This window comes from Mesorhizobium sp. LNJC405B00 (genome assembly GCF_000502615.1).
Taxonomy (GTDB): Bacteria; Pseudomonadota; Alphaproteobacteria; order Rhizobiales; family Rhizobiaceae; genus Mesorhizobium.
Genome location: NZ_AYWC01000043.1, coordinates 1 through 46,080, shown reverse-complemented (window position 1 = coordinate 46,080; position 46,080 = coordinate 1). Strand labels below are relative to the sequence as shown.

Annotated in this window: 37 protein-coding genes and 14 pseudogenes; 30 read left to right on the top strand and 21 right to left on the bottom strand. The window is 60.5% G+C overall.

Annotated features, from left to right (window positions below; translation table 11 throughout):
- Positions 1-132: 132 nt before the first annotated feature.
- Both X756_RS01000000166385 and X756_RS1000000166905 read right to left on the bottom strand, forming a co-directional pair.
- Positions 133-573, bottom strand: coding sequence for an SOS response-associated peptidase family protein (locus tag X756_RS01000000166385; protein WP_245264606.1), 441 nt, complete (start codon positions 571-573; stop codon positions 133-135).
- A gap of 134 nt (positions 574-707) precedes the next feature.
- A complete protein-coding gene (locus X756_RS1000000166905; RefSeq protein ID WP_050589333.1) occupies positions 708-1,418 on the bottom strand; it encodes a toll/interleukin-1 receptor domain-containing protein in 711 nt (236 codons plus the stop codon).
- A gap of 858 nt (positions 1,419-2,276) precedes the next feature.
- On the opposite strand from X756_RS1000000166905, the pseudogene X756_RS1000000168450 reads away from it, so the two are divergent.
- The 11 genes and pseudogenes from X756_RS1000000168450 to X756_RS136600 form a co-directional block, all read left to right on the top strand.
- Positions 2,277-3,143: pseudogene (locus tag X756_RS1000000168450) on the top strand (IS3 family transposase); the annotation flags it as partial.
- Between the two features lie 215 nt (positions 3,144-3,358).
- Positions 3,359-3,685, top strand: coding sequence for a helix-turn-helix domain-containing protein (locus X756_RS136555; RefSeq protein ID WP_023690557.1), 327 nt, complete (start codon positions 3,359-3,361; stop codon positions 3,683-3,685).
- Entirely contained in the window at positions 3,660-4,916 is a 1,257-nt protein-coding gene (locus X756_RS136560; protein ID WP_031239752.1) for a HipA domain-containing protein, read from the top strand. The genes X756_RS136555 and X756_RS136560 overlap by 26 nt, the downstream gene beginning before the upstream one ends.
- Positions 4,917-5,385: 469 nt before the next feature.
- Positions 5,386-6,279: a nitrogenase iron protein gene (gene nifH, locus X756_RS136565; RefSeq protein WP_023706403.1), complete on the top strand. Its 894-nt coding sequence runs from the start codon at positions 5,386-5,388 to the stop codon at positions 6,277-6,279.
- Positions 6,280-6,377: 98 nt separating this feature from the next.
- Complete coding sequence (gene nifD, locus X756_RS136570) at positions 6,378-7,880, top strand: nitrogenase molybdenum-iron protein alpha chain (RefSeq protein ID WP_023708855.1); 1,503 nt, start codon at positions 6,378-6,380, stop codon at positions 7,878-7,880.
- A 126-nt stretch (positions 7,881-8,006) separates the two neighbouring features.
- Positions 8,007-9,548, top strand: coding sequence for a nitrogenase molybdenum-iron protein subunit beta (nifK, locus tag X756_RS136575; RefSeq protein ID WP_023731909.1), 1,542 nt, complete (start codon positions 8,007-8,009; stop codon positions 9,546-9,548).
- A gap of 55 nt (positions 9,549-9,603) precedes the next feature.
- Positions 9,604-11,094 carry a nitrogenase iron-molybdenum cofactor biosynthesis protein NifE gene (nifE, locus tag X756_RS136580; RefSeq protein WP_023731908.1) on the top strand — a complete coding sequence of 497 codons (1,491 nt, stop codon included), beginning with the start codon at positions 9,604-9,606 and terminating at the stop codon, positions 11,092-11,094.
- 9 nt (positions 11,095-11,103) lie between these two features.
- The gene (gene nifN / locus X756_RS136585) at positions 11,104-12,486 is read left to right on the top strand and encodes a nitrogenase iron-molybdenum cofactor biosynthesis protein NifN (protein ID WP_023731907.1); all 1,383 of its coding nucleotides are present in this window, start codon (positions 11,104-11,106) and stop codon (positions 12,484-12,486) included.
- Positions 12,452-12,949 carry a nitrogen fixation protein NifX gene (gene nifX, locus X756_RS136590; protein ID WP_023731906.1) on the top strand — a complete coding sequence of 166 codons (498 nt, stop codon included), beginning with the start codon at positions 12,452-12,454 and terminating at the stop codon, positions 12,947-12,949. Before nifN ends, nifX begins: the two co-directional genes overlap by 35 nt.
- A 17-nt stretch (positions 12,950-12,966) precedes the next feature.
- Positions 12,967-13,446, top strand: coding sequence for a NifX-associated nitrogen fixation protein (locus X756_RS136595; RefSeq protein WP_031239750.1), 480 nt, complete (start codon positions 12,967-12,969; stop codon positions 13,444-13,446).
- A 27-nt stretch (positions 13,447-13,473) separates the two neighbouring features.
- Positions 13,474-14,259: a response regulator transcription factor gene (locus tag X756_RS136600; RefSeq protein ID WP_023731904.1), complete on the top strand. Its 786-nt coding sequence runs from the start codon at positions 13,474-13,476 to the stop codon at positions 14,257-14,259.
- 320 nt (positions 14,260-14,579) lie between these two features.
- Here X756_RS136600 and X756_RS1000000169590 read toward each other — a convergent pair.
- The 11 genes and pseudogenes from X756_RS1000000169590 to X756_RS136645 all read right to left on the bottom strand — a co-directional run.
- A pseudogene (locus X756_RS1000000169590) lies at positions 14,580-14,777 on the bottom strand (helix-turn-helix domain-containing protein); the annotation flags it as partial.
- A gap of 464 nt (positions 14,778-15,241) precedes the next feature.
- Positions 15,242-16,261 (bottom strand): annotated as a pseudogene (locus X756_RS136610) (IS91 family transposase); the annotation flags it as partial.
- A gap of 104 nt (positions 16,262-16,365) precedes the next feature.
- Positions 16,366-17,355, bottom strand: coding sequence for a tyrosine-type recombinase/integrase (locus X756_RS136615; RefSeq protein ID WP_023731901.1), 990 nt, complete (start codon positions 17,353-17,355; stop codon positions 16,366-16,368).
- Positions 17,352-18,257 (bottom strand): tyrosine-type recombinase/integrase, encoded by a 906-nt coding sequence (locus X756_RS136620; RefSeq protein WP_023731900.1) that lies wholly within the window; start codon positions 18,255-18,257, stop codon positions 17,352-17,354. The genes X756_RS136615 and X756_RS136620 overlap by 4 nt, the downstream gene beginning before the upstream one ends.
- Positions 18,257-19,489, bottom strand: a complete 1,233-nt coding sequence (locus tag X756_RS136625) for a tyrosine-type recombinase/integrase (RefSeq protein ID WP_023731899.1) — start codon at positions 19,487-19,489, stop codon at positions 18,257-18,259. The genes X756_RS136620 and X756_RS136625 overlap by 1 nt, the downstream gene beginning before the upstream one ends.
- Positions 19,490-19,685: 196 nt before the next feature.
- Positions 19,686-19,829 (bottom strand): annotated as a pseudogene (locus X756_RS1000000170265) (IS91 family transposase); the annotation flags it as partial.
- A 10-nt stretch (positions 19,830-19,839) separates the two neighbouring features.
- A complete protein-coding gene (locus X756_RS136635) occupies positions 19,840-20,700 on the bottom strand; it encodes a site-specific integrase (RefSeq protein ID WP_023731897.1) in 861 nt (286 codons plus the stop codon).
- Positions 20,701-21,527: 827 nt separating this feature from the next.
- Positions 21,528-22,025 (bottom strand): hypothetical protein, encoded by a 498-nt coding sequence (locus X756_RS1000000168435; RefSeq protein WP_245264605.1) that lies wholly within the window; start codon positions 22,023-22,025, stop codon positions 21,528-21,530.
- A gap of 407 nt (positions 22,026-22,432) precedes the next feature.
- Complete coding sequence (locus X756_RS00385) at positions 22,433-23,365, bottom strand: 2-oxoglutarate and iron-dependent oxygenase domain-containing protein (protein WP_023731895.1); 933 nt, start codon at positions 23,363-23,365, stop codon at positions 22,433-22,435.
- A 320-nt stretch (positions 23,366-23,685) separates the two neighbouring features.
- Positions 23,686-23,919, bottom strand: a complete 234-nt coding sequence (locus X756_RS136640) for a hypothetical protein (RefSeq protein ID WP_023731894.1) — start codon at positions 23,917-23,919, stop codon at positions 23,686-23,688.
- 2 nt (positions 23,920-23,921) lie between these two features.
- Positions 23,922-24,152: pseudogene (locus X756_RS136645) on the bottom strand (IS66 family transposase); the annotation flags it as partial.
- A 389-nt stretch (positions 24,153-24,541) separates the two neighbouring features.
- Between X756_RS136645 and X756_RS1000000169190 the strand changes: the two are divergent.
- Positions 24,542-24,727: a hypothetical protein gene (locus X756_RS1000000169190; RefSeq protein ID WP_023731891.1), complete on the top strand. Its 186-nt coding sequence runs from the start codon at positions 24,542-24,544 to the stop codon at positions 24,725-24,727.
- Positions 24,714-26,856 (top strand): annotated as a pseudogene (locus tag X756_RS1000000168430) (recombinase family protein). Before X756_RS1000000169190 ends, X756_RS1000000168430 begins: the two are co-directional and overlap by 14 nt.
- 24 nt (positions 26,857-26,880) lie before the next feature.
- On the opposite strand, the pseudogene X756_RS0136065 reads toward X756_RS1000000168430, so the two are convergent.
- Positions 26,881-28,095, bottom strand: a pseudogene (locus X756_RS0136065) (IS66 family transposase); the annotation flags it as partial.
- Here X756_RS0136065 and X756_RS1000000170260 point away from each other — a divergent pair.
- The gene (locus X756_RS1000000170260; RefSeq protein ID WP_245264604.1) at positions 28,006-28,227 is read left to right on the top strand and encodes a hypothetical protein; all 222 of its coding nucleotides are present in this window, start codon (positions 28,006-28,008) and stop codon (positions 28,225-28,227) included. The pseudogene X756_RS0136065 and the gene X756_RS1000000170260 overlap by 90 nt on opposite strands.
- A gap of 54 nt (positions 28,228-28,281) precedes the next feature.
- On the opposite strand, the gene tnpB is transcribed toward X756_RS1000000170260, so the two are convergent.
- Genes tnpB through X756_RS136660 form a run of 3 tightly spaced genes read right to left on the bottom strand, consistent with a single transcriptional unit; the run spans position 28,282 to position 29,720 of the window.
- Entirely contained in the window at positions 28,282-28,629 is a 348-nt protein-coding gene (gene tnpB / locus X756_RS136655; protein WP_023680052.1) for an IS66 family insertion sequence element accessory protein TnpB, read from the bottom strand.
- Positions 28,626-28,979: a transposase gene (locus tag X756_RS0136060; RefSeq protein ID WP_031239744.1), complete on the bottom strand. Its 354-nt coding sequence runs from the start codon at positions 28,977-28,979 to the stop codon at positions 28,626-28,628. The genes tnpB and X756_RS0136060 overlap by 4 nt, the downstream gene beginning before the upstream one ends.
- A 33-nt stretch (positions 28,980-29,012) precedes the next feature.
- Entirely contained in the window at positions 29,013-29,720 is a 708-nt protein-coding gene (locus X756_RS136660) for a class I SAM-dependent methyltransferase (RefSeq protein ID WP_023731888.1), read from the bottom strand.
- 1,219 nt (positions 29,721-30,939) lie between these two features.
- Between X756_RS136660 and X756_RS01000000166370 the strand changes: the two are divergent.
- From X756_RS01000000166370 to X756_RS1000000170255, 6 genes and pseudogenes are all read left to right on the top strand, one after another.
- A pseudogene (locus X756_RS01000000166370) lies at positions 30,940-32,109 on the top strand (TlpA disulfide reductase family protein).
- Positions 32,110-32,547: 438 nt separating this feature from the next.
- Entirely contained in the window at positions 32,548-32,907 is a 360-nt protein-coding gene (locus X756_RS01000000166365) for a DUF269 domain-containing protein (RefSeq protein WP_023731886.1), read from the top strand.
- A 25-nt stretch (positions 32,908-32,932) separates the two neighbouring features.
- The gene (locus X756_RS136665; protein ID WP_023731885.1) at positions 32,933-33,136 is read left to right on the top strand and encodes a CCE_0567 family metalloprotein; all 204 of its coding nucleotides are present in this window, start codon (positions 32,933-32,935) and stop codon (positions 33,134-33,136) included.
- Positions 33,133-33,447 carry a ferredoxin III, nif-specific gene (gene fdxB / locus X756_RS136670; RefSeq protein WP_023731884.1) on the top strand — a complete coding sequence of 105 codons (315 nt, stop codon included), beginning with the start codon at positions 33,133-33,135 and terminating at the stop codon, positions 33,445-33,447. The genes X756_RS136665 and fdxB overlap by 4 nt, the downstream gene beginning before the upstream one ends.
- 29 nt (positions 33,448-33,476) lie before the next feature.
- Positions 33,477-33,800, top strand: a complete 324-nt coding sequence (locus X756_RS136675) for an exopolysaccharide production repressor protein (RefSeq protein WP_023731883.1) — start codon at positions 33,477-33,479, stop codon at positions 33,798-33,800.
- A gap of 445 nt (positions 33,801-34,245) precedes the next feature.
- Positions 34,246-35,086 (top strand): annotated as a pseudogene (locus X756_RS1000000170255) (transposase); the annotation flags it as partial.
- Between the two features lie 260 nt (positions 35,087-35,346).
- On the opposite strand, the gene X756_RS1000000169180 reads toward X756_RS1000000170255, so the two are convergent.
- Together X756_RS1000000169180 and X756_RS136680 are read right to left on the bottom strand one after the other, a co-directional pair.
- A complete protein-coding gene (locus X756_RS1000000169180) occupies positions 35,347-35,511 on the bottom strand; it encodes a hypothetical protein (protein ID WP_023685557.1) in 165 nt (54 codons plus the stop codon).
- 56 nt (positions 35,512-35,567) lie between these two features.
- Positions 35,568-35,957 carry a hypothetical protein gene (locus X756_RS136680; protein WP_023673549.1) on the bottom strand — a complete coding sequence of 130 codons (390 nt, stop codon included), beginning with the start codon at positions 35,955-35,957 and terminating at the stop codon, positions 35,568-35,570.
- Positions 35,958-36,520: 563 nt separating this feature from the next.
- Between X756_RS136680 and queC the strand changes: the two genes are divergently transcribed.
- The 3 genes from queC to queE are packed head-to-tail and all read left to right on the top strand — an operon-like array spanning position 36,521 to position 38,306.
- Positions 36,521-37,219: a 7-cyano-7-deazaguanine synthase QueC gene (gene queC, locus X756_RS136685; protein WP_023697800.1), complete on the top strand. Its 699-nt coding sequence runs from the start codon at positions 36,521-36,523 to the stop codon at positions 37,217-37,219.
- Positions 37,219-37,575 (top strand): 6-carboxytetrahydropterin synthase QueD, encoded by a 357-nt coding sequence (gene queD, locus X756_RS136690; protein WP_023673552.1) that lies wholly within the window; start codon positions 37,219-37,221, stop codon positions 37,573-37,575. The genes queC and queD overlap by 1 nt, the downstream gene beginning before the upstream one ends.
- Entirely contained in the window at positions 37,572-38,306 is a 735-nt protein-coding gene (queE, locus tag X756_RS136695) for a 7-carboxy-7-deazaguanine synthase QueE (RefSeq protein ID WP_023707020.1), read from the top strand. Before queD ends, queE begins: the two co-directional genes overlap by 4 nt.
- A gap of 236 nt (positions 38,307-38,542) precedes the next feature.
- On the opposite strand, the gene X756_RS1000000170250 is transcribed toward queE, so the two are convergent.
- Together X756_RS1000000170250 and X756_RS1000000170245 are read right to left on the bottom strand one after the other, a co-directional pair.
- Complete coding sequence (locus X756_RS1000000170250; protein ID WP_245264603.1) at positions 38,543-38,947, bottom strand: hypothetical protein; 405 nt, start codon at positions 38,945-38,947, stop codon at positions 38,543-38,545.
- Between the two features lie 155 nt (positions 38,948-39,102).
- Positions 39,103-40,044, bottom strand: coding sequence for a radical SAM protein (locus tag X756_RS1000000170245; protein WP_245264602.1), 942 nt, complete (start codon positions 40,042-40,044; stop codon positions 39,103-39,105).
- A 152-nt stretch (positions 40,045-40,196) separates the two neighbouring features.
- Between X756_RS1000000170245 and X756_RS136700 the strand changes: the two genes are divergently transcribed.
- The 7 genes and pseudogenes from X756_RS136700 to X756_RS0136015 form a co-directional block, all read left to right on the top strand.
- Positions 40,197-40,943 carry a Crp/Fnr family transcriptional regulator gene (locus tag X756_RS136700; RefSeq protein WP_031239742.1) on the top strand — a complete coding sequence of 249 codons (747 nt, stop codon included), beginning with the start codon at positions 40,197-40,199 and terminating at the stop codon, positions 40,941-40,943.
- 554 nt (positions 40,944-41,497) lie between these two features.
- A pseudogene (locus tag X756_RS01000000166350) lies at positions 41,498-42,901 on the top strand (cbb3-type cytochrome c oxidase subunit I).
- Between the two features lie 11 nt (positions 42,902-42,912).
- Positions 42,913-43,720, top strand: a pseudogene (ccoO, locus tag X756_RS01000000166345) (cytochrome-c oxidase, cbb3-type subunit II).
- Positions 43,721-43,731: 11 nt separating this feature from the next.
- Entirely contained in the window at positions 43,732-43,881 is a 150-nt protein-coding gene (locus X756_RS136705; protein ID WP_023690689.1) for a CcoQ/FixQ family Cbb3-type cytochrome c oxidase assembly chaperone, read from the top strand.
- 2 nt (positions 43,882-43,883) lie between these two features.
- Positions 43,884-44,733, top strand: a pseudogene (gene ccoP, locus X756_RS01000000166340) (cytochrome-c oxidase, cbb3-type subunit III).
- Positions 44,734-44,861: 128 nt separating this feature from the next.
- A pseudogene (locus X756_RS136710) lies at positions 44,862-45,604 on the top strand (4Fe-4S binding protein); the annotation flags it as partial.
- Positions 45,605-45,607: 3 nt separating this feature from the next.
- A pseudogene (locus tag X756_RS0136015) lies at positions 45,608-46,080 on the top strand (4Fe-4S binding protein); the annotation flags it as partial.

The following is a 46,080-nucleotide window of genomic DNA, read 5'->3' as shown; positions in this document are numbered from 1 at the left end:
CCTGCGCGAGCACAAGAAGCTCGCTCTGCGCCAAGCCGCATGACCAGCATCATGGCCGCCCCTTTTTGCAGAACTTGACGCACACAACCATTGCCCCCGAGTCATGCGCGGTCGGTCGTGAGGTGCCTCCGGCTATCCACAGCACTTCCCGGCAAGGTGCCCAACGCCCATTAGAGGCGCATGGATCGGCTTAATCAGGGCGTTGGGCGCGGTCGTCATGAAGCCGTAAAGCTCGAAATCGCCGGCGCCGTCCTTGACCTTGCGCACCCCATGCCATGGCGTCCAGAGGCCAGCGAAGAAGAAAAGCGGCCGGTCCTCATTGAGCGCGAACAATCCGCTGAATACCTGTCTCAGGGTCCTTATGCCGGGTGTTGGGCTGGGCTCCGAGAAACTCGTCACAGGCACCACACAGCGATGCTCAACCCCAACATACTGCTGCCAATGGCCGTATTGTGGGTTGCGGATATTGGTCGTGCCATAGTCGGCCTTGCCCTTGACCCGTTCGAGCGGTGTCGGCATTCCCCAAAGCAGGTTGGCGACTTCACGTTGCCCGTCTGCCGCATTGCGGACCACCGGACCGGGCTGGTTGGGGGCTGGTTGGGGTAGATGTCGATGGACGGTTCAGGTTGCCTGAGATGGTCGCGCAGAGCCCTGGTGCACTGGCGTATGGCTTCTTGCGACGTGGTGATGTTGTGCAGATTGCACATCTAGGAAGGAGCAACCCCGTTCTTTTTGGCAAGCATGGAAAGGGCTTTTTCCTTGATATCTGCCGCGACCAAAGTCAGAGCTTCGTCGCGATCCTTGAAACTTGCGATCGATGTACCCTTGAGGGTCGCCTGAAAAGACCCGAAGAGCTCTTCCTGCCACAGGCAATTTCTCGCGATCACTGGAATAACAACCGTCGTGTTGTTGGCCTCTCTCTCCATCGCGTGAGTTAGCTCAATCTGGTTGCAATAACGCGAGTTGATAAAGTCAACGCTTATCAGGAGGATGATAATGTCGGCGCTCTCTAGATTGCCCTTGATGGCGTCCGCCCATTTGTCGCCAGTCTCGATTTCGCCATCGTGCCAAGCCTCGACAAGACCAAGTCGGCTCAGCGGCGTAAGGTGCTTTAGAAGGTCAACCTTGATAGCCGCATCTGCATGCGAGTAGGAGATAAACGCCTTGAGAGGCTTGGGACTGGGGCTAGCCGCATTTTGGGGGAGGGACATAGTCCCACCGGGACCTCCTCTTATCAGTCCATTCTTCCTCAGGCGGTCCTTAGTTGTCGTGTAACGTTCTTCTATCCAACCCAGTTTATTGAAAAGGGCTGCGTTCTTAACGCTCACTTTTCCGGCCCCCGACAATTCTCTAACGGCGTCCATAAACCGGTCTTCTAGAGTTCCAACGCGCTTCCGCGATTTTGCCTTGCTTGCCATTTTATGGAGCCCCCCGAATCTAGGTCGACACTTCCAGCGAAAGTCTTTTGCAGTCAAGTCGACGCTGGAAATTAAGCCGGGAAATCCTCTAATTGGGGAGCCGGCTTGTTGCCAGCAATAAACTCGAACGGTGCGTTGCGTCTTTGTGTTAGCTTGTCGGGTCGGAGGTCTAGCCAGCCTGAGTTAGAGCCTTCTCAAGCGCCGGTCTGGACACCTCAAGCTGCGCCTTGTCGCCACCCCATAGTCGTCCCCGACGCTGCGAGCCGTCCAAGGGTTGTCAGCTTTGGTGATGCTGACACGGGGCCTAGCCTACGCGCTTACCGTCATCTCAGCCCCTGTCGGTTATGTCCGCGGCCAGGGCATCGATATTCCGTCGAATTGCTCTCCCAGGTCGCACCGCTCCTTGGCTCATATCGCATTCACGGAAGACTATCTCTGGAACGAGATTAACCGACCCGGGAACGCTCCAGGCCGATCCGAGCTAACCGGTCAATCCAAACAACTTCGAATTACCTTAGCGGGTATTATTATAAAAATGCCCACGGTGCCCCGGTTACAGGCAGCCCGCGAACGCGGGCGAAAGGGTGGACGCCGTCCGAAACAAACCCAATCAGCGCTCCGAAATCACTCGACTCAGCTAAATGAAGGCTGTGCGGCATCTGAAGCAGCCCGTCTCTTTCATAGGACCACCGTCGAGCGCATCGGCGCCGAGGTCAAATAGCCGTTGGCTGAATGTTCTTTCAGTTGGCCGTCTGCAGCGACACATGCACTAGGCGAAGAAAAGCCGGTGGACGGTGGCCACAGCAGCTGTATGAACCGTGCTCGCCGGCGTGCCTTCGGACGTGGCAACCGCATCGGGTCGAGCCGATCTGGAAGGTGCTGCCGATCGCCCCGTCGAGCTACCACGACCATGTCGCCAAGCGCATTGATCCTTCCCGGCTGTCGGCTCGGGCGAAGCGGGATGAGGCCCTGGCCTTGAAGGATGAGGTCCGACGCGTGTTCGAGGCCAACTTCCGCGTCTACGGCGTTCGCAAGGTCTGGCGGGAGTTACAGCGTGAGGGCTCGACGTCGCCCGCTGCACGGTTGCCCCACTGATGAGGGCCATGGGTCTTGAGGGCATCCGCGGCAAGCCGATCCGCACCACGGTGAGCGACAAGACCGCACCTTGCCCTCTCGATCACGTTAATCGCCAGTTCCATGCCCCGGCGCCGAACATGCTGTGGGTCTGCGACTTGACCTGCGTCGCGACCTGGACGGGCTCCGTCTATGTCGCCTTTGTCATCGACACCTATGCGCGAAGGATCGTCGGCTGGCGGGTGAGCCGGACGGCGCATGCCAGCTTCGTTCTGGACGCTCTGGAACAGGCTCTCCATGATCGGCGGCCCGTGCAGGGGGGCAGGCTGATCCATCACAGCGATAGAGGCCGCCCAATACGACTCTATCAGATACACCGAGCGCCTGGCGGAGGCCGGCGTTGAGCCTTCGGTAGGCAGCGTCGGCGACAGCTACGACAATGCTCTCGCCGAAACGATCAACGGCTTTACAAGGCCGAGGTGATCCATCGACGCGGACCATGGCGCAACTTCGAAGCCGTCGAGTTCGGTAGCTCGATTGGGCGATTGGTTCAACAATCGCCGGCTGCTGGAGGCCATCGGCAACATTCCGCCGGCCGAAGCCGAGGAACGCTACTACGCCATTCTGTATGACCCAGCCATGGCCGCGTGACTCAACGAAACGGCCTCCGGAAAACCCGGTGCGGTTCAGTTCTCGGAGGAACGACGTTGCCGCGCGGCGCTAAAGAGAGAGGAAGATTGATCTCGTTCCATATCATTTTCTTCACATATGATACGTAAACAGATCATCAAAGCATTGAAACTACTCGCTGGATGGGATACCTTTGCGTACCATCGCGCATTGGAATAGATCGTATGGGTTGCGTTATGGACTCTCAATCGGAAATTCTACGGGAAATCGGTGGGTTTTTCAGGCAGGCGAGGTTGGCCGCTGCGATGACGCAGGAGCAGGTCGCCGATTTGGCGGGTATATCCCGTCCCCGATATCGCGACATCGAAAAGGGAGCCGCAGCCGCGCGTGCGACGACGCTCATGAATATCGCTCGCGCGCTCGGTCTGGAAATGATGCTGGTTCCGCAAGCCATGGTGCCGGCTGTCCAGGCTCTATTGCGTCCGCATGATGATGACGATCGACCCGCCTTTGTTTCTCAACCTGACGATGACGATCATGGCTCCAGTCTTTCGCGCACCTAAGACGATCCCGTCACTGGACGTGCTCTTGAATGCAGTGAAGATCGGCACAATCGTCAGGACGCCGGGCGATTTCAATGCGTTCAACTTCGATGACGCCTACCGCGCGACGGGCGGCTTTCCGGTTCTCAGCCTGTCGTTCCGGGCAGCGACGGGAGGATTGCGGAAAGATCCGAAGCCTCTGGCAAGCGCCTTGCCCGCTTTCTTCGCGAACCTCCTGCCGGAGGAGAAATTGCGGGAGGCGATGGAAAGGCATCACGAAGGCAATGTACGGCCAGGCAATGATTTCGATCTTTTAGCGGCACTGGGCGCCGATCTGCCGGGAGCCGTACGGGCGTTGCCCAGTGACGGCGCGATAACGGTTTCGAAGGATGGCTCAAAGGATCACCCCAAGGCACGGTTCTCGCTTGCCGGCGTGCAGATGAAGCTGTCGGTCATGAAGAACATTGGAAAAGGCGGCGGCCTTACCTTGCCGATGGACGACGAGCAGGGCCGGTACATTGCCAAGTTCCCTTGGACGGCGTTTCCGGGCGTTTCCGAGAACGAATTCGCCAACCTGGCGCTGGCAGCAGCAATCGGCATGGAGGTTCCTGAATGCGAACTGGTCGAGAAGGCCGATTTTGAGGGCGTTCCCGAAGAATTCAATACGCTGTCGGAGGGCAAGGTCCTTCTCGTCAAACGCTTCGATCGCGGCGCCGGTGGCGAGAGGATACACATCGAGGATTTCGCTCAGGTCTTCGGTGTCTACCCCTCGCGCAAATATGAGGGGGCCGCTTATCACGACATAGCCTTGGCTCTTGGCGTGGCCGTCTCGCCTACGGCGGCTCTCGATTTCGTCCGCCGCCTGGCACTGAGCGTCATCACCGGCAATGGCGACATGCACCTGAAGAATTGGTCTTTGATGTATCCCGGAAACGGCGACAAGCCGGCGCTTGCACCAATCTACGACGTCCTGTCCACTGTGCCATATATTCCCGCCGACGCCATGGCGCTGTCGCTTGGAGGAGAGCGCTCGTTCAAGGCGCTAGCAGCACCGCGATGGAAAGCATTTGCGAACCGCGCAAGGCTTCCGGAGCCCGCAGTCCTAAAGGCAGTGGTCGAGACGGTCAAACTCGTCAACGAGTACTGGTGGCATCTGCCTGAGCGCGACGTTGTCGCAGCGATAGTGCTCGAGCGGATGGACGAACATGTGAAGGCGATGACGCCGATACTGAACTCCTGCGCCGATAAGTGAGCCGAGTCCCCTCGGGTTGCTGATATAGCGGAACTTTCGATCCGCGGCCCTATGGATGGCTGGATCGAAGGCATGCCAGCGTGGCGCAAGATTCCGCGGAGTGTCCACGATGACACGCGTGAGCAAGCACGTCAGCTCGCCGGAACAGATCCCGCAATTCACCCAACAGGATCGAGCTGCTGTTCGTCCACTTCAACATAACGACGCGGTTCAAACGAATTCGGTGACTGAGGATCGCGATCCGACGCTTTGTGTCGCCATTGTCGGGTCCGCTACACGGTCTGTTGCGACGATCCTTTCTTTGGCCCTCAGGCTAAACCCCTGAAAAGCAACCATCAAATTATTCTTCGGTTCGATCAGCCAAATTGGCACGAGTCTTGAGATCCTTAGGTGCGAGGCGGCTACAGCTGCCCGACCGGCATTCATGTCGCGGCAGCCGCGATGAATGGAACGAAGGAAGGAAAGCTACATGTCAGGTTTGCGTCAGATCGCCTTTTACGGCAAGGGCGGCATCGGCAAGTCCACCACCTCCCAAAATACGCTCGCCGCCCTTGTCGACCTCGGGCAGAGAATCCTCATCGTCGGCTGCGACCCCAAAGCCGACTCCACCCGCCTGATCCTGAACGCGAAGGCGCAGGATACGGTGCTGCACCTCGCGGCAGAGGAAGGTTCGGTGGAAGACCTGGAACTCGCGGACGTGCTCAAGGTCGGGTACAAAGGCATCAAATGCGTGGAGTCGGGCGGGCCCGAGCCGGGTGTCGGCTGCGCCGGCCGCGGCGTGATCACCTCAATCAACTTCCTCGAGGAGAACGGCGCCTACGACGACGTCGACTATGTCTCCTACGACGTGCTCGGGGATGTGGTGTGTGGCGGTTTCGCGATGCCGATCCGCGAGAACAAGGCCCAGGAAATCTATATCGTCATGTCCGGCGAGATGATGGCGCTCTATGCCGCCAACAACATCGCCAAGGGTATCCTGAAATACGCCCATTCGGGCGGCGTGCGGCTCGGTGGCCTGATCTGCAACGAGCGCCAAACCGACCGCGAACTCGACCTCGCCGAGGCGCTTGCTTCCAGGCTCAATTCCAAACTTATCCACTTCGTGCCGCGCGACAACATCGTCCAGCACGCCGAGCTCAGGAAGATGTCTGTGATCCAGTATGCGCCCGACTCCAAGCAGGCCGGCGAATACAGGGCGCTGGCCGAGAAGATCCATGGGAATTCGGGCCAGGGCACCATCCCGACCCCGATCACCATGGAGGAGCTCGAGGACATGCTGCTCGACTTCGGCATCATGAAGACGGACGAGCAGATGCTTGCCGAGCTTCAGGTCAAGGAAGCGGCTAAGGCGGCCGCACAGTAGCGACCACTGCCGACATGAGGCGCCGCCTGACCTGGTGCGTCTTTCAAAGAACGGCGCCTCGTCGGTGAGGCGTCACCCTGAACCTTGAAAGGGGTCCCATGAGCCTGGAATACGAGAATGACGGTGGCCTCCATGCGAGGCTAATCGAGGAAGTGCTGTCGCAATATCCTGACAAGTCGGCGAAGCGCCGCAAAAAGCACCTCAGCGTCGCAAAAAGCGGCGACGAGGCTGGCGAGGAAAGCGAGGTCCTTTCCGAATGCGAGGTCAAATCGAACATCAAGTCCATCCCCGGCGTGATGACAATTCGCGGCTGCGCCTATGCCGGCTCGAAAGGCGTGGTGTGGGGTCCAGTCAAGGATATGGTCCATATCTCGCACGGCCCGGTAGGCTGCGGGCAATATTCCTGGTCTCAGCGCCGCAATTACTACATCGGCACGACCGGCATTGACACGTTCGTCACCATGCAGTTCACCTCCGATTTCCAGGAGAAGGACATTGTTTTCGGCGGCGACAAGAAGCTCGAACGGATCATCGACGAGATCGAGGAACTGTTTCCGCTGAACAAGGGCATGACTGTGCAATCCGAATGCCCGATTGGCCTGATTGGCGACGACACCGAAGCTGTGTCCCGCAACAAGGCCAAGGAGCACGAAAAGACAATCGTGCCGGTGCGCTGCGAGGGCTTCCGCGGCGTCTCGCAATCCCTCGGCCACCACATCGCCAACGACGCGATCCGCGACTGGGTGTTCGAGAAGAAGGACCTCGAGTTCGAGGCCGGCCCGTACGATGTCAATGTGGTCGGCGACTACAATATCGGCGGCGACGCCTGGGCTTCGCGCATCCTGCTCGAAGAGATGGGTCTGCGCGTGGTCGGCAACTGGTCGGGCGACGCTACCCTGGTCGAAATAGAGCGAGCGCCAAAGGCGAAACTCAATCTCATCCATTGCTACAGGTCGATGAACTACATCTGCCGGCACATGGAGGAAAAGTATGGCATCGCCTGGATGGAGTACAATTTCTTCGGCCCCTCCCAGACCGAAGCCTCTCTGCGCAAGATAGCCAAGCACTTCGGGCCGGAAATCGAGGCCAAGGCCGAGGCGGTCATAGCCAAATACCGGCCGCTGGTCGAGGCGGTCATAGCCAAGTACCGGCCGCGCCTCGAAGGCAGGACGGTGATGCTCTATGTCGGCGGGCTGCGCCCCCGTCACGTCGTCACGGCATATGAGGACCTGGGCATGGTGATCGTCGGCACTGGCTACGAATTTGGCCATAACGACGACTATCAGCGTACCGGCCACTACGTGAAGAAGGGCACTCTGATCTACGACGACGTGACTGGTTACGAGCTGGAGAAGTTCATCGAGGGGATCCGTCCTGATCTCGTTGGCTCCGGCATCAAAGAAAAATACCCGGTCCAGAAGATGGGCATACCGTTCCGTCAAATGCATTCCTGGGATTATTCCGGCCCGTATCACGGCTACGACGGGTTCGCCATCTTCGCGCGCGATATGGATCTGGCCATCAACAACCCGGTCTGGAACCTCTACGACGCCCCCTGGAAGAAAAAAGCCGAGCCGTCGGCGGCGATCGCAGCCGAATGAAACCCTGGCCTCCTGGAAGCCGGGAGGCCGCGAACGCCTGTGGCCGCTTGTCCGCGGGAGACCTGAAAACGTTTCGACGTCCCTGTGCCGCCGTATGGCGGGCCAGATGGAAAGAGGTAACCACCCATGCCGCAGTCGGCTGAAAAAGTTCTCGACCACGCGCCCCTGTTCCGCGAGCCGGAATACAGGCAGATGCTCGCCGAGAAGAGGCTGAATTTCGAATGTCCTCACCCGGACCAGATCGTTACCGACCAAGGCGAATTCACCAAGACGTGGGAATACCGCGAAAAGAACCTTGCTCGCCAAGCCCTGGTCGTGAACCCCGCCAAGGCCTGCCAGCCGCTCGGCGCGGTGTTCGCGGCCGCAGGCTTCGAGCGAACGATGTCCTTCGTCCACGGCAGCCAGGGCTGCGTGGCCTATTACCGCTCGCACCTTTCGCGCCATTTCAAGGAGCCTGCTTCGGCGGTTTCCTCCTCGATGACCGAGGACGCGGCAGTGTTCGGCGGCCTGAAGAACATGGTCGACGGGCTCGCCAACACGTACCAACTTTACGACCCGAAGATGATCGCCGTCTCGACCACTTGTATGGCGGAGGTCATTGGCGACGACCTGCACAGCTTCATCGAGAACGCCAAGGACGAAGGCTCGGTCCCGCGCGACTTCGACGTGCCCTTCGCCCATACGCCGGCCTTTGTCGGCAGCCATGTCGACGGCTATGACGTTGCGGTCAAGGGCATTTTGGAGCATTTCTGGAAGGGCGAGGAGCGAACGGAAGCCGAGGGAACCATCAACATCATTCCGGGCTTCGACGGGTTCTGTGTCGGCAACAACCGGGAACTCAAGCGCCTGCTCGATCTCATAGGCGTGTCCTATACTTTCATCCAAGACGCCTCTGACCAGTTCGACACGCCGTCCGACGGCGAATACCGCATGTACGACGGCGGCACGAAGATCGAAGAGGTGAGGAAGGCACTCAACGCCGAGGCGACGCTGTCGCTGCAGCGTTACAACACCCGAAAAACACTGGAGTATTGCGAGGGTGTGGGGCAGGCGACGTCCTCGTTCCATTACCCGCTCGGAGTCCAGGCAACCGACGAATTCCTCGTGGAGGTCTCCGCGATTTCCGGCAAGCAAATCCCCGAGGCAATTCGCCTGGAGCGCGGCCGACTTGTCGACGCCATGGCGGACAGCCAATCCTGGCTGCACGGTAAGAAATACGCCATTTACGGCGATCCGGACTTTGTCTACGCCATGGCCCGCTTCATCATGGAGACGGGCGGCGAACCGACCCATTGCCTCGCCACCAACGGCACGTCGGCATGGGAAGCGGAGTTGAAGGAACTGCTTGCATCATCGCCCTTCGGCAAGGATGCTAAAGTCTGGGCGGGCAAGGACCTCTGGGCGATGCGCTCGCTGCTCTTCACCGAGCCGGTGGACCTGCTGATCGGCAACTCCTATGGCAAGTATCTGGAGCGCGACACCGGCACGCCGCTGATCAGGCTGACGTTTCCGATCTTCGATCGCCACCATCACCATCGGTTTGCGCTGATGGGTTACCAAGGCGGGTTGCGCGTGCTGACGACGATCCTCGACAAGATCTTCGACAAGCTCGATCGCGAGACAAGCGAGACGGGCGTGACGGACTATTCATATGACCTCACCCGCTAAGCTTGACGGTCGGGTTTGGCCGGTCGTCTTCCGAGGGACTTTGGAGACCGACGCAATGTCCTTGCTCAGAGCCAAAATCCAGGATGTCTTCAACGAGCCTGGCTGCGAAAAGAACCGCGGCAAGGATGCCAAGGCGCGCAAGGAGGGCTGTTCGAAGCCACTGACTCCCGGGGCGGCGGCCGGCGGCTGTGCCTTCGATGGCGCCAAGATCGTGCTCCAGCCGATCACCGACGTCGCACACCTGGTCCATGGGCCGCTCGCCTGCGAGGGCAATTCCTGGGACAACCGCGGTGCGGCTTCGTCCGGGCCAACGCTGTGGCGCACTAGCTTCACAACCGACCTCACCGAACTCGATGTTGTGATGGGGCGGGGCGAGCGCAAGCTTTTCAAAGCGATCCGAGAGATCAAGGAAGCGTATGGGCCGCCGGCGATCTTCGTCTATCCGACCTGCGTGACGGCGCTGATCGGCGACGACATCGAGGCCGTGTGCAAGCGCGCTGCGGAAAAGTTCGGCTTGGCCGTTGTACCGGTCAATGCGCCGGGCTTCGTCGGCTCCAAGAATCTCGGCAACAAGCTTGCCGGCGAGGCGTTGCTCGAGCATGTCATCGGCACGCTCGAGCCCGACGATGCCGGCCCTTACGACATCAACATTCTTGGCGAATTCAACCTCTCGGGCGAATTCTGGCTGGTGAAGCCGCTGCTGGATCGGCTCGGCATCCGGGTGCGCGCCTGCATTCCAGGTGACGCACGTTACTTGGACATTGCCGGCGCGCACCGCGCCCGGGCGGCCATGGTGGTGTGCTCGACCGCGCTCATCAATCTCGCCCGCAAGATGGAGCAGCGCTGGGGCATCCCGTTTTTCGAGGGCTCCTTCTACGGCATCAGCGCCACCTCTGAAGCGCTCCGACAGATATCTCAGCTGCTCGTCAAGCAGGGTGCCGATCCGGAGATCCTCGGCCGCACCGAGGTATTGATTGCAGAGGAAGAGGCGATCGCTTGGAAGAAGCTCGCGGCCTACCGGCCGAGGCTCGAAGGCAAGCGCGTGCTGCTCAACACCGGCGGCGTGAAGTCCTGGTCGGTCGTCCATGCGCTGATGGGGATCGGCATCGAGATCGTCGGCACCTCTGTCAAGAAGTCGACCGTCGAAGACAAGGAGCGCATCAAGCAGATCCTCAAGGACGACAACCACATGTTCGAGCAGATGGCAGCGCGCGAGCTTTACGCGATGCTCTCCGAACACAAGGCCGATATCCTGCTGTCAGGCGGGCGCACGCAATTCGTCGCGCTGAAGGCCAAGACACCCTGGCTCGATATCAACCAGGAGCGCCAACACCCTTACGCCGGCTATGACGGCATGGTGGAACTCGTACGCCAGATCGACATCGCCATTCACAACCCGATCTGGGGGCAGGTACGGGAGCCGGCACCATGGGATTGCCAGCCTGCGGTGAGGGAGGAACGGCCGCGCACGAAAAGCGAGACCGCGGCCTTGCATGTTGTCCAGGAATTCGCCGGCACGACGGCCGGTGATTTCGGCGAGTGTTGAGGAGAGCCGATGGTCCGCATCCTTCCCCAGACCAAAGCGGCGGCGGTCAATCCGCTGAAGTCATCGCAGCCATTGGGTGCCGCCTTGGCCTTTCTTGGCGTCGACGGCGCGATGCCGTTGTTCCACGGCAGCCAGGGCTGCACCAGTTTCGCGCTCGTGCTCTTCGTGCGGCATTTCAAGGAAGCCATCCCCTTGCAGACCACGGCGATGGACGAGGTGGCGACGATCCTCGGCGGGGCAGACCATCTGGAAGAGGCGATCCTCAACCTCAAGGCCCGCACAAAGCCAACGCTGATCGGGGTCTGCACGACGGCGCTGGTGGAAACCCGGGGCGAAGACTGCGCAGGCGATATCGCCAATATCAGGCTGAAGCGCAGGGAAGAACTCGCAGGTACGGAGGTGGTGCTGGCCAACACACCGGATTTCGATGGCGCGATCGAAGAGGGCTGGGCCAAGGCTGTCACCGCGATGATCGAAAGGATTACGCGTCCCGGCGAGCAGGCGCGGCAGTCGAAGAAAATCGTGATCCTGCCTGGCTGGAACCTCACTGTGGCTGACATCGAGCATTTGCGTGAGATGGTTCAAAGCTTTGGACTGAAGCCGGTGATTCTGCCGGACATCTCCGGCTCGCTCGACGGTACGGTGCCCGACCGCTGGGTCACGACCACCTATGGCGGCACCAGTGTCGAGGATATCCGCGAGCTTGGCACGGCCGAGCAATGCATCGTCATCGGTGAGCATATGCGCCGCCCGGCCGAGCTGCTGCACAGGCTGACCGGCGTGCCATACGTGCTGTTCCGGTCGCTGACTGGATTGAAGGATGCCGACCGGTTCGTCTCGCTGCTGTCCGCGGCTTCGGGCGCGGCGGCGCCGGCTGGGGTGCGCCGTCGCCGGGCGCAGTTGCAGGACGCGTTGCTCGACGGACATTTCCACTTTGGAGGCAAAAAAATTGCGATCGCTGCTGAACCAGACCAACTCTACCAACTCGCGAGCTTCTTCATCGGCATGGGCTCCGAAATCGCGGCGGCGGTCACAACGGCCGCTATGTCGAAAATTCTGGAGGAAGTACCGGCGCAGTCGGTTCAAATCGGCGATCTCGGCGATTTGGAAGCTCTTGGCGCCGGCGCTGATCTTCTCGTTACTGATTCCCACGGCCGCCAGGCGGCGCAGCGCCTCGGCATTTCGCTCATGCGGGTCGGCTTTCCGATCTTCGACCGGCTCGGGGCCCAGCACAAGCTCACAATCCTCTACCAGGGGACCCGCGACCTGATCTTCGAGGTTGCCAACATTTTTGAAGCCAACCGGCACGCGCCGACGCGTGAGGCGCTTGATCCACTCCGTAAGCGAGAAATCCCAGATGAGCTCCGTTCGTCGCCTCTCGCTCGTCACTGACGAGGTTCGCGCACCGGCGCCGAAACGCCAAGCCGGCGCATTGCGCGTGGCAATCGCCACGCAGGACATGAAGAACCTCAACGCCCATTTCGGGTCGGCCAGGCGCTTTGCTGTCTACGACGTGTTGCGCGAGGAGTGGAATCTCGTCGAAGCCGTGGCCTTCGACGACGTTTCCGACGAGAGCGGGAAGCACCGAACTGAGGGCGATGACCGCATCACCCCGAAGGTGGAGGCGCTGAAGGGCTGTCATCTCCTGTTTTGTCTGGCGATCGGCGGACCTTCGGCAGCCAAACTTGTTTCCGCAAAGATCCATCCGATCAAAGTGCCGCAGCCCCAGACCATCCAAGAGGTGCTGTTGCGCACGCAGATGATGCTCAGAACGTGTCCTCCCCCTTGGCTGCGCAAGGTGCTGGCGCAGGCAGGTGTCGCCGGACAGAAACCCTCCTTCGAGGACGAAAGCTGAAATGAGGAGTGGGCGAAATGTTTGAAGCCGCTGTTAGCCCTGCCGCCACCGAGGACGAGGCGGCCCTTGCCACCCCGTTCGTCAAATGCCTCGTGCGGCTGATCCGTGCCAATGATTCCCACGGGTCATGGGAAGGCAAATCGGACGCCGAGCTGCTGGGCGACTTCATCATCACCAGGCAACAGCGCCGTACAATTCCAATCATCGGTGATCCCGATCCCGACGTGCTGTGGAGGCTCGATAAGTTCTATACCGCCGTCGGGCTTGCGATTGAGGAACGCTCCGGCCTGATGGCATCGCCGATGATGGAGATGAGCCACGAGGGCTTCGGGCGCGTGCTCTTAACGGCCGGGCGGTTGGTCGTTCTGTCCAAGACCCTGCGCGACGTCCATCGGTTCGGCTTCGAGACGTTCTGGAAACTCGCCGCGGCCGGCACCCAACTGGCCGGCGATGCCACCGCAGCCATTGAGGCTTATCCCGAGGTGGCGCGGGCGTGATGGAACCGATTTTCGAGCAAAGGGATCATGTCAGGCCTTGAGGACATGCCATGGCCAGCCCACTCAACCGAGGCGGTCGATGCCGATTTGGTTCTTGGGGTAGCGCTGATGAAGCCACTGGTCCTGATCTGTTCGCAAGATGCTGAGTTGTATCTGTTCCTCAGCCACATTCTGGGAGTGGACGGCTTTACGAGTGAGCCGGCAGGCGGGGTGAAGGAAGCACTTGCATTGGCCGATGAACGGGAGCTCCAGGCGGTAGTGCTGGACTGCGGGCCAGCAAGCGCGACAGGCTCTACAATCTGCGCCCGGCTCAAGGGGGAGCCCCGGACCGGCGGCCTGCCCGTTATTGCCCTGATCGCGCCCGGCGCCGAGAACCAGCACCTCGATCTCTGGAAGGCAGGCATTGACGAGAGCTTTGTGCGGCCCTTCGCGCCGGCCAAGCTGCTTGACTGTCTACGGATGAAGCTGGCGCTGCCAAAGCCGGGTTCAAACGGGATCGAAAACGGCAGCTGGCTCTGCTGCGGCAGCCTTGAGATGAAGCTCGATGCCCACCGAGTTCGCGGCAATGGCCACGACATCCATCTCGGACCGATCGAATTCAACCTGCTGCGGCATTTGCTTGAGAATCCCGGCAAGGTCTTCAGCCGAGACGAGCTGATCGACGCGGCCTGGCCGGACAATATCCACATCGGTGCACGCACCGTCGACGTCCATGTCAGCCGGATTAGAAAGGCGCTGAAGACGGCCTCGCCCGGCAGCGTCATTCGTACCGTCAGGTCTGCCGGCTACTCGCTTGAGAAGCCGGACGACTAAATAGCGAACGGATGTAGTGCCACTCTGCATCTTCGTCGTGCTGAGGGCCAGTCTTGCGGCTTCGAAACGCGCCTAAAGGTACGATATACTTAGAAAGAAGCAGTCAGATGGCCTTCAAAGCGTACTCAGTGTGACGGGAGCTGACCACTCCGGTCAGGACGTCAAAACAGCTGCCGGCTTGTGTGCCGAGGTCGGCGCGTACCTTTCCGTCCTGATTATGTCGCCTCCGCGGCTCGTTATGTCACCTCCGCCGCTGGGCGATGGCATCCCCGAGTGGCCTACTAGAGCAGAATCTGATCACTCAGGCTCGTATCCCGGTAGGCTTCGATCCGCTGGGAGCGCTTGTCTCCGCCTTGGGGCTTTGCCCGCGTCGCGCCGCTCTCTCGCCATTCGCGGACCCAGCGGACCGCGCTTGCCGCGGCAACACCGAAACGATCCGCCGCAGCCCGCCGCGACAGGCCACTCTCAACCGCTGCGATCACTCGCGAACGCAAATCCTCCGATATGGCTCTAACCATGCCTGCTGGCCTCCATACCCAGCCGACATGATGAATCNCTCGCGAACGCAAATCCTCCGATATGGCTCTAACCATGCCTGCTGGCCTCCATACCCAGCCGACATGATGAATCTGGAGGGTTCTGTGTGGTCGCGGGCGCGATGGTACGGGCTCGCACGGGTCGCGACTACATTGAAGCCTGATTGAACTGAACCGCGGGATGGCGGGCGGGGCTATGGGGATTTAGGGCTCGACATGTGTCCGAGGCGCCGGAGCGGGCTCGCCGATCGCTCTTGGCGGTCGCCCGTCGTCGCGATGCAGGACCATCTGCGACGCGCGAGACGGCGCCATTGGGTCGTTGACGCTGAGGTGCAGCGTTGCTGGCGACAGCCAGGCTGCGACTTTGACTAGCGGCGCGCAAAGGCCCTTCGGCGACTGTAGCAGACGCCGGGATGGACGGTGCGAGCGTGTCGGTGCGTAGCGTGTCATGAGGTGTCTGGCCAGGTCGGGGCCTTGCGCGGGATCGGGCCGAGCGAGGCCATGGCGCCGCCGCAGCCCGGACAGATGTTCAGGGAGCGCCCTGTGAGACAGCGGTAACGCTGGCGATAGTCGGCGGTCGGGTCCGGCGTCAGCGGCGTGGGCGCCGCCAGAAGAAGACGGCACTGGGCGAGCTTGGCGACGCGGTGGCCGTTGGCGAGGAGGCCGTAATGGCGGATGCGATGGAATCCGTCTGGAAGAGCGTGCAGCAGGAAGCGCCGGATGAACTCGTCGGCGCTTAAGGTCATGAGCTTGTGCTTGGACTTGTCGTGGTGGCGATAGTCCTTCCAGCGGAAGCTGACCTTTCCCTGGTCCAGGCTCACGAGGCGGCTGTTGGCGATGGCGACGCGATGGGTGTAGCGGCCCAGATAGGCGAGAACCTGTTCGGGACCGCCGAACGGGGGCTTGGCGTAGACGACCCATTCGATCCGCTTCAGTCCAGCCAGTTGGGCGCAGAAAGTGGCAGGGTCGGCCAGGCTGGCGAGATCGCTGAAGAAGCGAAGCTGGCCGGCGTCGAAGGCGTCCTGCAGGCGCTCCAGGAATAGCCGCCTGAACAGGCGCGACAGAACCCGCACGGGCAGGAAAAATCCCGGCCGGCAGGCGATCCATCGCTGGTCCCCGGCCTTCGCCGTGGCAGGCTCGAGCGACAGGCCGCCGCCCGGCACGACGCAGTGGACATGCGGATGATGGTGGAGATTTTGACCCCAAGTATGAAGCACGGCCACCATGCCGATCTCGGCGCCCAGATGCCTGGGATCGGCCGCCGCCACCCTCAAGGCTTCGGATGCGGCCTTGAACAGGATCGTATAGACCGCCGCCTTGTTCTGGAAGGCGATCTCAGCGATCTGGGCCGGGACGGTGAAGACCACGTGGAAGTATGGGACCGGCAGCAGCTCAGCCTGCCGCTCGGCCAGCCACTGGGCGCCGGCTAGACCCTGGCACTTGGGGCAGTGACGGTTGCGGCAGGTAATGGGCGTCGCCCATTACCTGCCTTATGGGCAAATCCAGTAATGGGGAGCTGCCGGCGACTTGATCGCGCTCTTGTGTCCGCCGCCGCCAACCCGGCTCACCATTACGAAGGGCGCTTAAGGAGCGCGATCAGCTTGTCGGACGGCTGGAACGCGCCGCGCCGCAGATGCGGTGGAACGATCGATTCCATGGCGTCGAGCTTCTCTGTCGGATCACCACGCGTGTAGATTTCAGTGGTCGTCAGAGTCGCGTGTCCCAACCAAAGCGACACCTTACGGATGTCCTGCGTTGCTTGCAGGATGATCATCGCGCATGTGTGCCTGAGCACGTGAGGCGAGATGCGTTTCTTGTTGAGGCCGGGATGCGCTCGAGCGGCAGTCGCTGCATGCTGTTTGAGCAGATAGGCGAAGCCCCATCGGCTCAGCGGCTCTCCCCGGGCATTGACGAACACCTCGGGTGCTGCAACCCGCCCGCGAACGGCGAGCCAGGCGCGCAGGGCTGCGCCCGTGGTCTTCCACAAGGGAAGCGTCCGTTCCCGCCGTCCCTTGCCCAGGACACGAATGCTCATCGACGACAGGTCGATGTCCTCGAGATTCAATCCCGTCAGCTCGGACACGCGCAGACCCGCACAAACCGCCAGATGCAGCATGGCCCGGTCGCGGATGCCATCGCGCGTGGCGGGATCCGGAGCGTCGAGCACCGCTTGCAGCTCCTCCCGCAGGAGATAGGGGACCAGACGCTGATCCGTCTTCTTGAATGGGATCGCCAGGACGCGGCGGACATGCTCCAGGGCTGCCGGCTGCCTGTATTCGAGGAAGCGGAAGAAGGACTTGATGGCCGCCAGCCGGACATTGCGCGTCACCGGCGCGTTTTTGCGCTTATCCTCGAGATACTCCAGGAAGTCGCTGATGAGACCGACGTCGAGTTGCTCCAGCGTCAGCGCCGATGGCGAGACCTTCAGCCGCTTTGCAGCGAACATGAAGAGCAATTGGAAGCTCAGGGAATAGGAGTCGCGCGTATGCCGACTGACGCCCCGCTGGCGGGCGAGTGTCTCATCGAGGAACGCTTCGATGAGGGGAGCAATCGGCGTCATGATTGCCTCCCTTCGGTAATGAACCCTTCACCGGCCGCGGCGACGTCGCGCATGAGGTCGGCGGTGGCCTCCAGGTACCAGTAGGTCGCATAGATGTTGACGTGACCCATGTAGGTCGCAAGCGCCGCCATATGGGCGCCGCTTCGGCTTCGATCCGTCGGACTGCCTTGTAGCGCGCGCACCGCAAACGTGTGCCGCAAATCGTGCAGACGCGGGCGGCGCTTCGCCGCCGGTACGATACCCGCCGTGCCGACCAGCCTGTCGAAGGTCTCTTTGACAGCAATGTAGCGCAGAGGCAGACCACGCGCGTCAACGAACACCGGATCAGTCTCGGAACAGGGCCGGCGATGCGCCAGATAGCCATTCAAGCCCGCTACTGCTGTGTCGTGCAGCGGCACCAGGCGGGTTTTCCGGAACTTGGTCTCGCGGATCAGCAGGCCGTCGCGTGTCACGTCGGCGACCGTCAACTTCAGCGCTTCGGAGATCCTCAATCCGGTGACTGAGAGCAGTGCGATCAATGTCGCATAGGTCCGTGAGCGCAAGCCGCCTTTGGGTCGAAGCCGAAGGGCGGCCTCAATGAGGCGATCGATCTCCGCTGCTGGGTAGATATGCGGCGAGCGCCGCGTCTTGCGGCCACCGAAGTGATTAGCCGGCGGCAGCTCATGCCGGGCGTCTTCAACCCGGACATGACGCACAAAGCGGCAGACGGCTTTCAGTCGAGCATCGCGTTGCGCGACAGACGGTCCCCGCGCCGCCCAATCGATTGCGGTTTGCGTGCGGACTTGCGTTTGCCCGCGCTCGGTCGCAAAGGCGGCAAAGCTCCTGAGCAAGTATTCCGCATTCAGCATTGCGAATCCAGTGGCACGGCGGAGCGCCAGATAAGTCTCGATGGCCTTCAACATCAGAGAACCTCCGGCCAGGGCTGCGCGATTTGCTTCAGGAGCGTGACATCGGCCTTGGCGTAACGGGCAGTCGTGTCGATGCCTCGGTGCCGCAGGACCAACCCGATCTTCTCAAGCGGAACGCCATGGCGCAGCATCTCGGTCGCCGCCGTGTGTCGCAGGACGTGCGCCCCCTTGACTGGCGCCACGATGCCGGCCCGCTGCATGAGGCGTTTCACCAGCGACGAGATGCCGTCACCGTTCCGGAACGGTCGAAACGGCGCGATATTGCGGAGGAACACATGATCGCTCGGGCAGGTCGAAGGGCGACACGCGAGGTAGTCGGCGATCGCATCACCGACATCTTGCGGCAGCGGCAGACGCACCTCATAGCGCGACTTGCCCGAGACCCGCAGCGAGCCCGTCTCCCACTCGATATCGTCAAGGCGGAGTTGCGCCACGTCGCCGGCCCGCAGCCCGAGGCGCACCAAGAGCAGGACGATCGCGCGATCACGCCGGCGCGCAACGACTCCGCCATCGCATGCCGCGATCAGCCGGTTCACCTGCTCCGCCGCTAGATATCGCGGCAGGTCGGCAAGCCGCCAACTGGCAAAGCCAGGAACGACATCGGCGAGACCTGCTCGGCAGCGGCCTGTGACGGCAAGATACCGCAAGAACGCGCGCAGGCTGGTCGTCAGCTTCTCCACGGTTCCATTGCCGCGATGGCTCGCGCGGTCCAGGAAAAAGCTGCGGATAGCGGCTGGTTCCCACCGCTCTGGATCGTCCCCGAGTGCCGCTATCAAGTGGGCGGCGTCGCGGGCGTAGAGCTTGATGGTGGGATCGGACGCCCCGCGATGCTTGCGCAGCCACACTTTGAAGTGAGCCACCAGGCACGGCTCGGCACGTTGCGATGCGGCAGCGGCGGACTGGCAAACGCCAATTTCGACAAGGTGCTGGCGAAAGAGCCTGGCGCCAAAAATGGTGTGGTGGTTGCGACGCCCGCCCATGGCGCGCGGACATCGACAAGTGCACAAGTGCTCGCTGAACACCGCCAGATCAATGTCGCTGGGCATTGCCTCTTGCCGAGCCACGACATGGCCGAGGTGCGCTGCCGCCCGCAAATATCGCGCGGCCGTGCCGGCACTATAGCCCTGCCGCTCGAGCGCGGCTGCGAAACCGTCAAGGTATGGTCCGCTTGGCCCGCTCCGCAAATGCCCCGGCAGCTTCGATGCCGAGAAGTAAATCTCCAACATGTTCGTCTCCGTTTCTGACCGGCCATTGGTGGCCGAGCTGATGGAGGCGCAGGACCGCGCGGTTATGGAGACAAAAAGCGCAACAATTCACCGAAAAATGCCGTTGCCGGCACCCCAACTCCCCATTACTGGATTTGCCCATAAGGCAGGAGTTATAGGCTTGCCGCACGAGACCGCAGTCGGCGCAGTGTTCGGCGTGACCGCCCAGGGCCGCGGTCCGGCACGCCTCCACCGCGGCCATAACCCGGCGCTCGACACGCCCGAGATGGCCGGCATGGTCGCGGCGATAATCAGCCCCGTGACGGTGGAATACATCCGCCACTTCCAGATCCGGGCGCATGGCGCGCGGCTCAGCCGGGCGCCGTGATCTCCATGCGGAGTTGGTCAAAAGGACTGGCAGTCCGGCCGATCACAGCCGTTGAGACCTGGGCGTATAGTGTCGTCGTCGCCAGGCTGCGATGGCCCAGCAGCACCTGAATGATCCTTATGTCCGTGCCGGCTTCCAAAAGGTGGGTGGCGAAGCTGTGGCGAAGGGTGTGCACCGTCACCCGCTTCTCAACGCCCAGGAACTCGCAGGCTGCTCGACAGGCGATCCCTAAGGTCTGTGGGTGGATCGGGCCGCGGCCATCGCGCCGAGGAAATAGCCATCGCCCCGGCTTGGTCAACCGCCAATAGACGCGCAAAATCTCCAGCAGCTGCGGCGACAGCATCACATAGCGGTCCTTGCCGCCCTTGCCCTGCTCGATGCGAATGATCATCCGGCTGCTATCGATGTCCGTCACCTGCAGACGCGCCGCCTCCGCGGCGCGTAAGCCCACCGCATAGGTGGTCATCAGAGCGACCCGGTTCCTCGTCCCCTTCACGGCCTGCAGAAAGCCGACCACCTCATCGGCGCTCAGCACGATCGGTAACTTGCGCGGCGTCCTGGCGTAAGCGATCCGCTCAGGCAGATCAGATCGACCAAGCGTCACGCCGTAGAAGAAACGCAAGGCGCAAACGGTCTGGTTCAACGCGCCCCACGAGACCCTTCGGCCCACCAAGTGGGCCTGATAGGCGCGCACTTCTTCATATCCCAGTTGATCGGGTGATCGTCCAAAAAATCGACTGAACTTCGCCACGTGATGCACGTAGGATCGCTGGGTCTCCGGTGACAAATTGCGGATCGTCAGATCTTCAATCATCCGCTGACGCAGAGGGCTTATCTGGGCCATCTGGGGTTCTCCTGTCTGGAAGGTTGGCTCAACACCAAATCTTCTCAGACGGGGGCCTCCTCAGGCCAGACCCGCGCATCAGCTACCGCGGCAGCGGTTTAGTTCAATCAGATATTCTCCCCGATGGGAATCCCTCGCGATTCCATCAGGTCAGATTATGCTCTAGATGAAGAGTTCAGAGTGTTTGAACGCAGATCAGCTCATCGAAATCCCCGCCGCGAGGAGATGGCAAGAGCCGCTATCCGCGCCGCAGTACGTAAAACCATTGGGTTCCTGGCCCTCCTAGGAGAAATTTCCGGTGCGGAGCTGCTCTATTAGCCTGCCGGCAAAGGACAACGAGGTGCAAATCGCCCGCCGGCGCAAGGTTTCCCCTCAATGTCGGATACCCGACAGGAACACAAATATGCTAATCCATTGCTTTAATATAATTTCCTTTCTGGCACGTTCGATGCGGAGACTTTCCGAACGCATCAGCGGATGTCGTCCTATGATCAGGCTCACCGAAAATGCTGTCGCCGTATTTAAGACCGCGCTCTCGCTGGGCGCGGCGAAGGTCGGCGCATCATGGTCGAGGCGGGCGGCTGCGCCGGATTAGGATACGGAATCCATTGGAAAGCATCTCGCTGACGGCGACGCGACGATCGGCGCCACCAAAGAAGCTCCGTATGCGCTGCGCCGCATGACCAAGCTTCACTGCCGTCCGTTTTGAACAAGTTGACGAACACAACATCCTGACGCCTTTAGCTGGGGGGCTGGGTGCCAGCGCGGCGCAATGGTATCCATAAGTCCGGAGCCAAGGCACTAGGAAGAGCGCAGGGTGCTCCTATTCACCAAGATCCGAATGTGGTGTGATCGACCAATGGATTAAATCGGCGGCACTCTGAAGTGTCGTCTGGGTCTGAGCATGATTGGATGAAACGGCGATGACATGTCCGATGCATTCTCGATGCCGCCTTTCCTGGGACTCGCGTCTTGGGTTCGATATACAACTCGACCTCGGCGATGCCTGAGACAGCAGCCGCCCGACTGTCGCCATCGATCCAATCGAGGGTGCCATCGAGATCAGGAACCAGGAACCGTGCGGCCGCGGTGTTCGTGGGGCTTCTGCGCAAACTCCTTTGGGCACCAGTCACAAGTTTGATGTGCTCGGTCACGAGATCCACGCCGTAAACCAGCTGAACCAATTCAGGAGCAGGCGAAGCTGGAAGATGCGGGCTGACTCCAATCACAACCGGACCACGCTTCGTCAACCGGAGTTCAATGTTCGTCGGCCCCCAGCCAAGGCCGGTGCCGCCAAACAATTCAGCAAAAGGCAATACTATCATGCTCGTCTTCAGTCAGCATAGCTGGATATATGCACTCGCGACAGATGCGGATCCAGTGGTCGGCAGAAGTAAATGGCGGCAATTCCAATTACCTCATTTCCCATAGTGTTAATGCTATAGTGTGGATCATCTTGTGTTAATTCTTCGACTAGTATCCGCGGCGAAGAACGCGCCATGTGATTTACGCTCAACAGACTGGCTGTATGTTTGGATATACTTGCCAAATCCGGCCCCGGTGCTTCCGCTGCCCTTGACGACTGCCGGCAGTCCGATGTCATTCGCAAAGCTTTCCACCTCCATCGCGTTCGCTGCCATGTGATACGCAGGTAGGTGCCTGCGGCCTTGCTCACGCTTTGGCCAAGTGAGCGTACTTGCTGCGAAACGTCGGAGTATGTATTCGCCGCAAGTTACCGGCTGGTAGCGCTGTGGGTTGCTGTCCTGACACATGACTTTAACGGCTCTATGATCGCATCGAAATCAGGGTCGATAAAGAAGGGGACTGAGTATCGCTCGCGCCCTGAGCTATTCACCACGCGATGCATGTTGGCCAGGTAGACATCGTTGGTGAGCCGCTGAATCAGGTCCCCGATGTTGATTATGAAAGTACCGTGGATCGGTGTGCCCTGTACCCAATCGCCATCTCGGTTCAGGACCTGAAGACCGCCCACGTCATCCTGTGCCAGGATGGTCAAATTGCCGTAGTCTGTGTGGGCGCCAATTCCGATCATGTCCTCGCTAACATGGCCGCTCTGCGGCGGGTAGTGGAGCAGGCGCTGAACGCTGATCGGGTTCCGCATGAAATTCTCGAAATAGCTTTCCGACAGGTCCAGGCTGAGCGCAATTCCCTGCAAAAGTTTTTTCGCGAGGTCCACCATCCTTTGATGGTATCCGTATGTCAGTTCCCGAAACTCGGGCCAATTTGAGGGCCACTGGTTAGGACCGAAAAACGGACCTTCGAACACCGAACCTTCAGGTCCGAAGTCAAAGCACTCCTTAAGGTCTTTCGTCTTTCCAGGATCGGTGTTCTCTCCAAACGGCTCAGTGTATCCGCGAAAAGCCAAATCGGAATTTTTAATGTGCAGTAAGGTCTTCTGCGATAATGGCAAATCAAAGAACTCCCGGCTGACATGGAAAACCGAATCTATCAAATCCTGCGGAATACCGTGATTCTTTACATACATGAAACCGGCGTTGGACAGTGCCCATCGTATTTCACTAGCCACCGCTTTTTTGTTCGTACCGTCGAGGAGCGGGCCTATATCAACCAATGGTATTTTATCAAAGCTTTCGCGTTTTGCTTGCAACGTGTCGTCTAGTCTGACTAAGAAATCCTTGGACATAAGTACACCTGTTTAACAATGGGGAGTCGGAGCATCGCTTCGGCGATGTGGTTCGTGGAGCGTCGAAACGCGAAAAGCGTCGGGAGACGTGACGCGGTCCTGGATAGGTCGAGGAACCCGTCTTATCCGGAGGCGCTCTCGTCTTCGTGTCGCGTTGCAATGGTTGCCAGTTTCGTCACCGATAGGAGGTAGCCTGATCACACCCCGTTCTTTTGTTGCTCTGATCTTTTTGGGCATCTGCGAGAACCGTACGCATCCGGTGAAGACCGCAGACGTGCGCATCCGGCAGCCAGGAGAACCTGAGCACCGGAGTGCTGGGGTCAAGCTTTCTTTGGGGAGACGCGATGATATTCTTCGAGGAGGAGTTTGACCTCCTCGATGCCTTCATCGGTGAAGGCCAAGATCCCGTCGTCATCGTTGGCGCCGTAGACCCAGATGACGCCGTCCTCGGGCTCGAGACCGAGGGTCAGGTCCTGGATGAGCGCTTCGCTGACGCCGAGGTCCCTGGCGACACGATCGACGGTGTAGACGTGATGCACCTTATTGCGCTGCATGATCAGGCCGCCGCTGGTTGGGTCCGCAATTTTGCGGATCTCCAATTCCACGGCAGCAAATCATCGATCCGATGGGCCGGATAGGCGGGCAGTCGGGCGAGGACGTCGGCGAGCCAGGCCTGCGGGTCGACATCGCTCATCTTGGCGCTGACGATCAGGCTGTAGAGAACGGCAGCGCGCTGTCCGCCGCGATCGGAACCGCAGAACAGCCAAGACTTTCTGCCGAGAGCCATCGCAGTGTCATTCTGCCCATGTCGGGCAGATGGTGGAGTTTCATTATCGCTGGCATCCATATTACGGCGNAAGCCATCGCAGTGTCATTCTGCCCATGTCGGGCAGATGGTGGAGTTTCATTATCGCTGGCATCCATATTACGGCGGTCGTTTTCAGCATGAAGGTCGCGAGGACCGGGCCAATGGCGCGATCATCCGGGTAGAGATCAGGCCGGGTGAGATCATCCAGGTGGCGGAGTGGATGCTGGATCGGGCGTTTTGCGCCGACATGGAGATGGGCGAACCGCGTGTTGCGGTGATTGGGCTTGTAGAGCTTCATAGACTGCTTACCGAGCGCGGTTTCAGGCAGACTTCGAGGGGTGGACTCACGGCCATCCAGGAGGCGCGCCATGAAGGCTTTACCACTACCGCCGACATTACCAGTGCTGACCCAGCAGCTGAGCATGCCGTTCGATACGCCGCAGATGCGAGGCCTGAGCGACGGGGAACGAAGCGTCGTTGTCGCCAGGCTGGCGACCCTCCTGATGGCCGCGGCCGGCGTCGCGACGAAGGAGACGAGCGATGACGGGCAATAATCTCCTTCCAGCCACGGTGCTGAAGCGCAAAGCTGTGGTCTACGTTCGACAGTCGACCTCGGGTCAGGTCCAGAACAACCTGGAGAGCCAGCGGCGACAATATGAACTTGTCGATGTCGCGCGACGCTGGGGTTTCCGTGATGTCGATGTGATCGACGATGACCTTGGTCGTACCGCCAGCGGTGCTGTAGACCGCCCTGGTTTCGAACGACTGGTGAGCGGCCTGTGCACGGGCAAGATTGGCGCAGTGCTCTGCCTCGACGCATCGCGTCTTTCTCGCAATGGCCGGGATTGGCACCATCTCCTGGAACTGTGCGGCCTGGTTGAAGCGCGCGTCATAGATCTCGACGGAGTGTACGATCCTTGTCGGCCTAACGATCGATTGTTGTTGGGCATGAAGGGCAGTANGTCATAGATCTCGACGGAGTGTACGATCCTTGTCGGCCTAACGATCGATTGTTGTTGGGCATGAAGGGCAGTATCAGCGAGTTTGAGCTCGGCATTTTGCGAACGCGCATGCTTGACGCGGCTCGCGCCAAAGCGCGGCGGGGGGAGCTGCGTCTCAGTGTCCCGATCGGTTATATCTGGCACCGCGACTATGGGCTGGGGCTTGATCCCGATTTGCGGGTACAAGAGGCGATCCGCCTCATCTTTTCGCGCTTCCGCGAGCTTGGCAGCGCCCGCCAGGTGCTGATTTCGCTGACGGCTGATAATTTCCATTTTCCTCGCCCTTCTGACGGGCGCAAAACGGTGTCCTTCGACTGGGTGCCGGTTCGCTATCGAAGCGTTATTTCGATCCTGAAGAACCCCTTCTACGCTGGGGTCTATGTCTATGGTAAAAGCGAGAAGCGAACCGAGATTGTCGATGGCAGGGCGCGTAAAAGCTACGGCCACGGCAAACCCTTTGGAACGTGGGACGTGCTGCTCCAGGATCATCACGAAGGCTATATCGATTGGAGTGAGTTTGAGAGGAACCAGAGCCACATCGCTGTCAATGCCTTCGGCCAGAAAGGCGGCATCAAGTCTGGTCGTGGCGGCCGCGCGTTGCTCGCGGGCTTGCTCACCTGCGGCCGATGCGGAAGGCGGTTGGGCGTTGTCTACTCGGGGCGGCCTCCCGGGCATCCTATTACCGCTGCGAACGTATCAATCAGATGCTGGCCAAGCCACGATGCATGACTTTTGGCGCATCTCGCATCGACCCTGCTATCGGCAAAGAGATATTGAGGGCCGTGACGCCGATGGCGATCGAGGCCGCAATGGAAGCTGATCGCGCGCATCGGGATAATCTGGAAGAACGACACCGCATGGTGGAGTTGGACTTGCAGCAAGCCCGATACGAGGCCTCTCTCGCTGAACGTCGCTATGCTGCTTGCGACCCTGACAACCGGCTGATCGCTGCCCAACTGGAGAAGAGCTGGGAGGCAGCGCTCAGGCGCGTGGAAGCCTGTGAAGCTGGTTTGGCCCAAGCGCGACAAATCGATCTTGTCACCCCAGTTCCCGAATTTGCTGGCATTGCCACCGATCTGGAGGCCGCCTGGCGCGCACCTAACGTCGATATGCGATGTCGTCAGCAACTCCTTCGTGCTCTCGTGACTGATATCATTGCTGACATCGATGAAGAGCAGCGTGACGTCATTTTGACGATCCACTGGAAAGGCGGCCAGCACTCCCAGCTGCGCATTCGCAAACCCAAAGCTGGCGAACATGGCCAGAGTACTCCGGAGGCCGCCCTTGCCGTCATGCGGTCTATGGCGACCCGGTGGTCCGACACAGACATTGCCGCCACTCTCAACCGGATGGGAATGCAGACCGGGCAAGGCAAAACCTGGACTGGGCGCCGTGTCGGGGCACTGCGCACGGTCCATAAAATCCACGGCTACCGATCCGCCGAAAAGAATGGCGAGTGGCTCACATTGACCGAAGCCGCCAAAAAGCTTGGGGTTACTGCCCATCGGGTCCGTCGATTGATCAAGGAGGGCGTGCTCCCTACCGAGCAGGTGGTACTCGATGCACCGCACCAAATACGAGCTGCGGACCTGGAAAAGGATCAAGTGACCCAGTTTCCGCGTCACAGAGGCCCGTGTCGCATCAAAATGGAAAACCAAAAGTCCCTGTTTCCGGACATTTGAAGAGGAGGTGCAGTATGAATCGGTCATTGCGATGCCGCGCAGGGCTCGCTCGGCTGCATTGTTGGATAGGCAAATCCGCCCATCGTCGAGCGCGCTCCGCTCTTGGCGCACGGCGTGGCGTTGGGCCGGCGACAGGCCGTTGATCGCGCGCTCGATATCGAACAGGGCATCGATGCGCTTCACGGCTTCGACCGCCAGCGGATAGACGAGGTTGGGCTTCTCGCCGTGCGCCTTCTTGCGCGCCGCCGCTTCGACATCGGCCAGCTCAAATACTTTGCGCCGGCTGTGGGCCCAGCAGCTGGCCTCCAGAACAGGCGCCGGCTGACGACCCGTCGCATAGAGATCGCCATAACCACCAAAGGCATCGGCCTGCAGAATGCCGCTCCAGCCGGCGAGATGCGTCGCGGGATGTTCGCCTCGGCGATCGCGGGAATAGTAGAACACTGCCGCCGGCGGATCGGCGCCGCCGAACGGTCGGTCATCGCGCACATAGGTCCATAATCGGCCGGTATCGGTCTTGCCCTTGGCCAGGACCGGCACCGTCGTGTCGTCGCCGTGCAGACGCGAAGCGGCCAGTACATGGGCTTCGAGCTGCTTCAACAGCGGCATCAGCGCCGCGGCGCCGGCGCCGACCTGGTCGGCGAGCGTCGACAGGCTGAGCGGCACGCCTTCGCGGGCATAGCGTTCGGCCTGGCGGTTAAGCGGCTGATGCTGGCCGAACTTCTCGAATAGGATCATCGCCAGCAGGCCGGGACCGGCCCAGCCGCGCGGGGTGGCGTGGAAGGGCGCCGGAGCCTGGCTGATCGTCTCGCAGTCGCGGCAGGTGAACTTCTCCCGCACGTGCTGGATCACCTTCCATTGCCGCGGCACCACCTCCAGCGTCTCGGTGATATCCTCACCCAGCTTGCGCAGCCGATGACCGCCGCAGCAATGGCAAGCGGCCGGCGCCGGCTCGACCACGCGTTCGCGCGGCAGATGCTCGGGAAATGGCTGGCGCGCCGGTCGCTTGCGCATGTAAGGCGCCACCTCGGTGGTCCGGGCCGCGGCCTGTTCGGCGGCGATCTCGTCTTCCGTCGCGGTGCTCTCGAGTTCCTCGAAGGTGAGTTCCATCTGGTCGTGCAGGCGGGCTGAGCGTTCAGAACTCTGACCATGCAGCGCCCGCTGCAGCTTCCGGATCGTCAGATGCTGATGCGCGATCAGCGCCGCATCATCCGATGCCTTGGCCCTGGCGACCGCCAGTTCGGCCTCGACCAGCGCAGCGCGCGCGGCCTCGTCTTCGGCTCTGGCCAGCGCCGCGGTCAGCGCGGCTCTCAGCGCGCCAATATCGTCCGGAACAGCATCCTGGGCGGTGGCAACCATGCCCTGGAGTGAATCATAAAACGCGTCCGCTGACTCGCGGAAAATGGCGCAAACTCAAAGAAAAACTCAGCCCGCGCGCTGCGGGCGGAACGTGTGAAGCGGGTTGCGCCAATCGATCCCGTCGAGCATGTAGGCGAGCTGCGCCGGTGATATGGAAACCGTGCCGTCCGCCGGCGACGGCCATAGAAACCGGCCCTTCTCGAGCCGTTTTGCATACAGCGACATGCCGAGCCCATCATGCCAGATAATCTTGATCAGATTGCCGCTGCGGCCGCGGAAGACATAAATATCGCCGGCATGCGGGTCCCGGCCCAGCGTCTCCTGAACCTGCAGAGCGAGGCCTTGCATCCCGCGACGCATATCGGTCCGGCCGACCGCCAACCAGATCCGCACCTGGCTCGGAACCGGGATCATGAAACGCCCAGCGCCTTCACCATCGCTGCCGCCAGTGTTGGCGGCGTGGTCAGCGGAATCCGCAGCCGCACCTTGCCGGCGACCTCCAGCTCGATCACCGCTGGGGATGCCGCCGGCCGCGAAACGGCGACAGGCTCATCGGGAGCCACGACAACTTCGGCAAAGCCCGTCTCGCGGGCTCTCACCGTGCGGCGCCACTTATAGATCAGGCTGGTCGCGACATCGTACTGACGCGCTACCGCCGCCACTGTGGCCCCGGGCGCGAATGCCGCGGCCAGTATCCGGCACTGATCCTCTTCACGCCAACGACGACGACGCTCAGGCCCGGTCAATAACGTCACATGGCTCATGCTGTGCTGCTAACTTCGCTCGTAAGGGCGACCTTAAGAGCGCAGCCTCGCTACCGTGCCGTCCTCTCGCAAGGCGGCCTTCGCCGGAGGGTATCCGAGAACCCAACAGTGCGCGTCCTCGTCAGCGGCGTATCCGCCGTTCCTTAGATACTGTGCCGGTATAAGGACGCCCTCATCCTGCAGAAGCCGCACGTGGTCTTCAAAGGATGTGGCCTCCGCATAGCTCTTGCGGTCGCTTGCGATTACGAACCCGTTCGACCGTGTGACGCGAGCCAGTTCGCGCAGCCCATCTGGTCCGACATGTCCGAGCGTGAAGGTCAGATCATAGCTTGCTCTGAAGTAATCGGAGGGTAGCCCAATAAGGTCGACATCGCCTCGAACATTGCGGTAGGCTCGGGTTTGCTGTGCCTTTTTGGCCATCTCCTCGGAGAGATCGAACCCGTCGATTAACCGGAACCGGAGGCTTTCCAGCTCCACGCCGACGGGGCCTGTTCCCCAGCCAGCATCCAGGATTGCCATGGCAGTTCGATGCCTGGCCAAATAGGCCGTCTGCACGGCGGCCGCCATTTCGGCCGCGATCATCGGCCCGCAGTACCCATCGGCCAGACCCAAATCGTAGGAACTGGCCCATCCGCGGTAGAAGTGGTCTAGGCGACCGGCGTCGCCGCCGAGGGCGTGGGAATCCTTGGTGTGCTTGCGTGCGGCTTGCTCCAGTGCCGTCTGCTGATCAAGGGTGTTCATGGCAGCTCCTGCGTTTTAGGAGGTCGTGATGAGCAGCGGCCCCTCCTACACTGCTGCTAACTGCCAGATGAGGGCATCAAACCTCGTGCCAATTGACCAAAGAGTCGTGAAAAAAACTTTACGGCTGGCAGGTCGGCGTCAGGTCAAAGAGAATCGTTCAGCACGGCAGGCCGAGTTCCGATCCGTAGCGGCATCGTACGGGCGGTATCATGATCTCTCCTGACTGCCGGGAGCTGAACAACGCGATGACCGTGCCGAGGCCGACGCCCCTCAATTTCGAGTCGGGACGGTCGGGCTCTTGCCGGGTTCGCAGGAATCGATCGGTATCAATCACGTTGTCACCGTCTGGCGGCCGCATCTTCAGCGGTTCAGTCGGTCCGGGCCCGACCCGCGTGGCGACCGAGCGGTCTTTGGGACTGGTCAAATTCCGACAACGCTCGAATTCGCACCAGGCGGTCGCTGTAGCGCCTGAGCACAGGGAACACAGAAAATATCGGCACAAAGCAGGAATCCCGGAGAGTTCACCGGCCGGCGCATGCCGGCACTCGGCCTGGGGTTTTTCGCCACGACATCATCCTCGATCTGACGATGGCTGTATTGGCGAGCTACAGCTGCACCGGCTTCGTCATGAAGAACTCCCGTGTCGTCAGCCCAGGAATTCAATCGCAAGGCGGGCGAGTGGGGCACAGGCCGCGCTCGGATGGAGCGGCCCCTTGCCATCGCAAATGGCGCGATCGCTGCCGCCTCCGGACCGGAACGGCAAGAAGCTCAAGCTAGACTTTGTTGCGTGAGCGGACGATGACGACGAGCCTGGCGGCAGCCAACGCCGTCATGATGTCCATCTGCTCGTCCCTCAGCCCGAATGCCTGTTCAGTCGTTCGTGGCCACGCTTTTCTGGCGGGGCGAAGCGAGTGATGCGTGTCCAAAACCGGACAGCGGCAGAAAACATGTCGGCTTCAATACAACCGGTCATCTTGGCATTTGGAGGCTTTTGAACGGGAAATCATGCGCTTGCTGCGCACCGAGCGCGCTGGCACGGCCTTTGCTAATTGACCTTTGCTGATTGTGATGGGCAACACTTAAGTGAAGGCTGACTGCATGCAGATGCGCGAGACGAGAGCTGCTCTCCTTTCCTTGAAACCCTTGTGCCGTTCTCTAAGCGGGAAACAAGCTCGCGCATAAAGTCGCGCAAGCTGTGGCAACAGCTTTGGAGAGCAGTATGGTATTGCAGATGAAGTCACCGGCTCCTTCGATCAAAGTGGACACCTGGCTGCGTGGCGAGCCCTCACGAACTTCCAGCCCGACAAAGTCTATATCGTCGAATTTTGGGCAACTTGGTGCGAACCATGTGCGACGGAGATGCTCGATCTGATGCGGCTCCAGGAAAAATACAAGGACGGCGGACTTGAGGTCGTCGGAGTCGCGGCTGATGAAGACGCTCCAACGGCCATCGAGGCCCGAACCAAGTTGGACGCGTGGCTGACCGAAAAGTGCTCGAATCTGAACTATCGGATCGCTTTCGACTACACAGGCGAAATGAACAAGCTTTGGATGAAACCCAGCTTTTCCGCCGGGCTTCCGACCTCGTTCGTGGTCGACCGAGACGGCCAGATCGCCTTTATCGGTCATCCAAGCCAACTCGATGAAATTTTGCCGGAAGTGCTCAACGGCAGCTGGCGCACCAGCGACAAAGCGAAAGCCGCCGATACCGAGCGGATCGCCAAAAGCGAACCCATGGCGCGCGAACAAGCGTTGAAGAAGCCGATCGATGACAGATTCTGGGCGGCGGTGAAGTTAGAAGATTGGAAGACGGCGCTCTGGACGATCGAAGAGGGCATCGCTTTGATGCCGGACGACATCAATTTCCGCCTGGCTCATGCGCATCTGTTGCTTCACAAAATTCAAGACATGTGGACCGGCTTGCCCGTGATGCGCCAATTGGTTCGCGACGCGATCGACAAAAACTCCGAGGACTGGATGGTTTCGGCGCTAGACCAACTTTTCCATCCAGCCAATGACCATTCGCGCCTTCCCCCTGCTGAGCGCTTCGCGATGGGCAAGGAGCTGTCCGAACACATCCTCGCGCTGAATCCCCCGCAAGGGGACAGCCCTAAGTTCCGGTCCTATCCCGCGGTCGCCCGATACTATCACGAGAACGGCAACAATGATCGCGCGATCGAGTTGGTCGAACTGGCACTGACGTCGCTGGACGGTCCGGAGCCTCTCCCGGCCGAATCGAAAGAGCAGCATCTGCCGGATTTGCTGCAGGCTCTCGCCAAGTACAGGGGGTGCCAAGGCTTGTTGCGGTGCTCTCTTTGCGGCTGCGCAAAACAATTTCCCGAAGGTGCCAAAGCGCGGTCGGCCGAGGAGGAAAGATAAAAAAGGGTAATTGGTCGAAATGGCTTACTGGCCAATTCGTCCATTTCCCTGGCGTGGCCGCAGCAAGGAGGGTCCATGCAGCGCTTGGTCGATTGTTTGCAGCAGGATCGAGGCTCGAATCTTCATGACCTGTGGCCGCATTGCGGCGGAAGTGATGTTCGACGCGAGTTCGCGTGGAAGATCTCGCAGTCGAGGAGGTGTTCAAGGTCGGCCACGAGGACATCAATTGCGTGGAATGGGCCGCCCCGAGCCGGGCGTCGGCTGCGCAAGGGTGCCCGCAGCAGGCTCCAGAAAACAGACATGGTGCTTCGAGGAAGAGGACTGAATGAGGAGAAGGCGAAATGTCTGACACCGCAATCAGCCCTGCCGTCAACGAGGACGAGGCGCTTGCCACACCGTTCGTCAGATGCCTCGCGCGGCTGATCCGTGCTCAAGACTCCTACGGCTCGTGGGACGGCAATCGGACGCCGAACTGCTGGCCAACTTCATCGTCACCAAGAAACAGCGCCGTGCGATGCCTGTCATCGGCGATCCCGAGCCGGACGTGCTGTGGAGGCTCGACATGTTCTACACCGCCGTTGGGCTCGCGATCGAGGAGCGCTCCGGCCTGATGACATCGCCAATGACAAAGATGAAACCCATGGGGGCTTCGGACGCCTGGTGTTCACGGCCGGGCGGTTGGTCGTTCTGTCGAGATATCCACCGGTTCGGCTTCGCGACGTTCAGGAAGCTCGCGGAGGGCGGTACGAAACTGGTCGACGATGCGACTGCAGCCATCGAAGCCTATCCCGACGTGGCACGGGCATGAAGAAACCGATTTCGAGGAAGGATCTATGTCAAAGCTAGATGAGATGGGGAAGAAAGTCCGAAAGCTTCAGCTGCGCGCGGCAGTTGCCAAGATGAAATTGCGCGACCTTGCAGAGGATCTCCCGGGAAAATGGACGGAGATAGAGGACGTTGCCGAGGAAACGTCGGCCGTTTTTGCCGAGTTGGATGGTGCCAAGAGAGAGCTCGCTGCAATGAAGAAGTTACGATGAGGAGCACATTCACCACCCGCGACGGCTCCGGATGGATGCCGGAATATCTCACCGCTATAGACGGCACGACCTGCATCGGCTGCGGCCGCTGTTTCAAAGTCTGCTCGCGCGAGGTCATGCATCTTTACGGCGTCGATGACACGGGTGAAATCCTCGGCGCCTGCGACGAGGATGACGATTTCGACGGCGAGCTCAATCGCATGATCATGGTCGTCGACCATGCCGGCCGCTGCATTGGCTGCGGAGCCTGCGGGCGCGTCTGCCCGAAGAACTGCCAGACCCATGTTGCGGCCGACCAGGTCGCAGCATGATCTGAGGAGCCAAAACCAGGAGAACGGCGTTGCCCTTAAAAATCTTTTGTCGCGTCCTGGGGCTGGTCCTCTGCAGCAACGCTCTGATTGTCTACTTCGCTTCTCATTCCATCCGCACAGTAGTCGTCATGACGCTGGCTTGTTCGTTGCTCCTTCAGTTGGCCTATTTCGCTAGCGTGCTCTTTCTGATCTGGCGGTCTGGCTGCGATAGCCGAGCCGGCCAAAGGGCTGAGCATTTCAGCAGTTGCAAGGAAGTTGGATCCGAGCCGCCAGACCTTGATGAGGTGATGAATGAATCCGCAGATTTGCTCCAGCGCGATCAAATGCTGGCCATATCGCTGCTGCTGCCTTGAGGCCCCATGACAAGGTCAGTGCTCAAGATAGCGCCACTTTGGACCAACCATCAACATTGAGCAGATATTAGAAGGAATACTGTGCTTGAGAAGTCCATGGTGACCGCAATCCGGTCATTCTGGTTAATCCAGGAGATGCAGTCTTGAATGCCATACGCATTGGTAGCCTCTCGCAGTGGCGTGCGGTTGCAACTCTCAATGACGAACGAGGCGCTGGAAATAGTAATGGGACTCTTCGGCGTCCGATAACGCAGACGACGTCAAATCAAAGACGCCTCTAGAATGACTCGTGCATGGTTAATTCAGCTCCATCACGTGTTGCCGGAGAGAAAATGCTAGCCTGAAAAATTCATGGGGGTTGGTGGATGTGGCGCAAGCCATTGAAATGACGTAGGATTTGGTTGCTTAAGCCGATCCGAACCATTTCCCGGAGACCACACCCACCATGAACGATCTTACGCTGCCGCTGAGCGGTTTGTCATCAGTCGGCGGCAAGTCCGTCGTCGCCCGTTTCGACGGTGGCATGCTGTCGTCCAACAGCGGCGTTCTGGCTTTGGCCGAGGTGGAAAAGCGGTTGCGGGTGGCCGAGCGTCTGGCGCGTTGCATCGACGATCCGCGCTGCCCGGACTAGGTCGTCCACAGCCTGGCGGACATGATCGGCTTTCGCATGAAGATGATCGCCGCCGGCTACGAGGACGGCAACGACGCCAACCGGCTGCGCTGCGATCCGGTCTTCAAGATGGCCCAGGATGCGCTGCCGTCGGGTCGGGATCTGGCGTCGCAATCGACGCTGTGCCGGCTGGAGAACCTANGATCCTGCGACCGGCCAAGCGGCCGAGTGGGGCTGAGATCCGCCCCCACCTGCGCCGTCTGGTGCGGGCGATCCGGATCAACTGGCCGAACATTCGAATCCTGCTCCGCGGCGATAGCCATTATTGCAGCCCGCAGGTCATCGACTGGTGCCGCGCCAACGACGTCGACTTCATCTTTGGCCTCGCGCCCACCACGACCCTGCGCAAGCATGTCGCGGATCTGGAGGCCAGCNCATCGACTGGTGCCGCGCCAACGACGTCGACTTCATCTTTGGCCTCGCGCCCACCACGACCCTGCGCAAGCATGTGGCGGATCTGGAGGCCAGCACGACAGCACGCTTCGAAGCGTCGGCCAAGAGAGGCAAGGTCCGCAGGTTCAAGAAGTTCGTTGACGGAGCCGCTAGTTGGAGCCGCGTCGAGCGCATCATCGCGCGGGTCGAGGTCGGCGCCCACGGTGGCGATATCCGCTTCGTCCCCCGCCTGCCATCACGCCGGAGCAATCCCGGCGCCTGACGAGGCGCGTGGAAAAGCACCGCAACGGCGACCACAGCGTCGCTTCAGGCCGTCAAAAGCTTATCGCCGTGCATNGAGGCGCGTGGAAAAGCACCGCAACGGCGACCACAGCGTCGCTTCAGGCCGTCAAAAGCTTATCGCCGTGCATCAAGGCGGCTAGATGGCAACGAGGCTTATGCCGCCCGAGCATCGCAGCTAAGTATGCATGAGGGGTCGTCCCTTCAAAATACTTGATACATTTGCGCTTGCGTAGCTCCTTGCATGCGCTCGATGCCAGGAGGAGACCTCTGTTCTAAACGCTCGCATCGATGCAACGCCGTTGACACCATCATCGCGGCGACCGCTTTGCCGCGGCCGCCGCAGCCCTTTTCGAGCATGACGATCATGCCGGCGCCATCGCAGTGATGCACTTGCAAATTCAGAGATGCACTCTGCCCAAATGCTAGGTGCCCAGCATATGTCCGGCATCCCGCAACGCCGCTACGAAGAGACGGGCATTGCCGTTGGCATCCATCTTGGCCTGCATCGACAGGGGCATCCTGTGCCAGCTCTCCAAGGCCGCAATGTAATGTGAGAACATACCGTTAACGATGCAATAGTGGGTAACTAGGCCGTGTCCGTCTAACGCCAGCACGCCGAATTGGCCGCCGTGGTATCGGATGGCTGCGACCCGCTGGACCTGCGCGTCACCGTCGATCCGCACGTTGAAAAGCAGGCTGCCGCGGCTCCTGGTGGCTATTTCGGCGGCTTTTTCAGCGAAGCTCAACGAGAGCGAGCGGACGCTTTCGACTGCCATCTGTAAAACCATCAAGTTCAGTTCATCCACTGCCATAAGGTACCTGTGCGCAAGACATGGGTGATTGCAATCGACCACACCGCTTGTTCACAGATGTCGGCTCACGACGGTTATTCAGGGTTCGCCGGTTATCCCTTAAGGGCGTGCTCATCAAAATGATCCTGACGTGGAATGCGCTGCATCTACGAAGCGCGAGGAGCAGGCCAGCCAAAGCTGTCGCGACAATTGATCTCATAATCCACCCCGATATCTGGATTTCGGCATCGCTGAACATCCCTGGTAAGTGAGCTGTTTGCGGCAAGCCCATCTCGGCTTTGTACTCCGAAACCGTTGCAATGGCGTCGCTCGGCGCTCGGGACCGACAGGCTCTGCTCGTCGAGAACTTTGTCCCCGAGAAGCGTTCGACTTTGAGCATTCCGCTGAAGGGTGACGTCTCGCCAGTCCGTGTCCTTGCAGCTCACCGCGAAGGCTTTTTGCGCATCGCACGCAAGCGCACGAATTGGTCTCCGTTCACTTCACAAAATGGTTTTCCTGAAGTACTGGAGCGCAGAGAAATCTCCGGTCGCAGCCTACCCGGTTAAAACAAGGACGACCCAACGATGAAGACTCTCGTCGTCTGCTCCGGCGGATTGGATTCCGTTACTCTTGCCCACAAGGTGGCAGCGGAGCACCAGCTGACCGGCCTGCTATCGTTCGATTACGGCCAACGGCATAGGAAGGAATTGGGCTTCGCCACCCTTTGCGCGGAGCGCCTGAGTGTCCCGCAGCGAATCATCGATATCCACGAGATCGGCGGCGACCTTTCCGGCTCCGCGCTGACCGACAATGTGGACGTGCCCGACGGGCACTATGCCGAAGACACGATGAAGATAACGGTGGTGCCCAACCGGAACGCCATCATGTTGGCCATTGCCTTCGGCCTCGCCGCAGCGCAAGACGCTGACGCAGTGGCGACGGCCGTGCATGGTGGGGATCACGTTGTCTATCCCGATTGCCGTCCGGCCTTCATCGACGCTTTCCAGATGATGCAGGACCACGCGCTCGACGGCTACGCGCAGATTCGCCTTTATGCACCCTATGTGAACCTGACGAAGGCGGACATTGTTACGGATGGAGCCACATACGGCACGCCGTTTGCGCAGACCTGGTCCTGTTACAAGGGCGCCGAGCGTCATTGCGGGAGGTGCGGGACCTGCGTCGAGCGGCGTGAGGCGTTTCACATCGCTGGGCACCCGGACCCAACCGAGTATGAGGACTCCGACTTCTGGCTCGGAGCGCTGCGAAGGACCACCGCGTAATGTTCCGCATCACCAAGGAATTCCACTTCTCAGCCTCGCATCAGCTCACCTCATTGCCACCCGATCACCAATGCGCGCGCCTGCACGGACATAACTACATCGTCGAAGTGGAGCTTTCAGCGGATGGACTGGACGATCACGGCTTCGTGCGCGACTACCACGACTTGGCGCCATTCAAACGCTACATCGACGAGAGCTTCGACCACCGGCATCTCAACGACGTGCTGGGACACGAGCAAGTCACGGCGGAATATCTGGCCAGACATTTCTACGACTGGTGCAAGGCACGCCTGAGCGAAACCGCGGCCGTGCGGGTGAGCGAAACGCCGAAAACCTGGGCGGAATACCGGCCATGACGAATACTCATCCCGCAATCCGCGTTAGCGAGATTTTCGGGCCGACGATCCAGGGCGAGGGCGTGCTCATAGGTTTGCCGACGATCTTCGTCAGAACCGGCGGGTGTGACTATCGCTGTTCCTGGTGCGACAGCCTCCATGCTGTGGACAATCAATTCCGCCATGAATGGGAGATGATGTCCGTTGGGGCGGTGTGGAAAAATGTGCTTGCCCTTTCCGGTGGCCGCCCGCTTATGGTGTCGCTATCAGGCGGCAATCCGGCCATCCAGCCGCTCGGCGCGCTCATCGACCGGGGCCATGGTGACGGTTACCGTTTTGCGCTGGAAACCCAAGGGTCGCTTGCCAGGGACTGGTTTGCGCAGCTTGACGTGCTGATCCTCAGCCCAAAGCCGCCGTCAAGCCGAATGACGACAGATTGGGCCGCTGTCGAGGCGTGCCTCCAGGCGGCACAAGGCAAGCCCCAAGTCGTGCTCAAGCTCATTGTTTTCGACGAAAGGGACTACACCTACGCGAAAGACGCCGCTGCGCAATTTCCGCAACTTCCGATCTATCTGCAGCCCGGCAATCACACGCCGCCACACCCCACAAATGATGACGCGCCTGTCGACCTTGACGGAATATTGAAGCGCATGGAGTGGCTGGTTGACAGCGTGACCCGCGACAGATGGTTCGAGGCCCGCGTGCTGCCGCAGCTGCACGTTGTGCTCTGGGGTAACAAGAGAGCCGTCTAGCCCAGGCCCTTTCCACTGGAACTGCGCCGGCAGAATTCGGGTGAACGGGTGGTTCAGGTCGAAGGGAGCTGTCGCCGACAACCATGATCCGACAGGCAGGGCTCGAGCGGACGATATCGTCGCTGCGCCAAGACGCGTCTGGTCCGCTCAGAATCTTGTCTCGATAGACGGTCGCCGATCAACAAACGTACCGCGGTCCATGATCGACTGAGAGGCATGACCGTTCCTCTGAGTGCTCAGACTGCCGCCGAGTGCCTGGCCGTTCCAGCTTCGAAATATTTGTCGAACCTGGCCGCGATGCTTCGGACGAAAGGGCGACTTTCAGCCGGCACAACGAATCTGTCGCCATCAAGTTCAAGCAATCGAACCGGATCGTGGAGGGCCATGGAACTTGACTGAAGGAGGAGCCTCTGGCCGGCCTCGCCGAAGCGTTCCACCAGATCGATGGCCGAGAAGGCGAAGTCGCACATCAAACGTTCGATGATCCAGCCGCGAACGCGGTCGTCGTTGGAAAGTGCGATACCCCGAACAGCGGCCAGCCCGCCGTCATCAACCATGCGTCTATATTCGCTGGTTGAAGGCATGTTCTGCGCATAGCCTTGCCGAAACTGGCTAATGGATGACGGGCCGAGGCCGATCAATGTCTCGCAGCGATCCTCGGTATAGCCCTGAAAGTTCCGGTGCAGAGTGNATGGATGACGGGCCGAGGCCGATCAATGTCTCGCAGCGATCCTCGGTATAGCCCTGAAAGTTCCGGTGCAGAGTGCCGGTTCGGGCCGCTACCGCCAACGCATCGTTAGACTTGGCGAAATGGTCGAGCCCAATTGCTTCGTATCCCTGGTCCACGATCGCCCGCGCTGCCAGCTGCGANGTTAGACTTGGCGAAATGGTCGAGCCCAATTGCTTCGTATCCCTGGTCCACGATCGCCCGCGCTGCCAGCTGCGACTGGGCAAAGCGCTCCGCGGGACCCGGCAACCAGGCCTCGTCGATCATCGTCTGATGTTTCTTGCACCACGGTACATGCGCGTAGCCAAACAGTGCGATCCGATCCGGTTCCAGGGTCAGTGCCTGCGTGACCGTAGAAGCGACGCTTTCCCTGGTCTGGTGCGGCAGACCGTAGAGCAGGTCCAGATTGACGGATTCGACGCCGCGCGAACGAACGCCGTCGACGACCGTCTTGGTCTGCAGGAAGCTCTGCTCGCGGTTGATCGCCTTTTGCACCTTCGGATCGAAATCCTGGACGCCGAGGCTCGCACGGGTCATGCCGATTTCGGCAAGCGCATCGAGGCGGGCATCGTCCATATCGTTGGGTTCGATTTCAACGCTGATCGTGGCGCCGGGAAGAAAGCCGAAGCTGTTGCGCAGGNCGGTTCCCAGCGCCACCATATCTTCGGGCTTGAGCATCGTCGGCGAACCACCGCCGAAATGGACGGCACGCACACGACCTTTGCCTCCAACAAGACTGGCGACGGTGGCGATCTCGGCATGCAGTGAGCGCAGATATGTGGTCACCGGTTCGTAATGGCGTGTCTGCTTGGTATGGCAGGCACAGAACCAGCAAAGCTTGTCGCAGTATGGGATGTGCAGATAGAGCGAGATTTCGTCGCCCTCGTCGAGCCCCTGTAGCCAGCCACGACAAACGGTAGCGTCAACGCTTGCATTGAAATGCGGCGCGGTCGGGTAGCTCGTGTATCGCGGGACGTTCTCGCCAAATCTGGCAACTAGCTTTTGTCGCATGTCGTGGTCCACCGTGTTTGCGTCGCCCGAACTGTGGATGCTTGGATGAGCCTAAGCCCTGATTTCGATCAACCTTCAGCACGGACAAACTGCCGCAAGGATTTTTCTACCGTGGATGCTATCCTGCCCGCACCGACCGGTAGAGCGATCGAATGACATTACGGCAGGATATTCACAGTTCCGGCATTCCCGTTCTTTGCCTGTCTTGCGAGGCACGGCGCCGCGGTGTCTGTGGCGCGCTAGAGCCAGACCATTTGGCTCAGCTCGCCAAGACGTCGTCGCGGCACAATATCGAGCCGGGGGTCGAACTGATCGGCGACGCCGAGACGGTCGACTGTTATTCGAACGTGCTTTCAGGCGTGGTGAAGCTCACGAAGAGCCTGTCAGATGGACGCCAACAGATTGTCGGCCTGCAGTTCGCCCCGGATTTTCTGGGTCGGCCCTTCAAGATGAAAAGTGCGATCAATGCGGAAGCGGCAACAGCTGTCTCGCTATGCTCGTTTCCCAGAGCGGCCATCGAACGGATGATGAAGCAGTCACCCGAATTTGTGCATCGCCTGCTCAAGCAGGCGCTGAACGAACTTGACGAGGCACGCGAATGGATGGTGACTCTGGGGCGCAAGACCGCACCAGAGAAGGTGGCGAGCTTTCTCCTCATGATTGCCCGGAACATCGACTCCAATGTTGACCCGACGGCTAGCTCGACGTGCTTCGAGCTGCCGATGACGCGTGCCGACATTTCTGATTTCCTTGGAATCACAAACGAGACCGTGAGCCGTCAGCTGACCAGCCTGAGAATGGACGGCGTGATTCGGATCGAGAACAACCGCCGCGTCACCGTGGACAGCATGAGCCGGCTGGAACGGCGCTGCGGCGGCCGAGGCGCTACAGCCGTTTGAATGACGCAGAAGCTGCATGGCCCCCGTCACTTACTTCATCCGGGGCAGGGCATGCTCGCGTTGGGCTCAGAAGAAGTCGCGTAGCGACAGCCCGTTCTCCATCCGATCGTATGCGCCAGTTGCCTTTCGGCTCGTCGGCGAAGCATCCACACTTGGCCGAAGTCAATACGCCTCATCCGCAGGGGAAAATCGCCGTCTCCCCAAGCCACGAATGTCACGACGGCAGCGTAACGCTGGCGCTGGCTGTTCCAAGGCATTGAACGCGGGGTTCGGTAAGGCGTCGACCTGCTTTCCAGCGTCGCAGAAGGTGCGCTCCCCCACACGCCCGCGGTCGCCTCCGCACCCGGGGCCCGACCGGGGACGCCAGGTCCCATCCATAAACCAGCGGCCGGTGGTGCGCTTCCACATTCGATTGTCGCAGTCTGATCGCACCGAACTCGATGCTGCTCGAGCAAAATGGTGCGGCTCTGACATGGATCAGGGCGAGCAGGCGACGGCTGCGCAATAAGACACCGCGGTTTGGCATCCGCCGGAATTGGAAATCGGGGCTTGCGATGAAATTCGGCAAAGAAATCGTGCTTCTAAGCCTGTTCGCATTCGCGGCTTTGGTGGCGGCTGGCGCTGGGGTGGATGAACCCTTTCGCCAGCATATGTGGGTCTTGTTCTTCGCCTTGGCTGGCTTCACTGCGATCCTACTGCGCAACACTGAGTTCAAGCCTGCCGCTCCGATCGACCCGTCCGCTTACATGGACGGGCCAATCCGCTACGGCGCCATCGCCACCATGTTCTGGGGTGTGGTTGGCATGGTGGTCGGGGTGGTCATCGCGCTGCAGCTTGCCTATCCCGATCTCAACATCCAGCCCTGGTTCAACTTCGGCCGCTTGCGGCCTCTGCACACCTCGGGCGTCGTCTTCGCCTTCGGCGGCAACGCGTTGCTTTGCACGTCTCTCTATGTCGTCCAACGCACATGCCGCGCCCGGCTGTTCGGTGGCGATCTCGCCTGGTTCGTGTTCTGGGGCTACCAGCTCTTCATCGTCATGGCCGCGACCGNGCGAATATGCGGAACCCGAATGGTATGTCGACATCTGGCTGACCATCGTCTGGGTCGCCTACCTGATCCTGTTTCTGGGCACCATCCTGAAGCGCAAGGAACCGCACATCTACGTCGCCAACTGGTTCTACCTTTCCTTCATCGTGACCATCGCGATGCTGCATGTGATCAACAACCTGTCGATGCCGGCCTCCTTTCTCGGCTCCAAGAGCTATTCTGCATTTTCCGGAGTCCAGGACGCCCTGACGCAATGGTGGTACGGCCACAACGCCGTCGGTTTCTTCCTAACCGCCGGCTTCCTCGGCATGATGTACTATTTCGTGCCCAAGCAGGCCAACCGGCCGGTCTATTCCTACCGTCTGTCGATCGTCCATTTCTGGGCAATCATCTTTCTCTACATCTGGGCTGGGCCCCATCACCTGCACTACACGGCCTTGCCCGACTGGGCGCAGACGCTCGGCATGGTGTTCTCGATCATGCTGTGGATGCCGTCATGGGGCGGCATGATCAACGGCCTGATGACGCTGTCGGGCGCCTGGGACAAGCTGCGCACCGATCCCATCATCNACTCTGGAACCGTGAACGCCTCTATTCGCTCAGGCTCGTCACCTGGCATTTCTGGCTGGCGACGCTCGGCATCGTCGTCTACGCCGCTGTCATGTGGGTGTCCGGCATCATGCAGGGCCTGATGTGGCGCGAATACGACGAGCAGGGCTTCCTGGTCTACTCCTTCGCCGAAACCGTGGCCGCTATGCACCCTTATTACATCATGCGCGCCATCGGTGGGGCCATGTACCTCTCCGGCACCCTGATCATGGCCTGGAACATCGCCATGACCATCCTCGGCTACCGGCGCGAGCAGGATCCGATGCCGCGCTCCACCCCCGCCCTCCAGCTTGCGCGATGATGAGACAGAAAATGAGGTTGATGAACAGACACGCGGTCATCGAGAAGAACGCTACACTTCTCCTCCTCGGGTCGCTGCTGGTCGTGACAATCGGCGGCATCGTCGAGATCGCGCCGCTCTTCTATCTCGATAATACGATCGAGAAGGTGGAAGGCATGCGGCCTTACTCGCCGCTCGAACTTGCCGGGCGAAACATCTATGTCCGCGAGGGCTGCTACCTCTGCCACAGCCAGATGATCAGGCCGTTCCGTGACGAGGTCGAGCGCTACGGCCACTACAGCCTGGCGGCCGAATCGATATACGACCACCCCTTCCAGTGGGGATCGAAGCGCACCGGACCGGATCTCGCCCGCGTTGGCGACCGGTATTCCAACCTGTGGCACGTGGATCACCTGACAGATCCACGGTCCGTGGTACCGGAATCGATCATGCCGAGCTATGCCTTCCTTAAGGACAAGCCGATCGCGGTGAAGGACTTCTCGACGCATCTGGTCGCCAACAGGCGCGTCGGCGTCCCTTACTCCGACGACATGATCGCCAACGCCAATGCCGATTTGATGGCGCAGGCTGATCCCAACGCCGACACATCCGGCNTACTCCGACGACATGATCGCCAACGCCAATGCCGATTTGATGGCGCAGGCTGATCCCAACGCCGACACATCCGGCCTCGAGGCCCGCTACCCCAAGGCCAAGATCGGCGACTTCGACGGCAACCCGCAGCAAGTCACCGAAATGGACGCGCTGGTTTCTTATCTCCAGATGCTGGGCACGCTGGTCGATTTCAAGAACTACGGTGAGACCGCCGGCTACCGCTGAGGACAATGGCCATGACGTACAATTTCATGCGGGAGTTTGCCGACAGCTGGGGCCTACTTGCCATGGCTCTTTTCTTCATCGGATCTGTTGCCTTTGCAGTTCGTCCCGGAAGCCGCAGGCAAGCCGGCGAAGCAGCTCAAATTCCTCTGAAGGAGGACTGATCATGAGCAGCGATCACATCGACGAGGTTTCCGGCATCTCAACCACCGGTCATGAGTGGGACGGCATTCGGGAGCTCAACAACCCGCTTCCGCGCTGGTGGGTCTGGACGTTCTACATCACCATAGTCTGGGCGATGGGGTACACGATCGCCTATCCGGCATGGCCTCTGCTGCACACGGCAACCAAGGGGGTGCTCGGCTACTCCAGCCGCAACGATGTCGGGAACGAGTTGTCCGCGGCTGAAGCGGCCAAGGGCAAATATGTCGCCGCGATAGAAGCGAAAAGTGTTTCGGAGATCGCGGCGGACGACACGCTGCNCCGCCGGCGGTGCCGCGTTCAAGCTCAATTGCGTGCAGTGCCATGGTTCCGGCGCCCAGGGCTCCAAGGGCTTCCCCAACCTTAACGACGACGACTGGCTGTGGGGCGGCAAGGCGGACCAGATTCAGCAGACGATCACCCATGGCATTCGCTTCGCCTCCGATCCGGATACGCGCCTGTCGGAAATGCCCGCCTTTGCCGACATCATCACCGCCGACCAGATCAAACAGGTCAGCGCCTACGTCGCCAGTCTGTCGGGGGCCGTCGTCAATCAAGCATTGGTCGCGCCGGGCGCAAAGGTCTTTGCCGAAAACTGCGTGGCCTGTCATGGCGACAATGCAAAAGGCAACAAGGAACTCGGCGCTCCAGATCTGACCGACGCCATCTGGCTCTACGGGTCAGGCGAAGCGGCCATCGCCGCCCAGGTCACCGCGCCGAAACAGGGCGTGATGCCGGCCTGGGGCGCGCGCCTCGGCGAGACCAAGGTCAAGGAACTGGCGGTCTACATCCATTCGCTTGGCGGCGGAGAATAGCAAAGCAGCCTATTCTCGTCCTCCCCCTCCCGCCAAGCGACGAGGCCCGGCGCAAGCCGGGCCTCGGCATCATCCAGAACCGATGAGTCGGCTTCCGGCGAAATCGTCGCTGGTGACTGGAGCTTCTCGTGCTCGATAACACGCAAATAGAACGGATCGAACCCACGACGTTCAACTCCGCCAAGGTGCGTCAGCCAATGTACGCCGCGCGCAAGAAGATCTTCCCGAAGCGGGCCTCGGGCAGCTTTCGCCAGTTCAAATGGCTGGTGATGGCGATCACGCTGGGCATCTACTATCTGACACCGTGGCTGCGCTGGGATCGGGGTCCGTTTGCCCCCGACCAGGCGGTGCTGCTTGATGTCGCCAACCGGCGCTTCTATTTCTTCTTCATCGAGATATGGCCCCAGGAATTCTACTATGTCGCCGGCCTTCTGGTCATGGCCGGCGTCGGTCTTTTCCTGATCACGTCGACTGTTGGCCGTGCCTGGTGTGGCTACACATGTCCACAGACCGTATGGGTCGATCTGTTCCTGGTCGTCGAGCGCGCGATCGAGGGCGACCGCAACGCACGCATCAAGCTCGATACCGGTCCTTGGACCACTCGTAAGCTTGTGCTGCGGGCATCGAAACACGTCATCTGGCTGGTCATAGCCGCAGCGACTGGTGGCGCATGGATCTTCTATTTCGCCGATGCGCCGACGCTGCTCGGCGAACTCTTCACCGGCACGGCAGCGCCTGTCGCCTACATCACCGTCGCGGTTCTGACGGCGACGACCTACACGTTTGGCGGGCTGATGCGCGAACAGGTCTGCACCTATATGTGCCCATGGCCGCGCATCCAGGCAGCCATGCTCGACGAGAGCTCGCTCACNTATGGCCCCAGGAATTCTACTATGTCGCCGGCCTTCTGGTCATGGCCGGCGTCGGTCTTTTCCTGATCACGTCAACCGTCGGCCGTGCATGGTGTGGCTACACATGCCCACAGACCGTATGGGTCGATCTGTTCCTGGTCGTCGAGCGCGCGATCGAGGGCGACCGCAACGCGCGCATGCGGCTCGATGCCGGTCCATGGACCACCCGCAAGCTCGTGCTGCGGGCATCGAAACACGTCATCTGGCTGGTCGTAGCCGCAGCGACTGGTGGCGCATGGATCTTCTATTTCGCCGATGCGCCGACGCTGGTCGGCGAACTCTTCACCGGCACGGCAGCGCCTGTCGCCTACATCACCGTCGCGGTCCTGACGGCGACGACCTACACGTTTGGCGGGCTGATGCGCGAACAGGTCTGCACCTATATGTGCCCATGGCCGCGCATCCAGGCAGCCATGCTCGACGAGAGCTCGCTCAC

Coding starts and splice junctions, on each gene's coding strand:
- X756_RS1000000166905 (WP_050589333.1), bottom strand. CDS start 1,418: ATGGCAAGCAAGGCAAAATCGCGGAAGCGCGTTGGAACTCTAGAAGAC.
- X756_RS136555 (WP_023690557.1), top strand. CDS start 3,359: ATGGACTCTCAATCGGAAATTCTACGGGAAATCGGTGGGTTTTTCAGG.
- X756_RS136560 (WP_031239752.1), top strand. CDS start 3,660: ATGGCTCCAGTCTTTCGCGCACCTAAGACGATCCCGTCACTGGACGTG.
- nifH (WP_023706403.1), top strand. CDS start 5,386: ATGTCAGGTTTGCGTCAGATCGCCTTTTACGGCAAGGGCGGCATCGGC.
- nifD (WP_023708855.1), top strand. CDS start 6,378: ATGAGCCTGGAATACGAGAATGACGGTGGCCTCCATGCGAGGCTAATC.
- nifK (WP_023731909.1), top strand. CDS start 8,007: ATGCCGCAGTCGGCTGAAAAAGTTCTCGACCACGCGCCCCTGTTCCGC.
- nifE (WP_023731908.1), top strand. CDS start 9,604: ATGTCCTTGCTCAGAGCCAAAATCCAGGATGTCTTCAACGAGCCTGGC.
- nifN (WP_023731907.1), top strand. CDS start 11,104: ATGGTCCGCATCCTTCCCCAGACCAAAGCGGCGGCGGTCAATCCGCTG.
- nifX (WP_023731906.1), top strand. CDS start 12,452: ATGAGCTCCGTTCGTCGCCTCTCGCTCGTCACTGACGAGGTTCGCGCA.
- X756_RS136595 (WP_031239750.1), top strand. CDS start 12,967: ATGTTTGAAGCCGCTGTTAGCCCTGCCGCCACCGAGGACGAGGCGGCC.
- X756_RS136600 (WP_023731904.1), top strand. CDS start 13,474: ATGTCAGGCCTTGAGGACATGCCATGGCCAGCCCACTCAACCGAGGCG.
- X756_RS136615 (WP_023731901.1), bottom strand. CDS start 17,355: ATGACGCCGATTGCTCCCCTCATCGAAGCGTTCCTCGATGAGACACTC.
- X756_RS136620 (WP_023731900.1), bottom strand. CDS start 18,257: ATGTTGAAGGCCATCGAGACTTATCTGGCGCTCCGCCGTGCCACTGGA.
- X756_RS136625 (WP_023731899.1), bottom strand. CDS start 19,489: ATGTTGGAGATTTACTTCTCGGCATCGAAGCTGCCGGGGCATTTGCGG.
- X756_RS136635 (WP_023731897.1), bottom strand. CDS start 20,700: ATGGCCCAGATAAGCCCTCTGCGTCAGCGGATGATTGAAGATCTGACG.
- X756_RS1000000168435 (WP_245264605.1), bottom strand. CDS start 22,025: ATGATAGTATTGCCTTTTGCTGAATTGTTTGGCGGCACCGGCCTTGGC.
- X756_RS00385 (WP_023731895.1), bottom strand. CDS start 23,365: ATGTCCAAGGATTTCTTAGTCAGACTAGACGACACGTTGCAAGCAAAA.
- X756_RS136640 (WP_023731894.1), bottom strand. CDS start 23,919: ATGCAGCGCAATAAGGTGCATCACGTCTACACCGTCGATCGTGTCGCC.
- X756_RS1000000169190 (WP_023731891.1), top strand. CDS start 24,542: ATGAAGGCTTTACCACTACCGCCGACATTACCAGTGCTGACCCAGCAG.
- X756_RS1000000170260 (WP_245264604.1), top strand. CDS start 28,006: ATGCAGCGCCCGCTGCAGCTTCCGGATCGTCAGATGCTGATGCGCGAT.
- tnpB (WP_023680052.1), bottom strand. CDS start 28,629: ATGATCCCGGTTCCGAGCCAGGTGCGGATCTGGTTGGCGGTCGGCCGG.
- X756_RS0136060 (WP_031239744.1), bottom strand. CDS start 28,979: ATGAGCCATGTGACGTTATTGACCGGGCCTGAGCGTCGTCGTCGTTGG.
- X756_RS136660 (WP_023731888.1), bottom strand. CDS start 29,720: ATGAACACCCTTGATCAGCAGACGGCACTGGAGCAAGCCGCACGCAAG.
- X756_RS136665 (WP_023731885.1), top strand. CDS start 32,933: ATGTCAAAGCTAGATGAGATGGGGAAGAAAGTCCGAAAGCTTCAGCTG.
- fdxB (WP_023731884.1), top strand. CDS start 33,133: ATGAGGAGCACATTCACCACCCGCGACGGCTCCGGATGGATGCCGGAA.
- X756_RS1000000169180 (WP_023685557.1), bottom strand. CDS start 35,511: ATGATCGTCATGCTCGAAAAGGGCTGCGGCGGCCGCGGCAAAGCGGTC.
- X756_RS136680 (WP_023673549.1), bottom strand. CDS start 35,957: ATGGCAGTGGATGAACTGAACTTGATGGTTTTACAGATGGCAGTCGAA.
- queC (WP_023697800.1), top strand. CDS start 36,521: ATGAAGACTCTCGTCGTCTGCTCCGGCGGATTGGATTCCGTTACTCTT.
- queD (WP_023673552.1), top strand. CDS start 37,219: ATGTTCCGCATCACCAAGGAATTCCACTTCTCAGCCTCGCATCAGCTC.
- queE (WP_023707020.1), top strand. CDS start 37,572: ATGACGAATACTCATCCCGCAATCCGCGTTAGCGAGATTTTCGGGCCG.
- X756_RS136700 (WP_031239742.1), top strand. CDS start 40,197: ATGACATTACGGCAGGATATTCACAGTTCCGGCATTCCCGTTCTTTGC.
- X756_RS136705 (WP_023690689.1), top strand. CDS start 43,732: ATGACGTACAATTTCATGCGGGAGTTTGCCGACAGCTGGGGCCTACTT.